The organism is Reichenbachiella agariperforans, assembly GCF_900142205.1.
GTDB classification, from domain to species: Bacteria; Bacteroidota; Bacteroidia; order Cytophagales; family Cyclobacteriaceae; genus Reichenbachiella; species Reichenbachiella agariperforans.
Genome location: NZ_FRAA01000004.1, coordinates 173015 through 230685, shown reverse-complemented (window position 1 = coordinate 230685; position 57671 = coordinate 173015). Strand labels below are relative to the sequence as shown.

At 42.2% G+C, this 57671-nt stretch carries 55 protein-coding genes (2 of these 55 running past the window's edge); 41 read left to right on the top strand and 14 right to left on the bottom strand.

Annotated elements, in window-relative coordinates:
• On the bottom strand, positions 1-981 hold the 5' portion of the coding sequence (gene ahcY / locus BUB99_RS12130) for an adenosylhomocysteinase (RefSeq protein ID WP_073122784.1). It extends 321 nt beyond the left edge of the window; the window shows 981 of its 1302 coding nt (coding positions 1-981); its start codon is at positions 979-981; the stop codon falls past the left edge of the window.
• Positions 982-1181: 200 nt separating this feature from the next.
• Positions 1182-1934 (bottom strand): biotin--[acetyl-CoA-carboxylase] ligase, encoded by a 753-nt coding sequence (locus BUB99_RS12125; protein WP_073122783.1) that lies wholly within the window; start codon positions 1932-1934, stop codon positions 1182-1184.
• Between the two features lie 39 nt (positions 1935-1973).
• Between BUB99_RS12125 and rsfS the strand changes: the two genes are divergently transcribed.
• The 6 genes from rsfS (at position 1974) to BUB99_RS12095 (ending at position 7242) form a co-directional block, all read left to right on the top strand.
• A complete protein-coding gene (rsfS, locus tag BUB99_RS12120) occupies positions 1974-2345 on the top strand; it encodes a ribosome silencing factor (protein ID WP_073122782.1) in 372 nt (123 codons plus the stop codon).
• Between the two features lie 51 nt (positions 2346-2396).
• Positions 2397-4460 (top strand): ATP-dependent zinc metalloprotease FtsH, encoded by a 2064-nt coding sequence (gene ftsH / locus BUB99_RS12115; protein ID WP_073122781.1) that lies wholly within the window; start codon positions 2397-2399, stop codon positions 4458-4460.
• A 76-nt stretch (positions 4461-4536) separates the two neighbouring features.
• Entirely contained in the window at positions 4537-5292 is a 756-nt protein-coding gene (locus BUB99_RS12110) for a UDP-2,3-diacylglucosamine diphosphatase (protein ID WP_073122780.1), read from the top strand.
• Positions 5289-6074, top strand: a complete 786-nt coding sequence (locus tag BUB99_RS12105) for a hypothetical protein (protein WP_073122779.1) — start codon at positions 5289-5291, stop codon at positions 6072-6074. The genes BUB99_RS12110 and BUB99_RS12105 overlap by 4 nt, the downstream gene beginning before the upstream one ends.
• 27 nt (positions 6075-6101) lie before the next feature.
• Positions 6102-6560, top strand: coding sequence for a DUF6452 family protein (locus BUB99_RS12100; protein WP_073122778.1), 459 nt, complete (start codon positions 6102-6104; stop codon positions 6558-6560).
• Entirely contained in the window at positions 6535-7242 is a 708-nt protein-coding gene (locus BUB99_RS12095; protein WP_073122777.1) for a DUF6048 family protein, read from the top strand. Before BUB99_RS12100 ends, BUB99_RS12095 begins: the two co-directional genes overlap by 26 nt.
• Before the next feature lie 54 nt (positions 7243-7296).
• On the opposite strand, the gene spt is transcribed toward BUB99_RS12095, so the two are convergent.
• The 3 genes from spt to lysA all read right to left on the bottom strand — a co-directional run bounded on the left by spt (position 7297) and on the right by lysA (position 11150).
• Positions 7297-8523, bottom strand: coding sequence for a serine palmitoyltransferase (gene spt / locus BUB99_RS12090; protein WP_073122776.1), 1227 nt, complete (start codon positions 8521-8523; stop codon positions 7297-7299).
• 74 nt (positions 8524-8597) lie between these two features.
• Entirely contained in the window at positions 8598-9719 is a 1122-nt protein-coding gene (locus BUB99_RS12085; RefSeq protein WP_073122775.1) for a hypothetical protein, read from the bottom strand.
• Positions 9720-9968: 249 nt separating this feature from the next.
• A complete protein-coding gene (lysA, locus tag BUB99_RS12080; protein WP_262501903.1) occupies positions 9969-11150 on the bottom strand; it encodes a diaminopimelate decarboxylase in 1182 nt (393 codons plus the stop codon).
• A 104-nt stretch (positions 11151-11254) separates the two neighbouring features.
• On the opposite strand from lysA, the gene BUB99_RS12075 reads away from it, so the two are divergent.
• Positions 11255-11926, top strand: coding sequence for a hypothetical protein (locus BUB99_RS12075; protein ID WP_073122773.1), 672 nt, complete (start codon positions 11255-11257; stop codon positions 11924-11926).
• 6 nt (positions 11927-11932) lie between these two features.
• Here the strand turns inward: BUB99_RS12075 and BUB99_RS12070 are convergent, their stop codons facing one another.
• Complete coding sequence (locus tag BUB99_RS12070; RefSeq protein ID WP_073122772.1) at positions 11933-12631, bottom strand: M23 family metallopeptidase; 699 nt, start codon at positions 12629-12631, stop codon at positions 11933-11935.
• Positions 12632-12637: 6 nt separating this feature from the next.
• On the bottom strand, positions 12638-12973 hold the full coding sequence (locus tag BUB99_RS12065) for a PadR family transcriptional regulator (protein ID WP_073122771.1): 336 nt from the start codon (positions 12971-12973) through the stop codon (positions 12638-12640).
• 399 nt (positions 12974-13372) lie between these two features.
• On the opposite strand from BUB99_RS12065, the gene BUB99_RS12060 reads away from it, so the two are divergent.
• From BUB99_RS12060 to BUB99_RS11970, 19 genes are all read left to right on the top strand, one after another.
• Positions 13373-14539 (top strand): cytochrome c3 family protein, encoded by a 1167-nt coding sequence (locus BUB99_RS12060; RefSeq protein WP_245816835.1) that lies wholly within the window; start codon positions 13373-13375, stop codon positions 14537-14539.
• Between the two features lie 36 nt (positions 14540-14575).
• Positions 14576-17659, top strand: coding sequence for a TAT-variant-translocated molybdopterin oxidoreductase (locus tag BUB99_RS12055; protein WP_073122769.1), 3084 nt, complete (start codon positions 14576-14578; stop codon positions 17657-17659).
• Positions 17660-17673: 14 nt separating this feature from the next.
• Entirely contained in the window at positions 17674-19038 is a 1365-nt protein-coding gene (gene nrfD, locus BUB99_RS12050) for an NrfD/PsrC family molybdoenzyme membrane anchor subunit (RefSeq protein WP_073122768.1), read from the top strand.
• A 1-nt stretch (position 19039) separates the two neighbouring features.
• On the top strand, positions 19040-19567 hold the full coding sequence (locus BUB99_RS12045; RefSeq protein ID WP_073122767.1) for a DUF3341 domain-containing protein: 528 nt from the start codon (positions 19040-19042) through the stop codon (positions 19565-19567).
• A gap of 24 nt (positions 19568-19591) precedes the next feature.
• A complete protein-coding gene (locus BUB99_RS12040; protein WP_317041715.1) occupies positions 19592-20215 on the top strand; it encodes a c-type cytochrome in 624 nt (207 codons plus the stop codon).
• 21 nt (positions 20216-20236) lie between these two features.
• Positions 20237-21562 (top strand): quinol:cytochrome C oxidoreductase, encoded by a 1326-nt coding sequence (locus BUB99_RS12035; protein WP_073122766.1) that lies wholly within the window; start codon positions 20237-20239, stop codon positions 21560-21562.
• 35 nt (positions 21563-21597) lie between these two features.
• Complete coding sequence (locus tag BUB99_RS12030; protein ID WP_073122765.1) at positions 21598-22653, top strand: cytochrome c oxidase subunit II; 1056 nt, start codon at positions 21598-21600, stop codon at positions 22651-22653.
• A gap of 10 nt (positions 22654-22663) precedes the next feature.
• A complete protein-coding gene (locus tag BUB99_RS12025; protein ID WP_073122764.1) occupies positions 22664-24505 on the top strand; it encodes a cytochrome c oxidase subunit I in 1842 nt (613 codons plus the stop codon).
• Positions 24506-24508: 3 nt separating this feature from the next.
• On the top strand, positions 24509-25570 hold the full coding sequence (locus BUB99_RS12020) for a COX15/CtaA family protein (protein ID WP_073122763.1): 1062 nt from the start codon (positions 24509-24511) through the stop codon (positions 25568-25570).
• A 1-nt stretch (position 25571) separates the two neighbouring features.
• A complete protein-coding gene (gene cyoE / locus BUB99_RS12015) occupies positions 25572-26465 on the top strand; it encodes a heme o synthase (protein ID WP_073122762.1) in 894 nt (297 codons plus the stop codon).
• 14 nt (positions 26466-26479) lie between these two features.
• Entirely contained in the window at positions 26480-27043 is a 564-nt protein-coding gene (locus tag BUB99_RS12010; protein ID WP_245816834.1) for a cytochrome c oxidase subunit 3, read from the top strand.
• 17 nt (positions 27044-27060) lie between these two features.
• On the top strand, positions 27061-27807 hold the full coding sequence (locus BUB99_RS12005; RefSeq protein WP_073122760.1) for a cytochrome c oxidase subunit 3: 747 nt from the start codon (positions 27061-27063) through the stop codon (positions 27805-27807).
• 17 nt (positions 27808-27824) lie between these two features.
• Positions 27825-28154 carry a cytochrome C oxidase subunit IV family protein gene (locus BUB99_RS12000; RefSeq protein WP_073122759.1) on the top strand — a complete coding sequence of 110 codons (330 nt, stop codon included), beginning with the start codon at positions 27825-27827 and terminating at the stop codon, positions 28152-28154.
• Between the two features lie 57 nt (positions 28155-28211).
• Positions 28212-28793, top strand: a complete 582-nt coding sequence (locus BUB99_RS11995) for a hypothetical protein (protein ID WP_139280993.1) — start codon at positions 28212-28214, stop codon at positions 28791-28793.
• A gap of 1 nt (position 28794) precedes the next feature.
• Positions 28795-29367, top strand: a complete 573-nt coding sequence (locus BUB99_RS11990; protein ID WP_170863795.1) for a DUF420 domain-containing protein — start codon at positions 28795-28797, stop codon at positions 29365-29367.
• 10 nt (positions 29368-29377) lie between these two features.
• Positions 29378-29632 (top strand): hypothetical protein, encoded by a 255-nt coding sequence (locus BUB99_RS11985; RefSeq protein ID WP_073122756.1) that lies wholly within the window; start codon positions 29378-29380, stop codon positions 29630-29632.
• Positions 29633-29663: 31 nt separating this feature from the next.
• Positions 29664-29984: a DUF983 domain-containing protein gene (locus tag BUB99_RS11980; RefSeq protein WP_245816833.1), complete on the top strand. Its 321-nt coding sequence runs from the start codon at positions 29664-29666 to the stop codon at positions 29982-29984.
• A 73-nt stretch (positions 29985-30057) separates the two neighbouring features.
• Positions 30058-33633: a sensor histidine kinase gene (locus tag BUB99_RS11975; RefSeq protein WP_073122754.1), complete on the top strand. Its 3576-nt coding sequence runs from the start codon at positions 30058-30060 to the stop codon at positions 33631-33633.
• Between the two features lie 60 nt (positions 33634-33693).
• The gene (locus BUB99_RS11970; RefSeq protein ID WP_139280992.1) at positions 33694-37179 is read left to right on the top strand and encodes a hypothetical protein; all 3486 of its coding nucleotides are present in this window, start codon (positions 33694-33696) and stop codon (positions 37177-37179) included.
• Between the two features lie 302 nt (positions 37180-37481).
• Here the strand turns inward: BUB99_RS11970 and BUB99_RS11965 are convergent, their stop codons facing one another.
• Positions 37482-38237: an ABC transporter ATP-binding protein gene (locus tag BUB99_RS11965; RefSeq protein ID WP_073122752.1), complete on the bottom strand. Its 756-nt coding sequence runs from the start codon at positions 38235-38237 to the stop codon at positions 37482-37484.
• Position 38238: 1 nt separating this feature from the next.
• Positions 38239-38967 (bottom strand): MlaE family ABC transporter permease, encoded by a 729-nt coding sequence (locus tag BUB99_RS11960; RefSeq protein WP_073122751.1) that lies wholly within the window; start codon positions 38965-38967, stop codon positions 38239-38241.
• 161 nt (positions 38968-39128) lie between these two features.
• Here BUB99_RS11960 and BUB99_RS11955 point away from each other — a divergent pair, with 161 nt between their 5' ends.
• The 6 genes from BUB99_RS11955 to BUB99_RS11930 all read left to right on the top strand — a co-directional run bounded on the left by BUB99_RS11955 (position 39129) and on the right by BUB99_RS11930 (position 44604).
• Positions 39129-39833, top strand: a complete 705-nt coding sequence (locus tag BUB99_RS11955; protein WP_073122750.1) for an SDR family oxidoreductase — start codon at positions 39129-39131, stop codon at positions 39831-39833.
• 110 nt (positions 39834-39943) lie between these two features.
• Positions 39944-41875, top strand: coding sequence for a (E)-4-hydroxy-3-methylbut-2-enyl-diphosphate synthase (gene ispG / locus BUB99_RS11950; protein WP_073122749.1), 1932 nt, complete (start codon positions 39944-39946; stop codon positions 41873-41875).
• Entirely contained in the window at positions 41872-42072 is a 201-nt protein-coding gene (locus tag BUB99_RS11945; protein WP_073122748.1) for a DUF6728 family protein, read from the top strand. The genes ispG and BUB99_RS11945 overlap by 4 nt, the downstream gene beginning before the upstream one ends.
• 1 nt (position 42073) lies before the next feature.
• Positions 42074-42427, top strand: coding sequence for an MmcQ/YjbR family DNA-binding protein (locus BUB99_RS11940; RefSeq protein WP_073122747.1), 354 nt, complete (start codon positions 42074-42076; stop codon positions 42425-42427).
• A gap of 267 nt (positions 42428-42694) precedes the next feature.
• Positions 42695-43303 carry a hypothetical protein gene (locus BUB99_RS11935; protein WP_170863793.1) on the top strand — a complete coding sequence of 203 codons (609 nt, stop codon included), beginning with the start codon at positions 42695-42697 and terminating at the stop codon, positions 43301-43303.
• A 44-nt stretch (positions 43304-43347) separates the two neighbouring features.
• Positions 43348-44604, top strand: coding sequence for a replication-associated recombination protein A (locus tag BUB99_RS11930; protein WP_073122745.1), 1257 nt, complete (start codon positions 43348-43350; stop codon positions 44602-44604).
• 259 nt (positions 44605-44863) lie between these two features.
• Here BUB99_RS11930 and BUB99_RS11925 read toward each other — a convergent pair whose 3' ends face one another.
• On the bottom strand, positions 44864-45382 hold the full coding sequence (locus BUB99_RS11925; protein WP_073122744.1) for a DUF2911 domain-containing protein: 519 nt from the start codon (positions 45380-45382) through the stop codon (positions 44864-44866).
• A gap of 151 nt (positions 45383-45533) precedes the next feature.
• Between BUB99_RS11925 and BUB99_RS11920 the strand changes: the two genes are divergently transcribed.
• From BUB99_RS11920 to BUB99_RS11895, 6 genes are all read left to right on the top strand, one after another.
• Positions 45534-45950, top strand: a complete 417-nt coding sequence (locus tag BUB99_RS11920; RefSeq protein WP_084190527.1) for a response regulator — start codon at positions 45534-45536, stop codon at positions 45948-45950.
• A gap of 51 nt (positions 45951-46001) precedes the next feature.
• Entirely contained in the window at positions 46002-46571 is a 570-nt protein-coding gene (locus tag BUB99_RS11915; RefSeq protein WP_073122743.1) for a DUF3109 family protein, read from the top strand.
• A gap of 7 nt (positions 46572-46578) precedes the next feature.
• Positions 46579-48825: an ATP-dependent helicase gene (locus tag BUB99_RS11910; RefSeq protein ID WP_073122742.1), complete on the top strand. Its 2247-nt coding sequence runs from the start codon at positions 46579-46581 to the stop codon at positions 48823-48825.
• Between the two features lie 86 nt (positions 48826-48911).
• The gene (locus tag BUB99_RS11905) at positions 48912-49499 is read left to right on the top strand and encodes a phospholipid scramblase-related protein (RefSeq protein ID WP_073122741.1); all 588 of its coding nucleotides are present in this window, start codon (positions 48912-48914) and stop codon (positions 49497-49499) included.
• A 489-nt stretch (positions 49500-49988) separates the two neighbouring features.
• Positions 49989-50504 carry a hypothetical protein gene (locus BUB99_RS11900; RefSeq protein ID WP_073122740.1) on the top strand — a complete coding sequence of 172 codons (516 nt, stop codon included), beginning with the start codon at positions 49989-49991 and terminating at the stop codon, positions 50502-50504.
• 120 nt (positions 50505-50624) lie between these two features.
• Positions 50625-51032 (top strand): OsmC family protein, encoded by a 408-nt coding sequence (locus BUB99_RS11895; RefSeq protein ID WP_073122982.1) that lies wholly within the window; start codon positions 50625-50627, stop codon positions 51030-51032.
• 6 nt (positions 51033-51038) lie between these two features.
• On the opposite strand, the gene BUB99_RS11890 is transcribed toward BUB99_RS11895, so the two are convergent.
• Positions 51039-52709, bottom strand: coding sequence for a phytoene desaturase family protein (locus tag BUB99_RS11890; protein ID WP_073122739.1), 1671 nt, complete (start codon positions 52707-52709; stop codon positions 51039-51041).
• Between the two features lie 202 nt (positions 52710-52911).
• Positions 52912-53034: a DUF5522 domain-containing protein gene (locus BUB99_RS20610; protein WP_262501902.1), complete on the bottom strand. Its 123-nt coding sequence runs from the start codon at positions 53032-53034 to the stop codon at positions 52912-52914.
• Between the two features lie 176 nt (positions 53035-53210).
• Here BUB99_RS20610 and BUB99_RS11885 point away from each other — a divergent pair, with 176 nt between their 5' ends.
• Positions 53211-53942, top strand: coding sequence for a hypothetical protein (locus tag BUB99_RS11885; RefSeq protein ID WP_073122738.1), 732 nt, complete (start codon positions 53211-53213; stop codon positions 53940-53942).
• 867 nt (positions 53943-54809) lie between these two features.
• Here the strand turns inward: BUB99_RS11885 and BUB99_RS20400 are convergent.
• Entirely contained in the window at positions 54810-54974 is a 165-nt protein-coding gene (locus BUB99_RS20400; RefSeq protein ID WP_170863792.1) for a DUF5522 domain-containing protein, read from the bottom strand.
• A gap of 94 nt (positions 54975-55068) precedes the next feature.
• Here BUB99_RS20400 and rocD point away from each other — a divergent pair, with 94 nt between their 5' ends.
• Positions 55069-56307 carry an ornithine--oxo-acid transaminase gene (gene rocD / locus BUB99_RS11880; protein WP_073122737.1) on the top strand — a complete coding sequence of 413 codons (1239 nt, stop codon included), beginning with the start codon at positions 55069-55071 and terminating at the stop codon, positions 56305-56307.
• Between the two features lie 66 nt (positions 56308-56373).
• Complete coding sequence (locus BUB99_RS11875) at positions 56374-56559, top strand: Lacal_2735 family protein (RefSeq protein WP_073122736.1); 186 nt, start codon at positions 56374-56376, stop codon at positions 56557-56559.
• Here the strand turns inward: BUB99_RS11875 and BUB99_RS11870 are convergent.
• Positions 56556-57671 carry the 3' portion of a sensor histidine kinase gene (locus BUB99_RS11870; protein ID WP_084190526.1) on the bottom strand. Its footprint extends 882 nt past the window's final position, so only the last 1116 of its 1998 coding nucleotides appear in the window; its start codon lies beyond the right edge, outside the window; its stop codon occupies positions 56556-56558. The two genes, BUB99_RS11875 and BUB99_RS11870, sit on opposite strands and share 4 nt — an antisense overlap.

Genomic DNA, 57671 nt, shown 5'->3' with positions numbered 1-57671 from the left:
TACTTGAGGTTTGATTTCGTCTTTAGTAGCGTTGGTATTCAACCATGCTACGTCGATTTCATTGTCGAAGTGACCAATGTTGCAGACGATAGCTTTGTCTTTCATCGCTTTGAAGTGACGATCTACGATGATGTCTTTGTTACCAGTAGTGGTTACGATGATGTCGCCTTCTTTGACTGCATCATCCATTTTCTTCACTGCAAAACCATCCATTGCAGCTTGTAACGCACATATTGGATCGATCTCCGTCACGATTACTCTCGCGCCAGCACCTCTTAGAGATGCAGCAGATCCTTTTCCAACGTCACCGTATCCAGCTACGACGGCTACTTTACCAGCCATCATGACGTCTGTTGCTCTTCTGATTGCATCGACGAGAGATTCTTTACAGCCGTATTTGTTGTCAAATTTTGACTTGGTTACCGAGTCATTGACATTGATAGCAGGCATAGGCAGCGTGCCTTTCGCTTCGCGCTCCTGCAGTCTGTGTACACCCGTAGTAGTTTCTTCAGATAGACCTTTGATGTCTTTGACGAGTTCAGGGAATCTGTCGAGTACCATGTTGGTCAAGTCTCCACCATCATCTAGGATCATGTTGAGTGGCTTTCCTCCCTCGAATGCAAAAAGCGTTTGCTCGATACACCAGTCAAACTCTTCTTCGTTCATGCCTTTCCATGCGAATACTGGGATGTTAGCAGCAGCGATGGCAGCAGCAGCGTGATCTTGTGTAGAGAAGATGTTGCACGATGACCATGTCACCTCAGCACCTAGCTCGATCAAAGTCTCGATCAATACGGCAGTCTGGATGGTCATGTGTAGACATCCTGCTATTCTAGCTCCAGCGAGTGGTTTGCTGTCGCCATACTCTTCTCTCAAGGACATGAGACCTGGCATCTCTGCTTCGGCGAGTTTGATTTCTTTTCTTCCCCAGCCTGCAAGACTGATATCCTTTACTTTGTTTTTTACTTGTGTATCTATCATTGCTTTATATTTCAATCCTCCTTTGCAAAGGAGATGGTTTTGATTTTCTGACGCTTAACGTCCGAGTGTTGGTTCAGGTTCTATTCTGTATACTAACAGGCACGCCTGAGATTAATGCCATTTGTTTTTGGATGGCAAAGTTAAACTAATTCATGGAAATAAACCGTCACCAATTTACACCAATAGATAGGCTAACCTCTTTATATAAAGGAGACTTCTTTGAAGTCAAAATGATGGACATTCCCTTTTTCTTCTATCATCAGTTTGCCATCAGGGGCGATTCCTGTGATTTGTCCGTGGAAAATTTTTCCTTCGGCTTGATAGCGGTGTGTTTCGTGGATTCTGTAAAGTATCTGCTCATATTTGGCAGCTAAGTTGGCGAGAGGTTCTGATAGTGGTTCGTACAGTTCTTCCATAGCGATCAAGATGTCTTCTGCTATTTGATCTATATCAAAGGTCGTTTGGCGAACCTTTGCTAGGCTAGTGGCTTTGTCAAGAGTAAAGTACTCTTGATTGACATTGATTCCAATACCAATAATGGCATAGTCTATTTGAGCTCCTCTAAGTGTGTTTTCGATGAGTATGCCGCCTATTTTTTTGTCGCCATAGTAGATGTCGTTGGGCCATTTGACTTTGAGTCCTGGAGGTAAAATAGGGGATAAAGCTTCGTGAACAGCTAATGAAATCATCTGATGGAGTCGGAACTGATGGGAGATGTGTAGCGATCTAGGCTGGAGAACGATAGAATAGGTCAGGTTCTTGCCAGCGTCGGACTGCCACGTGTTGCCACGCTGACCTTTGCCATGGGTTTGATCAGCGGTCATGACGATCAGTCCTTCAGAGGCGTGCCGATTGTTAACCAATGACATGGCGATTTCATTGGTAGAGTGACATTGTGGCAGAAAGATCACCTTTTTTCCTATAAATCGAGTTTTGGCAAAGAATTTATGCAAGATTAATTGATTAATTTTGTACGAAATTATAGACAATATATGACAGAAGTAAAGGAAGCCCAGAAATCTGATAGTTTAGAAGAGGTAGTGGTTCAAGGAATGCAGGAAAGAAAGGCTTCAGATATAGTTGTCATTGATTTGAAGAATATAACCAACTCAGTTGCTAATTATTTCGTAATTTGCTCTGGTACTTCGGATACTCAACTAGAGGCGATAGCCCAATCAGTGGAGGACGAAGTATACAAGACCTTGAAAATAGACCCATGGCATAAGGAGGGTAGAGAAAACAAAGAGTGGATTTTGCTCGATTATGCCGATGTAGTGGTTCACATCTTTAGAAAAGATCGAAGAGAATTTTACTCGCTCGAAAAACTGTGGGGCGATGCTATATTGACTCAGATCGAAGATTAATAACCTAGAATAGGAATAAGCGTTAACAAAGACTTTTAGAATAAAATTATAATGGCGGAAAAACCAAAAAATAAAAATACAGCCACACAACCCAATAAGCCCAATTATCAGATTTGGGTGATTATTGGCTTGATGACTTTCATCTTTGGCATCTCGTATTTTTCCAATAACAATTCAGCAAAGGAGATTTCTTTTAAGCGATTCGAAAGTATGGTGCTCAGTAATGACATCAAGAAAGTGACGCTGATAGGGAATCAAAATATCGTGGAAGTAACGCTGAACGAGGAGGCATTAGACAATAGCAAATACAAGCTAGAGCTAGAAGATCAGAATAGTCTGGGTATGTCTACAAACGGCCCTCAGTATTTCTTTAAAATAGAGAGCAAGGATATATTCGTCAAGAAAAAAGACGAATTGAATGCTAGGCTAAATAATGGCCCACAGTACGAGTACTTGGTTGATGAGCGTTCGGATTATACCAATATTTTCTTGAATTCTGGATTTTTCATCATCATCATCTTCGGGTTTTGGTTCTTGATGAGAAGAATGACCGGTGGAGGAGGCCCTGGTGGACAGATTTTTAATATCGGAAAATCTAAAGCGGCGCTTTTTGATGCGGAGAACAAAGTCAAGATTACCTTTGACAATGTAGCAGGTCTAGACGAAGCGAAGGAAGAAGTAAAGGAGATCGTAGAGTTCTTGAAAACGCCTACCAAATTCACCAAACTAGGGGGTAAGATTCCGAAGGGTGCATTGCTCGTAGGCCCTCCTGGTACAGGTAAGACTTTGCTGGCAAAGGCTGTCGCTGGAGAGGCTGGCGTGCCTTTCTTTACGCTGTCTGGTTCTGACTTTGTAGAGATGTTTGTGGGGGTAGGTGCAGCGAGAGTGAGAGATCTCTTCAAGCAAGCCAAAGAAAAGGCACCGTGTATTGTGTTTATCGATGAGATCGATGCAATCGGTCGATCTAGAGGAAAGGGGCAGATGCCTGGTTCTAATGATGAAAGAGAAAATACGCTTAATTCTCTGTTGGTAGAAATGGATGGATTTTCTACAGATACTGGGGTGATTATCCTAGCAGCAACTAATAGGCCAGATGTATTGGATTCTGCATTGTTGAGACCAGGACGTTTTGATAGACAGATTGGGATAGACAAGCCAGATATCATTGGTAGAGATGCTATATTCAAAGTGCACTTGGAGCCTTTGAAGGTTGCAAAAGATATAGATTCTAGAAAGCTAGCTGCTCAGACACCTGGTTTTGCGGGAGCAGAGATTGCTAACGTTTGTAACGAGGCTGCTTTGATCGCGGCTAGAAAGGATAAAAAGGCAGTAGATGCTATTGATTTTCAAGATGCTATCGATCGTGTGATTGGTGGTTTGGAGAAGAAGACGAAAATTATTTCTCCTGAAGAGAAAAAGATTGTAGCCTATCATGAGGCAGGTCACGCAGTGGCAGGATGGTACTTAGAGCATGCAGATCCATTGGTCAAGGTGAGTATCGTACCGAGAGGTTTGGCTGCCTTGGGGTATGCACAGTACTTGCCTAAGGAGCAGTACCTGTATCAAACGGAACAGCTTTTGGATGAAATGTGTATGGCACTAGGAGGTCGAGTTGCTGAGGAGATTATTTTTGGTAAGATATCTACCGGCGCGCTCAGCGATCTGGAGCGAATTACTAAAGTAGCCTATAGCATCGTGACGGTATATGGTATGAACGAGGCTATTGGTAACCTTTCTTTCCATGATTCTAAGCAGTCAGAGTATAATTTTAATAAGCCATATTCGGATGCTACTGCCGAGAAGATTGATAAGGAAGTGAAATCTATTATCGATCAGGCTTACGCGAGAACGAAAGCTCTGTTGATCGATAAGCGTGATGATCTTGAGAAAATTGCTCAGTCTTTGTTAGAGAAGGAAATTATTTTTCAAGCCGATTTAGAGCGTTTGATTGGAAAGAGGCCTTTCGAAAAGGAAACAAATTATGAGGCTTTTACTAACGGAAGCGGAAGTGATAAAGGACCTCAAGAAATGAAGAATGAGGAGGCACTAGAAGAGTTAAAAACTACTGTTAAGACTGAAGTAGAGGAAGAAGATTCTACGAACGAAAAAATGTAGAGAGGGATTGTGGTCGCTCTCTGCTGATTAATTATACTAAAAAACTAATTTGGGACTTTGTGTCCCATTTTTTTTGATGAATATCGACATCCCCATATTAGCTGAAGGTAAGAAGGTTTACTTCGCCAGTGATTTTCATCTGGGTGCGCCTGATTTTGAGACGTCTTTGGACCGGGAGCGACGGATCATAGCGTGGCTAGATTATGTTGCTGCTGATGCGCAAGTGCTATTTTTGGTGGGAGACTTATTTGATTTTTGGTTCGAGTACCGGCATGTTGTACCTAAGGGGTATGTGCGTTTTTTAGGAAAACTTGCGGAGCTGTCAGATCGTGGGATAGAGATTGTTGTCTTCGTAGGGAATCATGACCTATGGCTTGGCGATTATCTAAAAGAGCAGTTGGGTGCGACTATTTTGCATCAATCGCAGTCTTTGATCATAGGGGGACGGAAGTTTTTTATTGCACATGGGGACGGCTTGAATCCCTTGGATGGTAAATTTCGCGTAATCAAGAAAGTGTTTACTAATCCAGTTTGCCAATGGCTGTTTAGTTGGCTGCACCCTGATGTCGGGATTACATTGGCCAATTTATGGTCAGGAAAAAGCAGGCATAGTCAGAAGGGAACGAGTTGTGATAAGCATTTGATCGCACATAGTGAAAGGATGCAAGGATCTCAATACCATGATTTTTATATCTATGGCGATAGTCATGTAGATCGCTATCATGAGTTGTCAAATGGAGCTGTGTATTGCAATCTTGGAGATTGGATGGATAGAGATAGTTATGCTGAGTTTGATGGGGATGAACTGAAACTACTTTACTTCTCGCTATGAGATCGATACTTGTCATCGGATGTGTACTAGTTTGGTCGATGGATGTCTCAGCACAGTGGAGACTGTATAAGGAGGTTAGTTGGAAAGATGCTGATCAGTTGGAGTTGGATGGCAAGGGTGCGATGTATGTCACTAGGACTAATGGGGATTTGGCGAAGTTCACTGCTGATGGTAGCTTGATGTTGGAATACTCACCGCTCGTCAACAATAGAGTGCAGCAGATAGATTTTAATAGTCAGTTCAAAGTGTATTTGTTCTATCAAGATTTTCAAGAGATTGTTATTTTGAATCGATACCTATCGGCTCCTGTCAAATATAATTATGCGGACTTTGGTTTTGGGTTTGTCTCAGATATAGCACCAGATTCACAGCAGACTATCTGGCTTGTGGATATGAGTAGTTTTTCTTTGATTCGAATAGACCCTGGACGAAATGAAGTGCTCGAAAGGAGGAGTCTCGCTCAAGTCCTAAACCAAGGAAGCGCTACTGATGTTGTCATAAAGAATCATGACAACCGGAGTTATTTGATAGACTCTAAACAAGGTGTTTTTGTGTTTGATAATTTGGGAAATTTTCTTTTTGAACTAGAGGTGGTTGCGGATGAGATAGGTTTTTTTAGAGATGAATTATATTATGTGAATGAAGGTATGTTACAGTTTGTGAACCTATACAGTCAAAAGAAGAGAGCTTTGCCCTTGCCTAAAGTCGCCTCTAATAAGTTTAGATATTTTGACGGAGTGCTCTACCTTCTTGAAGCAAACGGATTCAAGATATATAAGTAACTTAGCAATCGAAATGTTAGTGATGAGATGAAGAATTTCGTGTTGTTTTCTGTAGTGATTTTGGGGTCACTGTTTTTTTTGATGGCTTGTCAGAATGAGCCTGAATGTGATTTGGAGCGTCCCTATGACGAGATAAATATGGGGTTCTACGATTTCGAGACGTTGGAAATTGATACGTTGAGATATGATTTAATAGGAACAGCAGGGACAGATTCATTGTTGTACACGAGCGCTGATACTTTGTCCGTTTTTACTTTTCCTCTCAACCCATCTGCTGATACATTGGCTTATTATTTCGTAACAGGTGTTTCTATTGACACGATTCAATTGAAGTATGATAGGAAATTGGAATGGCTGTCTGAACGATGTGGTCCATTTTTTAAGTATCAAAACCTAAAGATAGTGTATCATACATTTGACTCTGTTTCGGTCATACAATCAACAATTGATAGTTCTATTGATGAAAATATTCAAGTATATAATTAGTCTGGCAGCCTTGCTGTCGGTGGCACAGGCTGAGGCACAGGTTTATGAAAAAAGAGTTAGGGACTGGAAACCTTCTGAGTTTTTTATTGCTGCTGATGTAGTTGGATTAGGGCGATTAGCTTCAGGGGATGTTCAGACCGAGTTTCAGGCTAAAATCGATTTTGATTTTTATTACTTAGCCGTAGATGCGGGACGGACTGTGCTAAGTTCAAGCGGTGATGGTTTTGATTATTCGAGTACGGGTAATTTTTTTAGAGTAGGGCCACAAATCAATCTTATTCCTTATAATAAGAACCGGAATGTTATATGTTTTGGGTTGATGTATGCACAATCTGATTTTTCGGATAAGATAGATTACTCACTTACTGCGGAGGATTTTTGGTCTGAAAAACAGCTGGCTTTTAGCAATGATGATTTACAAGCGAGATGGTTGGAGGCTACTATGGGCTTGAATGTACGAATAGCAGGTCCACTTTATATGGGATATACTATTCGTTTTAAATTGGCGAAAGACCTTGATGGTGTAGATACATTAGAGCCCTTTGAGATACCTGGCTATGGAGAGGCGTCTAAGACAAGTGTTTTTGGATTTAACTACTACGTGATTTACCGTTTTGGATTCAGGAAAAAGCCAGTACCAGCCAAACCACGTATGATATCGCCAAAGCAATCTGAAAACTAAAAAGCTAAAAGAGTATTAAGGGAAATGAAAAGCAGGATTCCTCCTGCTTTTTTGTTATTTGGCTATGACAGATTTTTCTGCTAGGATTTCTACTTCTTGACCAAAACCAATCTTTTTTCTAGCCTGAACTAACTTGTCCAAAGCAAAATCAATCTGCTCATGTGAGTGAGAGGCCATTAGAGAGAAACGAATCAACGAGTCTCCGCTTTTTACAGCAGGAGAGATGACCGGGTTCACAAAGACCCCATTTTCTACTAGGTACTGTGTCAGTTGAAATGTCTTTTCATTGTCACGCACGTATATCGGAATGATAGGAGACTCTGTAGGCCCAATTTCGAAACCTAATGTTCGAAGACTTGAAATGGTGTAATTGGTGTTCTCCCATAGTTTGTCCATCAATTCAGGATGTGTCTGCATCAGTTCTAGCGCAGCTAGTGCACTGGCTGCTGAGGATGGAGGAATACTCGCTGAGAATATTAAGGCTCTGGCATGATGCTTCATGTAGTCTATTGCTACTTGATCCGCAGCAACAAAACCACCGAGCGAAGCTAAAGATTTACTGAAGGTGCCTACTATAAAGTCTACATCATCAGTGAGACCAAAGTGAGAAGCCGTACCAGATCCATTTTCTCCGATGACACCCACTGCATGTGCATCATCGACGATTATTTCAGCACTATATTTTTTAGCAAGCTCTACGATCTGAGGGAGTTTGACGATATCTCCTTCCATGCTAAAAATCCCATCTACAACGATCATTTTAACAGCTTCTGGCGGGAGCTTGGATAACTGTGCCTCTAGAGAACTCATATCGTTGTGGCGGTACTTGATGACTTTGGAGAACGAGAGCCTAGTGCCGTCGATGATAGAGGCATGGTCAAACTCATCTAAGATGATGTAGTCATTGCGTCCCGTCATACAAGAAATAACACCTAGATTGGTTTGAAATCCAGTGCTAAATATGAGTGCAGCGTCTTTCTTGAAGAACTTTGCAAGTTTGTTCTCTAATTCGATATGAAGATCTAAAGTTCCGTTTAGGAATCGAGATCCAGCACATCCAGTACCATATTTTTCTATTGCCTTTTGTGCAGCTTCTTTGACTTTTGGATGGTTGGTGAGTCCTAGATAGCTATTGGAACCAAACATGAGTACCTTCTTGCCATTAATGATAACTTCAGTATCTTGATTAGAACCTATTTCTCTAAAATATGGATACAAGCCCGCTGCTTTCACTTCGTCAGCATATGTATATTTCGCAAGACGATCTTTTAAAATACTCATTAAGTAAGTTTATTTATAGGGCGATGCAGTTCCTAGTATTCTGATCGCCAGTTAATTCTATAATGTTTTTTCTGTTAGATTGCTTTTTTGTACAATCTGTGTTTTTTGTAAACATTTGCATTGATGTTTATCAACGCTTTGTTCATCATTTCGTTGCTCTCCAATATCCAAGAAGCCTCACCATAAAGTAGATTTTTGTTTTTGCTTTCTTCGAACGCTTTGGCATAGAAATATGCATCGATACCCAACTTCCTATATTCTTCGACAACTCCAAGGGTGATTACCCTCACTCGATCTATCTTTCTTTTGTAATAAAGTAACTTAAATATTCCGAACGGTAGGAGACGACCTCTTTTGATGTGTTTTTGAGCCACATTTAGATCTGGTAAGCTCAGTGAAAATGCAATGGGTTCTCCCTTTGCCTCAGCTATTAAAAGAAAGTCTGGATCTACTATGAGCTTCATGTCTTTGGCAGAGTGTTTGAACTCCTCCTCAGTCATGGGCACAAATCCCCAGTTTTTCTCCCAAGCCTTATTATATACTCGATAGAGTTTGTCTACTTCGTTTTTAAAATCTTTGAGGTTGGCTTTTCTTATGGTGATTCCTTTCGATTCTAACCGGTCTTTGAGTAGTCCAGACATCCTACTTAGTTTTTCGGGCATGTCCTTCGTGTAGACAATGTATGAAAGTAGCGTCATGTCAGTCTCAAATCCGTATGCTATCAAGAGGTCATTGAGGTACGGTTCATTAAAGGTCATCATGATTGTCGGAGGTAGGTCGTACCCCTCGATGAGCGTTCCGCAACTTTCGTTCGTGGATAGGTTGTACGGGCCTGCCATCTGTGATAGTCCACGTTCTGCTATCCAACTTTTCGCCTTGTCTAGTAGCGCATTGGCTACTTCTGAATCATTGATCACATCAAAAAAACCAAAATGACCAATCTCATTGGAGGTATATTCGATGTAATTGTTGTTTTTGATAGCGGCTATTCTTCCTACTATCTTTCCATCTCTCTCTGCTAAGAAGTAGTCTGCTTCAGAATGCAAGAAAAATGGAGCAGATTTTTTATCCAAAATCTCATACTGACTCATGTACAGTTCAGGGACATAGTTAGGGTTGGATGCGTATAAGTCGTGAGGGAAATCAATGAACTGTTTAAGTTCTTTTTTAGTAGAGACAAGCTTAATCGAAACCATTGGATAATTTAAAGTGGGTTAGCAGGCAACTGCGCATCGCACAAAGATATACTATTCAGCTATTATTTGGGGTAACTCTAGTTGAGATTGTGCGAGGGAGTGATTAAGATAAATCCTCTTTATGATTTTTGAATCTCAAAGAGGAGTAGTTGCTTGGGGTGCAACTGGTTTAGCTTAGTGGTATTTATGCAAAAAAAGAGCAGAATTTCTTCTGCCCTTCTCTAGTCGTTAAACTACTTATTCAGTCTCTTAGGTAAGTGAGGTTTCTTTTTTTTCACTTCCAACCCACGATGTTAATTCATTTTTATCAGAATAGTATGCTTTTGCACTATCTCTTAAATTATAATTTGAACTTAGTACTTGTCCGTAGGCTCCAGCAGATTTGATTTTGATTAAGTCTCCACGCTTTGTGATAGGCATTTCTAATTCACCAAAAACATCTGAACTCTCGCATATTGGACCTACTACAGAGTAGTTGTCTGTTCCTAGTAATGAGTCAGCAGTGATGTTTTCCATCTCGTGATAAGAGTCATAAAGTGCTGGTCTGATGAGTTCTGTCATGCCGGCATCTACGATTGCAAAGTTTTTTGTAGCTCCTTTTTTGACATAGAGTACTTTGGTTATCAAGGAACCACACTGGGCAACTACCGATCTGCCAAGTTCGAAATGAACCGTCTGACCATCTCGTACATTTAAATGTTCATGGAATACAGCAAAATATTTCTCAAAATCTGGAATTGGGTTTTGGTCAGGATTCAAATAGTCGATTCCTAGCCCACCACCTACATTGATGTGGTCGAGTTGAATTCCTTCTCCTTCGATCTCGTCTAACAGCGTGTTTACTTGGTTGCATAGTTTGATAAACGGATCCATCGATAGAATCTGAGAGCCAATATGGAAATGAATACCAGAGAGAGATAGAAATTCCATCTTTCGGATTTCGGCAATGGCTCGGCTCACTTCACTGATTGGAATGCCGAACTTGTTTTCGCTGAGACCAGTCGTGATTTTGTGGTGTGTTTTGGCATCCACATTTGGGTTGATTCGGAACGATATGTTCGCCACACGGTTGTTCTGCTCAGCGATTTCATTGATCACTTCTAGCTCCTCTATTGATTCGCAGTTGATACTATGGATGCCATTGGAGATGGCAGTATGCAGTTCTGCATCACTTTTGCCTACACCAGCGAGTACGATCTCTGATGGGTTGAATCCACAGGCGATGGACTTGGTGATTTCATTGCCACTCACGCAGTCTGCCCCTAGTCCATATCGCTGTATCGTCTGTAGTATTCGATCTTCTGCGTTGGCCTTGACAGCATAGTGTACCTTGAATTTTGAACTAGGTATAGCATCATTCAGCGCTTGAAGCGTGTTTTCTAATAGAGCTAGGTCGTAGTAATAAAAAGGGGTCTGTACTGCCATTGTTATCGATTTTACATTTTCGGTTCTTCAAAAGTATTTTTTAGTAGTCGGTGTGTGAAATAAATGTGAAATATTTTCATATACTTTGCGCTGTGTTAATAATTTAACAAATGAAGAAGATATCTGACATAGTTGAGGAGGGGATTCGTAAGATGCCTTTTGTGGAAGAAGCGATGAATGCTGGCTTGATCAATTATTCCTCATTGGCGAGGTTGTTACAGCCGTTTGTCTCTAAGGAGCTGATGAAGGAAGCTACCGAAGCGTCTATTTTGATGGCACTAAAGCGACGCTCTACGATGGGGACTAATTCACTTAATTTGAACCCTAAGAACTTTAGAGCACATATTGGTGATATTTTCGTTCGTTCGGGGTTGTCAACTTTTACTTATATCAATTCTTCGACGTTGACCGAAAACCAGACACGTCTACTCCATGAGATTCAGAGTATACCCGACACGTATTGTTCCTTTACTCAAGGGATGTATGAGCGCACGTTAATTATCAGTGATAATATATCGGATCGTGTGGAGCATATCTTCAAAAATGAGCAGTACCTGACTGGTAATAAAGAACTTAGTTCCGCAACAGTCATGCTAAAGGCATCTAATGTGCGTGCTTATGGGCTCTATTATTATATATTCAAAATGATTGCGTGGTATGGGATCAACATCATAGAGGTGATCTCAACATCCAATGAATTTTCGATCGTCGTGGAGTCAAAAAATATTAATGATGCATTTTCGGTCTTGATGAAGATCAAGACCGATGATAGTGCTATTTGAGTTTTATCATTCTAATAGATATGCTGCTGGATCGACATGTTTTCCATTTTGAGTGATTTCAAAATGTAGATGTGGGGCAGTAGTCCTCCCTGTATTACCAACCGTACCGATGATTTCTCCTTTTTTGATAGTTTGACCTGTCTCTACCATGATTTTGCCTAGATGAGCGTATATGGATTGGTATTCCTTGTCATGTTGAATGATGACCTTGTTGCCGTAAAACCCGTCAGGTTCTGCAAAGAGGATCACCCCATCTCCAGAAGCTTTAATGGGTGTGCCGCTAGGGCTTTTGAAATCTATTCCATGATGAGGCTTCTTGGTTTTCGAGATGGGGTCTACTCGCAAGCCAAAACTTGAAGTGATGACAGTCTCTGGCGCGATAGGGTGCATAGATGGTCTGTCTGTGATAGACACGTTAAACACGTAACAAAATATTGAAGCGGCGAGACTTGAGGTTAATAGTTGTTGTATCATGGTTTTTCGTTTTTGCTGAATAATAGGACTTGTTTGTTTTAATTCTGTAAACCCTTGGTCTCCAAAATCTAGTAGTGCTAGCGCATAGGCTTCTCGAAATTGCAAACCAGTGATCAAGTGTCTCTCTACCATACAGCAGATGTGATCTAGTGCCTCAGGTCTGAAGCCTGCGGATAGTTCTTTAGATTTTAGATCGTTGGATATATAGAGAATTTGATTGTTGGTGAGCATAAGGGCTTATTTGGTCAATTGAGGCTTGATGATGGCAAACATGGTCTTGGTGAAAGAAATGAATTCCTCAGCCCGAGCTGTTGCATTGGCTTGACCTGTTTCTGTTATGGAGTAGTACTTTCTTTTTCTTCCATTAAATATCTCTTGTTCTGAAGTAATAAGACTTTCCGCTTGTAGTTTGTGAAGAGTCGGATATAACGCTCCCTCGGTTAGGTTGATTTTGTCGTCGGTGAGAGACTTTACCCTTTGTGTGATTTCGTAACCGTACATTCTTCCACTATCCTGAAGCAGTTTTAGAATGATGGTTTTAAGTGTGCCTTTGATGAGTTCGTTTGAATACATAAGACAATTATACATAGTATTATTATGTATTCAAATTTTCCGTACAAATACCTATTGCATTCTCTTCTATTTTGAGGTATATAATACGTCTCAATTATTTATTTGTAATAGTTCTAAATAGCCTTATTTTACTACTTAGAAAATAAACGTAATCACCTGTTAATCAGTATATAAAGCAATGGATGAGAGGTGTAGGTGAAGAAGTGGGCTTTTTAGCGAGAAATCACCCTTTGAAATTGAAAAACCCGTGGCTACATTTGCAACCACTTTTTTGTAGTAAAAGGAAAGCAAAAACTGATGTTAAAAAAATATAGTTACAATTCAAATAAGGGTAGCTCGCTTAAAGGCTTGTTATTTCTTTCACTAATTTTTTCAGTTTTATTGACTCAAAATGTAGCGATGGCACAAGATGCTGGAACTACTATCCCCAGTGATGAGGCAGTAATATCTAGCGGAGAAAAATTATTCAAGGCCAATTGTACAGTCTGTCATGCGGTCAATGAAAAGGTAGTGGGACCTGCACTTAAAGACGTGCACAAAAGAAGAGATGTTGCGTGGATCACGGCATTTGTCAAGAACTCTCAAAAAGTAATCAGCAGTGGTGATCCTTATGCTGTTAAACTGTACGAAGAGTTTAATAAGACTCAAATGACTTCTTTTGATTTTGCTGACGAAGAGATACTGTCCATCGTCGCTTATTTAAAAGCGGAATCAGAAAAAGAACCAGTAGCTGCAGCGCCAGTTGCAGGAGATACTACAGGAGGAGCAGTCGCTACTGAGCAAGAGCCATCAGGGATGGTTAATATCTTGATGATCGTCATTTTGATCATTCTAGTGTTGATTCTTGTGGTTTTGGCAATGATTATTTCTGTACTTAAGAAATACCTTTCACAAAAGGACGAGCTAGCAGAAGAGGATAAGGAGATCGTTAATCAAACCTTTGATGTAGTCGCGCTAGTTAAGAGTAATGCGTTTTTAGGGTTGGTTGCTTTTATCTTTACGGCGATCGTTTTAAAATCCGTTATTGATGGATTGTTTACCATCGGTGTGCAACAAGGGTATGAGCCAACGCAGCCTATTGCTTTCTCTCACAAAATACATGCAGGAGATAATCAAATCGATTGTAACTACTGTCATACAGGGGTTAGAAAGAGTAAGAATGCCAATATCCCTTCTCCTAATATTTGTATGAACTGTCACTCGGCGATCAAAACCGAATCGCCAGAAATCCAAAAAATATATGCGGCTGTTGAAAACAACCAGCCAATCGAATGGGTGAGAATACACAACCTGCCTGATTTGGCCTACTTCAATCACTCACAGCACGTCGCTGTTGGGGAGATAGAATGTCAGACTTGTCATGGTCCTATCGAGGAAATGGATGTTGTATATCAATACGCCCCACTTACGATGGGATGGTGTATCAACTGTCACAGAGAAACTGATGTCAATGCCAAAGGCAACGAGTACTATGATAATCTGGTGGAACTACACGCAGAGCATAGCAAGGAGCCAATGAAAGTTGAAGACATTGGAGGACTCGAATGTGCTAAATGTCACTATTAATTAATTGAAAAGAATCTTTGGGATAGATATCATAAAATGAAAGAAACCAAAAAGCAATACTGGAAAGGATTAGAGGAATTGACCAAAAATCCAGAATTCGAGAAAAATGCTGAAAAAGAATTCCCTGAGTATTTGCCAATTAATGGTGAATCAGAAGGAACTGGAGCGAGTAGAAGGGACTTTTTGAAGTTGATGGGCTTTGGAGTTGCTGCGGCATCTTTGGCAGCTTGTGAGACTCCAGTGAGAAAGGCCATCCCTTATTTGAATAAGCCTGCGGATGTAGATCCAGGTATCCCTAACTATTATGCGACGACTTATGTCAATGGTAATGATTACTGTAGTGTAGTAGTAAAAACTAGAGAAGGTCGACCAATCAAGGTGGCTGGTAATAAATTGTCTTCTGTTAGTGGAGGAGGTACTTCTTCTCAAGTAGAAGCTTCTGTACTATCTCTATATGATAAAGAAAGATTGAAAGGTCCAGAGTTGGACGGCAAGTCTGTTTCTTGGGCTGATCTGGACAAAGAGGTGGCAAAGCAATTGGCTTCTGCTGGCAAGATTGCCCTCATTAGCAACTCTGTATTTTCTCCTTCTACATTAGCGGCGATTGATCAATTGAAATCAAAGTATGCAGGAATAGAGCATATCCAATATGATCAAGTTTCATTCAGCGGTATTCTTTCGGCCAATGAAAAGTCTTTTGGTTCAAGAGTTGTCCCTTCGTATGATTTTAGCAAAGCAGACACGATCGTGTCTTTCGATGCTGATTTCTTAGGTAACTGGCTGAACCATACGCTTCACAGCAAGCAATTTGCTCAGACTAGAAGATTAAGTGATAAAAAGAAGACCATGTCGAGGTTGTACTCATTTGAGTCAAACCTTTCTTTGACAGGGTCTAATGCTGATTATAGATCAGGGATCAAGCCATCGGAGCAAGCAACTTACGTGGCTAACCTCTATAACTTGATAGCGGCCAAAGCGGGTGCGAGCAAAGTGTCTGCTCCTAAGTTGGCTGATACGGCTGTACTGACGAAGGCAGCCAATGATCTATGGGCGAGCAAAGAGAAATCTTTGGTTGTATCAGGATCGAATGACGAAAACGTTCAAGTGATTATCAATGCTATCAACAACCTACTAGGTTGTTATAGCTCGACGATAGATTTAGCCGCTTCTGTTAACACCAGAAAAGGTAATGATACACAAATGGTAAACTTCATCAAGAGCCTCAATGCAGGTAACTACGGTGGAGTTTTGTTTTTTAACTGTAACCCGGTTTATGATCACGCATTGGGATCTAAACTAGCAGAAGGCTTGAAGAAGGCTAAATTCACTCTTTCTACTTCAGATAGAAAAGATGAAACGACTTCTTTGGTAAAGGCTTTAGCTCCTGATAGCCACTATTTAGAGTCTTGGAATGATTTTGAAGCAGTAGCAGGTAAGTTCAGTTTCTCTCAGCCTACGATTTCTCCATTGTTTGACACACGTCAGGCAGGTGAGTCATTCTTGGCTTGGGCAGGTAACAGCACTTCTTATTATGACTTCTTGAAGAACAAATGGTCAGCAGGTCAGTCTGGTGATGCACAAGGCTTCTGGGACAAGACATTGCAAGATGGTGTGATCGAAAACACGATAGAAGCATCAGCAGCGACTTTCAGCGCGGACTTAAATGCAGCAGCCAAAGGGTTGTCGACTACAGGTTCGGATATTGAATTGGTCGTTTATGAAAACTACAGCGTAGGTAACGGTACTCAGGCTAATAATCCTTGGCTACAGGAGATGCCTGATCCGATCACTAAGGCAGTTTGGGATAATTATTTGACAATTTCACCAGCGATGGCTAACGAGCTTGGGCTAGAGCTAGGAGATATGAAAACGCAGTTGGTAACCTTGACTGTAGGTAACCAAACCGTGAAATTGCCAGCACTGGTACAGCCAGGGCAAGCAAAAGGAACGGTAGGAGTAGCCATAGGGTTCGGTAGAACCAAAGCAGGTAAAGTCGCGAACGGTGTTGGTGTCAATGCATACCCTTTGATCAGTTACAAGTCAGGGGCTCAGAATCTCAACGTAACTTCAGGTGTCAAAGTAGAAATGAGTGGTGAAGAATACAGAATCGCTCAGACACAGACACACCAGACGTATATGGGTAGAGAGAATGTGATCCAAGAATCTATTCTTTCGAAATACCAAAAAGATGCAAGTGCAGGTAGAAGTCAACCAATGATCTCTACATACAGTGGTAAAGAGAAGCCAGGAGCGATCTCGCTATGGTCTGGTCATGAGTACCCAAACCACCACTGGGGTATGACCATCGACTTGAACTCTTGTACTGGATGTGGTGCTTGTACCGTTTCGTGTCAGGCAGAGAACAACGTGCCAGTCGTAGGTAAAGAAGAAGTCCTCAACCGAAGAGAAATGACTTGGTTGAGAATAGATAGATATTACAGCTTCGACGAAGAGATCGTGGATAGCAAAGGTGGAGCTCTGGCGAAAAACGCAGCTATGGAAGTAGCAGCAGCTGAGAATCCAGAGGTGACCTTCCAGCCGATGATGTGTCAGCAGTGTAACAACGCTCCTTGTGAGACAGTTTGTCCAGTAGCTGCTACCAACCACTCGACAGAGGGACTCAACCAAATGGCTTACAACAGATGTATCGGCACAAGATATTGTGCGAACAACTGTCCATATAAAGTAAGAAGATTTAACTGGTTCAAGTACCACGATAACGATCAGTTTGCAGAAAACACTTCAATGAACAATGATTTGGGTAAAATGGTATTGAACCCAGATGTTACTGTTCGATCTAGAGGTGTCATGGAAAAATGTTCTTTCTGTGTTCAGAGAATCCAAGCAGGAAAATTAGGAGCTAAGATGGAAGGTAGACGACCAGTTGATGGTGAGATTACTTCAGCATGTGCTGCTTCTTGTCCTTCTGAAGCGATTGTTTTTGGTGACATGAAAGACCCTAACTCTAGAATTTCACAAATGTTGAAACTAGAAGAAGGAGAGAATGGACCAGAAGTGAAGGAGCCAAGAGCCTACCATGTATTGGAAGAGCTTTCTGTGAAACCGAATGTGTGGTACTTCACGAAGATTAGAAATAAGGAAAACGAAAAGCAAGGTTAATAAATTAGATTAATATGCACGCAGAAGCAGTAGTTCGTAAACCGCTCGTCACGGGTGGTAAAACAGTTCACGACGTAACTGACGACATATGCAAAAGAGTAGAGGAGAAACCAGCCAAGTCTTGGTTGTTGGCCATGGCGATATCGCTGGGCTTGTTGACCTTCGGCGCTTATGCTGTATTCCGTTTGGTATGGGATGGAATTGGTAGCTGGGGATTGAATAAAACTGTAGGCTGGGCCTGGGATATTACCAACTTCGTGTGGTGGGTAGGTATCGGTCACGCAGGGACTTTGATTTCAGCGATTTTGTTGCTTTTCAGACAGCGATGGAGAATGTCGATCAATAGAGCGGCAGAGGCGATGACGATTTTTGCCGTTATATGTGCCTTGCAGTTTCCATTACTTCACATGGGTAGACCATGGATTGGTGCGCTTTGGGCTCTTCCACTACCTAATACATACGGTTCTCTTTGGGTGAACTTTAACTCACCGCTTTTATGGGACGTATTTGCGATTTCTACATATTTCTCTGTTTCACTTGTTTTCTGGTATATCGGGTTGATTCCTGATTTTGCTACGATTAGAGATAGAGCAACGGGACTTAGACAAAAAATCTACGGAACCTTGAGTTTCGGATGGGATGGTGCAGCGAAGACTTGGTCTAGATATGAAACTGTCGCTTTGGTGTTGGCAGGTTTGGCTACACCACTTGTACTATCGGTACACACGATTGTATCTTTTGACTTTGCTACGTCAGTAATACCAGGTTGGCATACGACGATTTTTCCTCCCTACTTTGTGGCAGGAGCGATCTTTTCAGGTTTTGCGATGGTATTGACGCTTCTCTTGGTGACAAGAAAGGTTTATAAATTGGAAGATTATATTACCATGGAACACATGGAGCTGATGAACATCATTATCATGGTGACAGGTTCTATTGTTGGGGTAGCATATATCACGGAGCTTTTCATTGCATGGTATTCAGGTGTCGAAGGAGAGCAGTATGCTTTCTTGAACAGGGTGAGTGGCCCCTATGCTTGGGCATACTGGTCGATGATGACCTGTAATGTGATCTCTCCACAGTTATTTTGGTTCAAGAAAATCAGAACCAACATCGCGGCAACTTTCGTAATCTCGATCATCGTAAACATCGGAATGTGGTTTGAGCGATTTGTCATTATTGTGACATCACTACACAGAGATTTCTTGCCTTCATCTTGGGCAATGTTCTATCCGACTTGGGTAGATATGGGGGTTTATATTTTCACTTTCGGATTGTTCTTTACTCTTTTCTTCCTATTTGCTAAGTTCTTCCCAGTGATCAACATGGCAGAGGTGAAAAGTATTGTAAAAGCTACTGGAGAAAAAACTGACAAATAAAATGAGCGGAAATAAGAATTTTGTACTTGGTGTATATGATGACGAGGACTTGTTGCTAAAGGCAATCAAGGATGTACGTCAAAGCGGAGTGAAGATTTACGAAGTATTCTCTCCATTTCCAGTTCATGGAATAGATGATGTTTTGGGATACAAAGGATCGAGATTGTCAGTAGCAGCATTTATTTTCGGGTTATTGGGTACTACTCTGGCTTTGACGATGCAGATTGGTATGATGACTTTTGATTGGCCGATGATTATCGGGGGTAAGGATTTCTTTCCATTCCCTACCTTCATACCTGTGACATTTGAGTTGACAGTGCTCTTGGGTGCTTTTGGTATGTGTGGTACTTTCTTCGTAGTGAGCAACCTGAAACCATGGGCTAAGCCAAGAATATTTGATTTGAGAATCACGGATGATAAACACATCGTCGCTGTGGATCTTGATAAGAATAGCATGAGCGAAGAAGAAATCAAGAAGGCTCTTGCCGCATCAGGTGCGCAAGAAGTCAATAACAAAAGTTTTGAATAATTCAACTGGAGTCGAAATTACGAAATGATGAAATTGAATACATATATAAAAGGAATTGCCATCGTAGCAGGAGCGTATATCATGACGTCTTGTGCGGCTGGTGTCGATAATACTGGGGTGGAGTATGCTCCCCAGATGTATCACTCAGTTCCTTACGAGGGGTTGGTTCAGGTCACAGATACAGAGGCTGGTAGATGGTTGACTTCACATGAAGGTGGAGAGGCTGAGTTTTACACATCCAACCCTAACAATCCACATACAATGAACATGCGTGAGCCAGTAGCTAATACGGTCAGAAGAGGAAGCTCTCTACCGTATAGAATCCCTAAGGATTCTATCGAATTGGCGGGTGAGGTTATGAAGAACCCATTGCCAGAGACGGATGAGATTTTGGCAGAAGGGAAAGTATTGTTCACAAGGTTTTGTTGGCACTGTCATGGTGATGCTGGTTTGGGTGATGGTCCTGTAGGACAAAAATTCAAAGGGGTAACTCCATATACTTCACGTGCTGTGAAAGATAAGCCAGAGGGGCACATCTTCCACGTGATTACACACGGTAAAGGCAGAATGGGCTCACATGCTTCGCAGCTCAGTATAGAGGAACGATGGAAAATCGTTCGTTATGTTCAAACGCTACAAAATCAATAATTCTTAAAATAGTAAAGTAAGATGAGCGACGAAAAATATATATTTTCAGCAGGAGCTAAAAAGAACATTTTTATTGTCCTAGCAGTGGGGATAGTCTTAGCTGTTTTGGGAGTTATCTTAATGAACTCAGGTGGACATCATGACGCACACGGTACAGATCACGTTGTAGAAGCTGCCGCATCACATGGTGATCACGCCGTAGCTGCACATGACGAACACGGTGCTGAGGCTGCTGGAGAGCATCATGGTGGATACCACTGGACACATAGATTGAAGGCTAACCTTTGGATCAACAATCTGTTCTTTACAGGTCTGGCGATCATAGGCGTATTCTTTATTTGTATTCAATATGTCGCACAGGCAGGTTGGTCTGTAGGTGTGAAAAGAATTCCAATGGCTATGGCAAGCTGGTTGCCGATAGCAGGTGTTTTGATGGCAGTTGTTTGGTTGTTGTCTAACCACGAATTGTTTCACTGGACACATGCTTCATTGTACGATGTGAATAGCCCAGATTTTGATGCAATTATTAATGATAAAAAAGGATACCTAAACTTCGGGTTCTACATGGGTAGAATGGTGTTGTTCTTTGGTGTGTGGTATGTACTGTTTCTACAAATAAGAAAGCACATGTTGGCCGAGGATATTGAAGGAGGCGTCAACAGATGGAAGAAGCTTGTTGGTTTGTCAGCAGTGTTTATTGTATTCTTCGGTTACTCTTCATCAATCGCTGCATGGGATTGGGTGATGTCTATTGACCCACACTGGTTCTCTACTATGTTTGGCTGGTATGTATTTGCGAGTTGGTGGGTATCAGGATTGGCTTTCATTGCATTCGTAGCTATTCTACTAAAGGACAAAGGATACCTTTCTGTAGTGAATGCAAATCACTTGCACGATTTAGGGAAGTTCGTCTGGGGTTTTAGTATTTTCTGGACGTATATCTGGTTCTCACAGTTCCTTTTGATTTATTATGCGAACATTCCAGAGGAGACTATTTACTTTGTAGAGCGTTTGAAAAGTGATTTTTACTCTAAGATTTTCTTTATGAACTTGGTTGTTAATTTTGTGCTGCCATTCTTGTTGTTGATGACAAGACAGTCAAAAAGACACGCTAGAATTTTGAAAGTTGTTTGCCCAATCGTTTTGGTTGGACACTGGTTCGATTTCTACTTGATGATTACACCAGGTGTATTGAAAGAGAACGGGGATTTTGGATTCTTAGAAGTGGGAATGATGATGATTTATGCATCTGCATTCGTGTATGTTGTACTACATTCTTTGGCTAAATATCCTTTGGTTGCAAAGAATCACCCGATGTACAATGAGACTTTGCATCACCACATTTAGTAGATAAATAAGACATTAATATATAAATAATAGGCATGTTGAATTTTGTAATCTTAGTATCGGTTATTCTAATAGGGGCCATATTGGTCACCATATTTAGAGCCCATACGCTGGTACAAGTAGTAAGAGGAAACAAAGACGGAGAGTCTTTAGGGAAGAGTAATAAGGTGAATGCCGCACTGTTTCTTGTATTCTTGATCGGCGGTATCGTTTTGTTCTTTGGATATTCTTACACGCAGTTTGATAGATATACTGTACCTGTTGCTTCTGAGCACGGAGAGGTTACTTTTAAACTTTTCTGGATCACTACTGCAGTGACTACTGCAGCGTTTATCCTCACACATATCGTATTGTTTTGGTTTGCATACCGCTACCAACACAAAGCGGGTAATACTGCGAAGTTTTATCCGCACAATGACAAGTTGGAGTTGATATGGACAGTAGTACCAGCGATCGTTTTGGCACTGTTGATTTTTGATGGTTTTAGAGCTTGGGTAAAGATCACGGATCAAGCACCTGATAATGCAGAAGTCATTGAGATCATGGGATACCAATATGCATGGGCATCTCGATATCCTGGAGCGGATGGAAAACTCGGCCCTTATGATTACAAATTGATCGATTTTGAGAACCAAATGGGAGTCGATTTTACCAACCAGTTTTCAAAGGATGATTTTATTCCTAGAGAGATTCATATTCCTAAAGGGAAGCCTGTATTGTTTAAGATACGTGCAAGAGATGTGATTCATAGTGTATATGTACCTCACTTTAGATTGCAGATGAATGCTGTGCCAGGAATGCCGACACAGTTTTGGTTCGTACCCACTAAGTCAACTGCTGATATGGCAGAGGAGACGGGTAATCCAGATTTTACCTATGAGCTTGTTTGTAACAAGATTTGTGGAAAAGGACATTTTGCGATGAGAGCAACTATAGTGGTAGATGAGCCAGCTGAGTATGAAAAGTGGAAAGCTTCACAGAAATCTTGGTTGTCTAAGAATCCTGAATATTTATCAAGTTTACAACCTGCTAGTCCTGTAGTGACTGAGGCAGCAAAAGAAGAGATTGAGGAAGCGCAAGCTTCACTATAATAGAAGAGATATGGCAGTTACTGAAGTACAATTAGATGAGCATGTAGAACATGCAGCGCATGATGATCATGAGCATCATGGCAATTTTGTGACGAATTATATTTTCTCACAAGATCATAAAGTCATTGGTAAGCAGTTTTTGATTGCAGGTATTTTTTGGGCGATTATAGGTGGTGGTTTATCTATCATCTTCAGATTGCAATTGGGTTTCCCTGACATGAACTTAGAGTGGTTGAGACCACTATTAGGTGGATGGATCACCGAATCAGGTAAAATCGATACAGAGTTTTATCTAGCTTTGGTCACTATGCATGGTACCATTATGGTATTCTTTGTGTTGACGGCTGGGTTGAGTGGTACGTTTAGTAATTTCTTGATTCCGCTACAGATAGGGGCAAGAGATATGGCTTCAGGGTTTATGAACATGCTGTCGTTTTGGTTCTTTATGTTGTCTAGTGTGATCATGTTTATCTCACTTTTCATTTCTACAGGACCTGCTGCAGGGGGGTGGACAATTTATCCACCGTTGAGTGCGTTGCCTCAGGCTATATCTGGATCTGGTCTAGGTATGACGCTGTGGTTGGTGTCTATGGTGTTCTTTATTGCTTCGCAGCTACTAGGTGGTATCAATTATATCAGTACGATTATCAACTTGAGAACCAAAGGGATGTCCTTTACGAAAATGCCTTTGACGATCTGGGCGTTTTTCTTAACTGCTATTCTAGGTTTGTTGTCGTTTCCTGTATTGGTGGCTGCTGCATTACTATTGGTATTTGATAGATCATTTGGTACTAGTTTTTATTTGTCAGACATATTCATCGGAGGAGAGGCATTGCCTAATTCGGGTGGTAGCCCGATCTTGTTCCAGCACTTGTTCTGGTTTCTAGGTCACCCAGAGGTTTACATTATTATTATGCCTGCATTGGGTATTACTTCTGAGATTATATCTACTAACTCAAGAAAGCCGATCTTTGGTTATAGAGCAATGATTGGTTCTTTGATGGGTATTGGCATTCTGTCTTTTGTCGTATGGGCTCACCATATGTTTGTGACAGGTATGAGCCCGTTCTTGGGGTCTATCTTTATGATTTTGACCTTGATTATTGCTGTTCCTTCAGCAATTAAATCTTTTAACTATATAACTACGCTGTGGCAAGGTAATATTCGATTTACATCAGCAATGCTGTTCTCTATCGGATTGGTTTCTTTGTTTATCTCTGGGGGTGTCACAGGTATCTTCTTAGGGAACTCTGCTCTGGATATATTCTTACATGACACCTATTTTGTAGTAGCTCACTTTCACCTTGTGATGGGTAGTTCGGCATTCTTTGGTATGGTGGCAGGTATTTATCACTGGTATCCTAAGATGTTTGGTCGTATGATGGATGAGAAATTGGGGTATATCCATTTCTGGTTGACATTTATAGGAGTGTACCTTGTGTTCTTCCCATTGCATTACATTGGTATAGCTGGATTTCCTAGACGATATTATTCATTCACCAACTTTGATGCGTTCTCAGATTTTGCAGATCTCAACATGTTCGTGAGTGTAGCAGCAATTTGTACATTTGGTGCACAGTTTATCTTCTTGTTCAACTTCTTCTATAGCATGTATAGAGGTAAGAAGGCGTCTTTGAACCCTTGGGATTCGAATACACTAGAATGGACTACACCACGTGAGCCTGGTCACGGTAACTGGCCTGGTGAAATACCGACGGTATACAGATGGCCTTATGATTATAGTAAGCCTGGTTCTGAGTCTGATTTTATCCCGCAGACCGTTCCTTATACTAATACTCCTGAATCTAACCTGCCTCATGAAGCTGAAGAAGCAAAGAATGAAAAGGTCTAGTGAATGAATACAGAACCTAAGAAAAGGTTTTTTAGAAGACTTAATTTAGTTACGATCATTGCCGTTTACTTTTTGATATTAGTAGGCGGCATTGTTCGTAGTACAGGGTCTGGTATGGGGTGTCCTGATTGGCCAAAATGCTTCGGGGCTTACACGCCTCCGACTCATGTGAGTGAACTTCCTGAAAATTATAGGGAAATATATGCCGAGAAACGCATAGAAAAAAATCAACGTCTTGCCAGGGTACTGGAGGGATTGGGGTTGGATGAGCTGGCACGGGAAGTCGTGGCAGGTGAGAAGGTTCAAAAAGAGCAAGAGTTTAATTTTACTAAAACTTGGATTGAATACCTGAACCGGTTGACGGGTGTTTTGATTGGCATATTTATCATTTGTTGTGTGGTCAGTACTTTGACGTTTTTTAAGTCAGATCCTCGGGTTTTTTATCTCTCGTTTGGCGCATTGGTGTTGGTCGTTTTTCAGGGCTGGACGGGATCCTTAGTCGTTAGTACGAATTTGTTGCCTGGCTTGATTACGTTCCACATGGTTTTGGCCATTGCGCTCATTGCTTTGTTGATTTATACTCGCTTTTACATAGGAAAGTCGAAGATTGTGGGACTGGTAAGCTACAAGCCTGCCAAAGTGAGAAGACTGTTGTTGTTTTGCATGATTTTGTTTTTTGCACAAGTACTGTTAGGGACTCAAGTTCGAGAAGCTGTAGATCTAATTGCGGACACATTGGGAGAGGCGAATCGTTGGGACTGGATCGAAAATCTAGGGATTGTGTTTTATATCCACAGATCTTACTCTATTATATTACTGCTTTTGCATGCTTTCTTGATCTATCGTTTGACTAAGAGCATTGAGAATTTTTCGACTTCCAAGTACTTGGTGTGGAGTTTGTTATTTTTGGTAGTATTGGAGATTTTGACAGGAGTCGTTTTGTCGTATTTTGCACTACCTTATTTTATCCAACCTGTCCATCTGCTGCTCGCTATTGTTATCTTTGGCGTTCAGTACTTTTTGTACTTAATAATAAGTGAAAAGTCTGTAGACTTGACTGAGTAAAATGCATAAGATAGATACAGATATAGTGACGTTGAGTGGGATGCAAAAAATATCATTGTACATAGCATTGTTGAAACCTAGGTTGTCATTTTTGGTGGCATTTTCTTCTGGTTTTGGATATATACTAGCGGCACATTCCGATATTAACTGGAGTGTACTGCTGTTGTTGTCTTTAGGAGGCTTTCTAGTGTCGGGTGCATCGGTTACAATCAATCAGGTGTTAGAAGTAGAGTATGACGCTATGATGGAGCGAACCAAAAATCGTCCCTTACCTACTGGTAGTATTACAAAGAAGGAAGCCATAGTATTTGCCTTTTTTGTAGCCATAGTGGGGTTGGCGATTTTGTATATGACCACTAACCCACTGACGGTGGTGTTGTCATTCATATCATTGGTGCTATATAGTTTTGTTTATACTCCGCTAAAAAGAGTGGGGCCTATAGCTGTCTTTGTTGGGGCTATCCCTGGGGCATTACCGCCTTTGTTGGGTTGGGTTGCCTCTACGGGATATATTGGCCATGAGGCATTGATTATTTACGGTATTCAGTTCATCTGGCAGTTCCCACATTTTTGGGCGATAGCTTGGGTGGGAGATAAAGATTATAAAAAGGCAGGCTTCAAACTACTACCTAATAAGGGCGAAAAGGATTTGAATACAGCAATCAATATCATGGTGTATACCTTGTTTTTGTTGCCATTGGGATTGTTGCCAGCTTATTTTGGGATTACAGGAATCAACTCAGCGATAATCGCTACAGTATGTGGAGCGGGTTTTTTAGCGCAGAGTTTTAATCTTATGAGAGATAATTCAGACAAGGCAGCGCTCAAAATCATGTTCGGTTCTTTTTTATATTTGCCTATCGTGCAAATTGCCTATTTACTTGATAAAATATAGATATGGAAATGGCCATGAATAAAACCAAAGAGAGTTCTTTTAGAATGCATCCGCAGAAATTTGCGATGTGGCTCTTTATTGTCACAGTGGTAATGTTATTCGCCGCATTGACTAGTGCCTATGTGGTGAAACAATCCAGTGGTGTATGGTTGGATTTCGATCTGCCGTTTATGTTTGATATCACTACAGGGATAGTGATCGTCAGTAGTGTGTTTATGCACATGGCATATCTGTCAGCCAAGCGAAACGAAGTTAGTAAGATTAGAATTTACCTTCTATTGACTGTATTGACTGGTATTTCTTTTTTGGTAGGTCAGTTGATCGCATGGCAGGAGTTAGTACAAGAAGGGGTTTTCTTTGTGGGAAACCCTGCTGGATCTTTTGTCTATGTGCTCTCAGGTGTACATGGTTTCCACTTGTTGAGTGGAGTAGTGTTTCTTTTGATCGTCGCTGTAGCGGCATTTAAATATAAAGTACATTCGACGAGTTTAGTTCGAATAGAAATGTGTGCAACTTATTGGCATTTTTTAGGTGGACTTTGGTTGTATTTATACTTATTTTTGACTCTTAATCATTAATTAAACTAGATAATATCATGGCTGGAACGGCAGTAGTAGTAGATAGCAATGAGAACCTTTGGAATGGGGGGACAGAGCCATTGAAAGCGAGTTATGGAAAACTGATGATGTGGTTTTTCTTGCTTTCTGATGCGTTTACATTTACATCATTGCTCGCTACTTATGGATTCATTCGATTTGCACATCCTGCATTCGAAGGTGAAATCGAAAATTTTGTTTTTTCTCAAGAATATTGGCCTATCCCAGAGATGGTATTCAATGCAGTACCATTCTTACATGGTATCCACTTGCCGTTGGTATTCGTGGGGATCATGACTTTTATCTTGATTTTGAGTAGTGTAACTATGGTTTTGGCTGTAGATGCTGGACATAGGAATGATAAAGTCGCAGTAGAAAAATGGATGTTGTGGACTATCCTTGGTGGGTTGACTTTCTTAGGTTGTCAGGCTTGGGAGTGGATGCACTTTATCCACGGTACTGAGGCTGGTGGACAATTGTTAGACGGGTCTTTCTTTCATGGAGCGAACCTCTCGCTAAATCAATATGGCCCTCCTAACTTTGCAGCACTATTCTTTTTCATTACTGGATTTCACGGTTTTCACGTTTTCAGTGGTGTCGTGATTAATTTCATCATCTTCTATCAAGCCACGACTGGTGTGCTAGAGCGAAGAGGTACGTATGAAATGGTGGAGAAAGTAGGCTTGTACTGGCACTTTGTAGATTTGGTATGGGTATTTGTATTCACCTTCTTTTACTTGGTATAAAAAACTGATAGATAGACATGGAACAAGAAATTAAAGGACTGGACGTGACTCCAGTAGATAAAGACAAGATCAAAAAAATATGGAAGGTGACTGCCATCCTATTTTTGGCGACAGTGGTTGAGTTTATTATTGCATTCACAGTGGGAGCTGGTGCATTGAAAACTACTGTTTTCATCCTCTTGACTATATTCAAAGCATTTTACATTATCGGAGAGTTTATGCATTTGTCGCACGAGAAGAAAGGCTTGGTGTGGATGATTGTAGCCCCTACCGTTTTCTTGATGTGGTTGATTGCTGCGTTTTGGATTCAAGGAGAGGCGATATTCCAAGCGATATTTGGAAGCTAATTCTGATAGATTATAATACTAACTATGCCGTCACTAGACGGCATTTTTTTTGACCCAATGAAAATATTCAAGTCTATTGCTTTGCTGCTTCTGCTGTTTCTACCAGGAGCTATTTACTTGTTTCTCCAAGGGTTTGGGAAGAACAAATTTGATATTCCGATCTACTATTCGACAGGAGTCGATACGCTGACAGCATGTGGTCAGCTGATGGTAGCTGGTCAATACCATGTCGATCCGATACCCGCTATTTCGGGTCAGTTGATGGATAAGGTGACGTTGTATGATTTTGGCGTATTGTCTGATTCGAACTTTGTATCTCAGCGAAATAACTTATTGACTTTCTTGACTAAGTTTAAAAGCGAAGAGCGTCTTCAGGTAGCGTCACTTTATACGACAGATTCCCTTTATACGACATTAGAGGGGTACTCAATCTTGAAATATGTGCGTGTAGATTCATCGATTTTTAAGACTTTTGTGTCGTGTCAGTTATTCGTGTTTGACGGAGATAAGGCATCTTCAGAAGCGCTACCTATGGTGTTGGTGGATAAAGAAAGGAAAATCAGAGGGTATTTCAATCCTAATGATTTGGAAGAGATAGATCGGCTAAATATCGAGGTTAATATTTTGTTAAATGAGTAAGATGAATAATAAGAAAATGGCCATGACTGTAGTGGCTGCCCTGTCGATAATAGTACCTGCGTTAGTAGCAGTATTGATTTATTCACCGTATAAAATTTCTGCAGATTATGATTGGTTGAGGAGTATTCCTGCCTTCAATGCGACGATCAATTCTATGACTGCTATTCTATTGATTGCAGGCGCTGTAATGGTTAAGAAGGGGAATATTCAAGGACATAAAATTGCCATGTCGAGTGCGTTAGGGTTAGGGGTGTGTTTTCTGTTGGCATATGTCTTGTATCATGCGACGGTGGAGTCTGTGATATTTGGGGATGTGAATATGGACGGTGTATTGGATGATCAAGAAGCTCTCAGTGTGGGGACTATGCGTAGTGTGTATTTGACGATACTGCTGTCCCATATTTTGTTGTCTGCGGCGGTGGTGCCTTTTGTATTACTTGCATTTTATTTTGCGATTGCCCAAGAGTTTGATAGACATAAGAAGATTGTGAAGTTCACTTGGCCGATCTGGTTGTATGTATCTGTGACCGGTGTAATTGTCTATCTTTTGGCTAGCCCTTATTATTCAGTATAAAATTCGAGTCATGAGAAATCGAATCTTTTTAACATTCATTTTGGTAGTAGCACAGGTGACTGGTGCAATGGCACAGTGTGCTATGTGTAAAACCACTATCGTCAACAATGTGAGTAACGGTGAGTTGGCATTGGCCGATGGGTTGAATTTTGGTATTATGTATTTGTTCGTAACGCCGTACTTGGCGATTGCATTGATTGGTGGAATTTGGTTCTATAAGTATAAAAGACATGGGAAAAAGAAGTTCAACACAAGCGCTGCTTGAGTGTAAATGTCCTAGGTGTAGAGAAGGTGATATGTTTAAGACTTCCCTTTTTCGCAAGTGGTACGACCGAGAAATGTTGCCTAGCTGCTCGGTATGTCAACAGTCTTTTGAACCAGAACCAGGGTTCTATTTTGGAGCCATGTTCGTGAGCTATGGTTTTTCAGTTGCTATCACTTTTGTAGTGGGCTTTGTTCTCTTTAATTTTTTTGGAGATCCCGAATCATGGGTGTATATCACAGTACTTGGCATAGTGATCGCCTTGGTTTGGCCTATCATGTATCGCTATTCTAGAGCTATATTTCTACATGTTTTTGGAGGGATAAGGTTTGATTCAAAATACATAAATGAGTAATTCTTTGTGTATTTTGTGATCTAAACTAGATCGTACTATTTTCAACGCTACTATTATAAAACTCTTTGCCTTCTTGGCTGCTATTTCCGTGCTGATTTTGGCAGGGCTGTTTGGCTATTCTCACAAGAATGAGGCACAGATAGCTACTGAAATAGAAGCAGCCGTAGCATCTGCTATAGATCAGATTCGTGAATTTGAATCGATGTTAGAGAAGGGAGAGATTCCGGCAGATACCGATCCGATTGACTATGTGGTGTATGATGTTCGAGGAGACGTGCTTCGCTGGTCGGACAATTCTTACATCCCTCCTTTTGAATATTTTCCTTTTCGTACGAGTGACCTGATTATAGCCAATGATCAAGGGGAATTTTTATATCAAAAAAAGCGATTCGAATGGCATGGCGATGATGCTTATATGGTAGTGATGATCCCCCTTAGGAGGAAATTTAATCAGTCTAGTACCTACCTCGACGATGTGTATAACCGGGACATCATCTCGCACAATGTCAAAATTACAGATGATCCTAATTTCATTCCTATTCAGTATCAGGAGGAAACGCTATTTACCATAGCATCTAATGGGCAAACCTACTACAATGACCTGATCAATAATTTTATAACGGGGCTACTCTTTCTGCTGCTGATATGCATATTCGTGCTACTGTTTCAGGTCGCATGTCGAGTCAATAGAGGCTATGGTTTTGTGTTTGGAGTTGGTGTTATTTTCTTGGAGTTAGTCGTGCTACGAGGGACTATGATTCTAGTAGAGTTGCCGAGCTCTTTCGTCAAGATGAGCATTTTCCAACAGAGTGTATTTACCTACGACTGGTTCTACTATTCGCTCGGTGATAGTGTGATTAATTATGGTATGATAGCAGTACTGTTAGCGTTCATAATTTTGTACGGGAGAGATTATATCCGAACACTATCTGGAAGACAACTGACGGTATTGGGTAGTCTACTGTTGATTGCGAGCTACTGGGCACTATTTGCATTGCTCAATACGATCAGTCTCATACTGTCCAATTCACAAATTTCTCTGGATATAGCAGCGACGATGGATATGCCGTTCGAGCGAATGACTTGTTATTTCCTAATCGGGTTGTTGTCAATCATTTTCTTCGGGGTGCATTACCTGGCATATATTACGATAGCTCATCTTAGGAATACTGCTAGTGAAATGCGCCTGCTACATATTGTCTCTGGAGTGGTCTCGTGTCTATTCTTCTTTTGGAAGGCTAGTTTCGTTTTGGCGTTTGGTCTCAATGTGATTTATATCCTTGGATTGTATGCATTTGATATGCCGCAGAGTCTGAAGACGTTAAAATTCGAAAGTATTAATTATTTGCTATTTACTGTAGTGCTCATTTCTATAGGGGGATCTTTTGAGATTTATAAATCCTATGAACGCAACGAGATTTATAGCATGCAGAAGTTTGCTACTTATCTACAAGTAGACCGTGATGTAGAAGGAGAATATCTCTTGTCTACGATATTAGAGCAAATCAAACAAGATATAGTTGTCAATAGCAAAATGCTAAACCCCCAGAGCCAACTCAAGGGGATAGAACGAAAGATTCAGCGAACCTACCTAAATACCTATTTTAGTGACTATGAGGTGGACATTCACTTGTTTGACAAAAACGGAATGGGGCTGTCACGGAAATACCGCCGTGTCTCGATAGAGGATGTCAAAGAAAAGTATAGTGCGCCAGAGTTTCAGACCTCTTATGACAATGTGTACTATGATCGTAGGATGGATATCAACAAGCGAAAACGCTACATCTGTTACACCGAGGTGGAGCGATATGGAGATATCAATGGTTATGTAGAGATAGAATTGAGATTGAAAAAATTCTCATCCCGACGTGTATTGCCACAACTACTGCTCGATCGACGTATCAAATCTAGCAGTAGCTATAGTCATGCGCTCCTATCGGAGAACAATCTGATATATGTGTCAGGAAGTTATCCCTACGAATCGGACTTTGACACGACCTGGTTAGACAAACAAAACATATATGATCAAGGGCTGGAGCGTGAAGGCTTCCTTCACCTAGCCGCTGTGGTTGGGGATAAGGTTACGATCGTCTCCTCACCGCTTTATCTGACTCGTGACATAGTGTCCAATTTTTCTTTTTTGTTTGTACTGCTATTGATAGTCACCTGTTTGATAGGAGTAATTCGCTATTTGATCATTGGTCGGAATACTAATCTTAATTTCTCTACAAAGATTCTCATATTCACTGGGGGATCCTTTGTTATACCCCTGCTGCTGGTGGCCGTGGCAGTTTTGACCTCTACAGAAAACTCCTATCGAAAGGAAATAGATAAGACTAACCTCAAGCGAACCCTGCTATTAGCAGAGAATGTGAATGATATATTCATGGAGTTTGAAGTGCAGAGTAGCAATCGTGAGGATCTTGAAAATAGTGTTGCAGAGCTGGCCAACAATGCCTCGATGGATATCAATGTCTATGATACGAAAGGTAAATTGATCGCATCCAGTACGCCAGAGATATTCGAATCTGGCATCATTTCAGAATATATGAACTCTTCCGCTTTTCATGCCTTGTCTAATGACAAAAAGGAACAGATGGTGGCAGATGAGCAGATTGGATCTTTCCTCTACAAAACCATCTATGTAAGTATCAATTCTCCAGAGGACGGAAGTGTATTTGGCTACTTGGCAGCTCCTTATTTTGGATCGAAACTCCATCTAGAGCATCAGCAGCTTATCGTGTTTAGCAACATCATTATCATTTTTACTTTTGTATTTATGCTGTCTATAGGGATCGCATATTATGTAATCTCTCGTTTGACTCGACCCATCACGATTATTGCCGACAGACTGCACGATACGGGGTTTGTCCAGACGAATCAACCCATAGACTGGGAGTCGGATGACGAAATCGGAGAGCTAGTACATGAGTATAACAATATGCTCGGAAAACTGGAGGCGACGAAAGAAGAATTAGCGCGAAATGAAAAAGAAGCTGCCTGGCGAGAAATGGCCAAGCAGGTAGCGCATGAAATCAAAAACCCATTAACCCCGATGAAGCTGACCATACAGCACATGCAGCGGATAATGGGGGACGATAGAAAGGACAAAAAATCACTGGACATACTGCTAAGTCAGATCGATATGCTCGATGAAATCGTGACCTCATTTAGTCATTTTGCGAAGATGCCTACCCCGCTCAAAGAACCATTTGATATAGGACAGGTACTTGAGAAGTCGGTGGACTTGCATGTGGATAAAAAGATAGAGCTGAGTCTAGAACCAGGCGAACATATTGTCCAAGGGGATATCAAGCTGTTTGGACGAATATTTAACAATTTGATCTTAAATGCATTTCAGGCGATGAAGAGGGAAGAGTTGCCTTCTTTACAGGTGACATTAGCACGAAAGGGGAGTCTCATTCTGATTACCTTTTCGGATCATGGTGATGGCATACCAGAGGATATCAAGGAGAAGGTCTTTGTGCCCAATTTTAGTACCAAGGAGTCTGGATCGGGGATTGGTCTGGCAGTTGCCAAACGTGGAATCGAGCACGCTGGGGGGGCGATTTGGTTCGAGTCTGCTGTAGGGCAAGGCACTACATTTTTTATCCAAATGGAAGACGCACAGGCGCATACCTTAGAATAATACAGTGGTTCTCGATTTTTATTCTTCTTTTTGCTGTTAGTTTGGAGATAACCGAGGCACTTGATACACCGATCACGATCATATTTGTTGCAGTTTTTTAGATGGCAGGCTATGCTGTTGGCTGTAGGATGCTTGACGCTGTGTGTTTTTATTATAGGTAGTCACAGTGCAGTGGCTCAAGAGACTAATCAGCATTGTCAGATGATCGACGTTCGAACTTTTTCTTTACCAGATAGTTTGATTGTCGATCCGAGCAGTATTGTCCTGACACCTGACCAGCCATACCAACTGGATTTGGCTCAGTCCCAACTCACCTTTGAGTTTGCCTATGTGGGAGAGGTTTGTTTTAGATTTTTCCCCATCCAAAAGGGTAAAGTCCATCAGCACAAGTCGACAGACTTGTATGACTCGACAGTTAGTTTTTCCGCTCGTCAGCTACAGGGGAATGCAGGATACCAAAAAGAGGAACTATTCGCTACACCTAATATATACAAGACGGGCAGTCTCACGCGTGGAGTGTCGTTTGGAAACTCTCAAAGCGTCAACGTCCTTTCCAACTTCAATTTTCAGATGGATGGTCAGCTGACAGATGATTTGAATATCAGAGCAGATGTCACGGACCAGAATGTGCCTTTTCAGCCCGAAGGAAATACCCAACAAGTGCGCGAGTTTGATAACGTAACTTTTGAGGTGTACAATGATTCATTATCGCTACTGGCAGGTGATGTGGTTTTGAAAAATGGTGATTCGTATTTTCTGCGCCATTACAAGAATGCCTTGGGAGGGCAGGCAGATATTCGCTATGGCTTGGGGAACAATGGACAGGGTAGGAGTGTGCTGGCGATAGCTGCTGCTAAGGGGCAGTTTGCTGATGTGACAGTGCAGGCGGTAGAGGGACTGCAGGGGCCTTATCAACTGAGTGGACCAAGTGGTCAGCAGTACGTCGTGGTTTTGGCAAACTCAGAGCAGGTGTATCTCGATGGTCAATTGCTCAAGAGAGGGTTTAACTACGACTATATTATAGATTATAACCTTGGCGAAATCACTTTCAATCCGAGTGTATTGATTACCCAATTTTCTCGCATCCGAGTGACTTATGAATACTCTGATCAGAACTACAGTCGATCGATCATCGCAGCGCATCAGGAGTTGCAGATAGGGCGTACTACAGTGCATGCGGGCTACTATCGAGAGAAGGACAATCGCAACAAACCACTGGCTTTCAACTTGACCAATGACGATAAAATTCAGATGAGTCAAGCTGGTGATCATGCGATTCCTGTGCCGATATCAGGCGCTACCGAGACGGACTATAGTGGAGAACGTGTACAGTATATGCGTCTAGATACGGTGGATTTGGATGGAATGCCCCAGACTATTTATCGCTATTCGCGAGATTCTACGATACAGTTGTACAGTGTGTCTTTTACGAATGTGGGCATAGGATCTGGAGACTATGCCTTGGTTGACAATGATGTGAATGGTAGAGTCTATGAGTGGGTGTCTCCATCTGGTGGTGTGTCGCAGGGTGAATATGCACCAGTACGGTTCGTGCCCGCTCCAAATCAGCGTGAGATGTTTGTGCTCGGCACGGACTTAAAGTTGTCTCCTTATCTGACCTGGTCAACAGAGCTAGCACTCTCAAATGAAGACAAAAACCTATATGCAGAGGTGGATGATGATGACAACAGTGATGTCGCCATCAGGTCTGGGCTAGAAGTGAAAGACAAGCCGCTGGGACGTTCGGATTACAAATGGTCGGGGGAATTGAATTACGAATATGACGGAGGGGATTTTCAGCCGATCGATCGTTTTCGGTCGATCGAGTATGACCGCAACTGGAGCTACACGCCTGCCACAGATAGCTCCCGTACCGCAAACCATATTTTCAATCTGGGAGTGAAAATGGAGAAAGACCGTTTCAACTTGATTCGAGCTAATTATAGCAATCGACAAAAGGATCAGTTCATAGATGGATATCAGATTGATAGCGAACTGCGACAAAGCCTAGGAGGAATGAAAGTATTAGGTGGTTTTTATGATATGAAAAACAAAAGCCTTGTGGAAGAGTCGACGTGGAGAAGGATGTTCGGAGAGGGGTATTTTGACTCGTTTTTTGTGGTGCCAGGCTATAGATATGAAGTGGATGATAATCAGGTGTCGGCGGTAGGATCGGATTCCTTGGTTCGTACGGCGATGAATTATGAATCACATCAGTTTTATTTGAGGAGTCACGACACCCTGCGAACGAAATTTCGATTGGACTATACGCTCAGAGAGGACAAATCTATTTGGCAGGGGATCTTGAAACCATTCACGCTAGCCAAAACTGCCAGAGCGCAACTCTCAACAGCCTTTAGTCAGGGACAGGAAGTGGGGATGAATTTTACCTATCGGGAGCTGGCGTATCAGGAAGAGTTTTCGGACTTGGAGGATGAGGCTTTAATACTGGGCAATCTGACCTATAGGGGCGTATTCTTTGATAAACATGTGCGGACGAATTTGTCTTACACGACTGCCAGTAGTAGAGAGATATTGCGAGAGTTCGTCTATGTAGAGGTAGCAACGGGAGAAGGAACACACACATGGCGGGATCTTAATGGAGATGGCGTACAAGATCTAACGGAGTTCTTCGAAGCAGTCAACTTTGACGAAAGACGGTACATTAAAGTGTTCGTGCCTACCTCAGAATACGTAGAGGCTTTCAATACTATTTTTACCTTTACGATGAATGCCAGTATGCCGCGAGGTTGGAAGTCTGCGGGGGGATTCAAAGGGGTACTGAGTCAGTTTTCTAACAATACGAGCATCAATATCAACAAGAAGTCTACTGAGGATTCCTTTGCTTCTCGGTTCAATCCTTTTACGCTGGATGTTAAGGATCAGAATTTGGTATTTGTTCGAGATGGAATCAGGAGTACGCTGTTTTTTAACCGAAGTGGGCAGGGCTTAGGATTGGACGTAACTTATGCTTCGGTCAATTCGAAGCAACTGATCTCTCGGGGTGTAGAGTCTCGCTATGCGGTTGACTGGTTATATAATATGCGCTATCATTTGAGCAGAGAGTGGATCATGACGCTGGGCTTGGTGGATCAGCTCAAAGAAAATGCTTCGCAGTTTCAGGCTGAAAGAAACTATCTCATTCAGTCCTACAAGTTAGAGCCTGGTTTGGTCTGGCAGCCCAAAAACAATTACCGCATGTCAGTGACCTATAGCTATACCCAAAAGACTAATTTGGAAGGAGATAAAGATGAAAAGTCGCTCATCAATATCGTTAGCAGTGAGATGCGCTGGTCCAACGGTGCGAAAAATGCACTGACGGCAAATATCAGTTATTCTTTGATAGACTATGATGGTGATGAGAACACAGCGGCAGCCTATGAACTTCTCAATGCCTTACGGCCAGGTCACAACTATACCTGGCGGATTAACTACAGTCAGAAGTTGATTTCTGGACTGCAAATGAGCTTGGGGTACGAGGGGAGGCAATCCGCAGATAGTCCCATGATACACATGGGACGCATGCAAGTAACGGCACTATTTTAGAGGTAAGTCAAAACCATTCATTGAAAAAATTTGGGTGTCGATCGAATAAAATTAGCGGTTGGTATAATTAATTATGAACTCAAATTTAGAATGTGGTACTTCGAATATCACTAATCTAAAACAGTATGATAGTAATTAATTATTTACTCAAAAACGCAGAAAGCTTCCATTGGAGGTCGCTCAAGTTAGTGGCAATGATAATTTCGTATTGCTCACTGTTACTGGCCTTTTGGCTCAATATCTAGTGGAGGAAACCGGAGTTATAGGTAATTGTGTTCACGAATAGAGGTTTTCTGGCTTGGTTAACCTCTATTCTTTTTTACAGCCCTCATGAGCTTGTTTGCAAAAATAAAATCCTGTAACTCTTCACAGTCACTATCGAATATGGAGTCGTTATTGCCCTCCCAAAGTTTCTTTCCTTTATACAAAAAGACAATGCTGTCGCCTATCTCCATCACGGAGTTCATGTCATGAGTTACGACGATGGTTGTGATGTTGAGCTCTTCGGTGATGTCGTGGATGAGGTTGTCGATTCGGATAGAAGTCTGAGGGTCTAATCCAGAGTTAGGTTCATCGCAGAACAGGTACTTAGAGTCATTGACAATCGCACGAGCGATTCCTACCCGTTTTTTCATCCCACCACTGATTTCTGATGGCATTTTGGTGTTGATGCCAGCCATTCCGACGCGTTCTAGACAGTGGTTGACACGATCTAGTTTTTCACCTTTAGGCATATCGGTTAGTACATCTAATGGAAACATAATATTTTGTTCCACATTTTTGGAATCAAATAGCGCTCCGCCCTGAAACAGCATTCCTATCTCACGACGAATATCAGCTTTTACATTTTCATCCGCTCGGGTGAATTTTCGACCATCGAAGAGCACCTCTCCCTCATCAGGTTCTATCAGCCCCACGATGTTTTTTAAGAAAACACTTTTTCCTGTTCCACTAGACCCAATGATCAAATTCGTTTTGCCTTGATAAAACTGTGCACTGATGTCATTCAAAATGTTTTTGTCATCAAATGACTTGCTCAATCTGTTAACCTCTATCATCTCAGAGCATTAGTTTGGTTAGGAGAAAATCTGCGCATAGGATTGCGATACAGCTATTGGTTACCGCTGATGTACTGGCTACCCCGACTTCTAAGGCGCCACCTTTGGTATAGAAGCCCTTGTAGGCAGAGATCGCAGCGACTAGAAAGGCAAAGACGTAGGCTTTGGTCAAGGCAAAGGTGATATTGAAAGGGATAAACTCATAGCGGATACCATACACGAACTCTGTAGGTGTAATCACCCCCGCCAAAGAACCCGCTAAATAACCCCCGACCAATGATAAAAAAGCGGACACTACTACGAGCATCGGGTAGGTGATCAGTGAAGCGATGATTTTTGGCAGTACCAAATAAGAAGCCGCATTGATGCCCATTACTTCCAATGCATCGATTTGCTCGGTGATGCGCATGGTGCCTAGCTCTCCCGCGATGTTGGATCCGACCTTACCCGCATAGACGATAGCCATGACTGTAGGAGCTAGCTCTAGCAAGGTCATGTCACGTACTACCAGTGAGATGACATAGGATGGGATGAACGGACTGACGAGGTTGTAGGCCGTCTGGAGGGTAGTCACCGCACCTATGAAGGTGGAGACAATTCCTACGAGTAGTATGGAGTTGAAGCCAATTTTGATAGACTCTTCTATCACGAGTCGGACATAGGTCATAAATGACTCTCGTCTGACAAACATGGAAGATAGGAATAAAGTGAAGCGTCCGAAGCTGCGCATGTACTGAGTTTGGTTTATGCCTCCAAATTAATAATTTTAAAACAACTAAAAGCTATAACTAGATCAAGTCTCAGCTTTTTGTCTTCGGGAGGTGAAATTAAATATAAGTGAAACCCGGTGGTCTTGTCTAGTTGTGGGATTATGTTCTACTTTGCGACGATATGATTAAGACAATAGTAGTAACAGGAGGTACAAAAGGAATAGGAAGAGCAATCATCGAACGGTTCGCAGGAGAGGGATTTCATGTGTTGGCATGCGCCAGAAATACGACAGATTTGACGGAAATGGAGTCTCTAATTAATGCATCTGGCGAAGGGCAAGTCAAAACATTTCAGGCGGATATGTCTCAGCGTGATCAGGTAGCAGCCTTTGCTACTTGGGTGTTAGAGTCGACTACTGTCATCGATGTTTTGATTAATAATGCTGGCGTTTTTCTGCCAGGGAGTATCGAAGATGAAGCTGAGGGGAATTTGGAGTTGATGATAGACACTAATTTGTATAGTGCTTATCACTTGACACGAACCTTGTTGCCGAGTATGGTTGCTCATGGTTCGGGAGATATATTTAACATCTGCTCAGTCGCCAGTCTCAAAGCCTATACCAATGGTGGGTCTTATAGCATATCAAAGTTTGCACTCTATGGTTTCTCTCAAAACCTCCGGTATGAACTCAAAGAAAAAGGGCTTAGAGTGATCTCTGTGATGCCTGGAGCTACGCTTACCGCCAGTTGGGATGGAGTCGATCTACCAGAAGAGCGGTTTATCAAAGCGACTGATGTGGCTGATTCGATTTGGTCCACACACCAGCTTTCCAAAAATACCGTCGTTGAGGATATCGTCATTCGGCCGCAGCTGGGGGACCTCTAATTAGTAGCTGCTCAGTGTCTTCGTGATGAATAATCCTGACAATATGTGAGTATCTATCTTGTTATTGTCTTGATCACCTTATTTTTACTTCCTCAAACAATAGATAGGTTTTGGATCAAAATAAATACTGTAATTCACTCACCGAATATTCTCGTAGAGAATCCGTGAAGGTGAATATTGGACAAGTCCCGCTGGGTGCTGACTGCCCGATACGTGTCCAGTCGATGACTACCATAGATACGATGGATACGCAGGGTTCTGTAGACCAAACCATCCGAATGGTGGATTCTGGTTGTGAGTATGTGCGTATCACTGCTCCAAGTATCAAGGAAGCACAAAACCTTCAGGAGATTAAAAATGAATTACGAGCGAAGGGGATCGACGTGCCTCTAGTAGCGGATATTCATTTCACGCCGAATGCTGCGGAACTAGCGGCCAAGATTGTAGAGAAGGTCCGGGTCAACCCGGGCAACTACGCCGACAAAAAGAAGTTCGAGGAGATAGACTACACAGACGAGTCTTACGAGGCAGAGCTGCTTCGCATCAAAGAGAAATTTACACCGCTAGTAGAGATATGTAAGGCCAACGGTACAGCTATGCGTATCGGTACCAATCATGGTTCGCTTTCGGATCGTATCATGAGCCGTTTCGGCGATACGCCTTTAGGGATGGTGGAGTCTGCCTTGGAGTTTTTACGTATCTGTGACGAGATGGATTATCACGAGATCGTGCTATCCATGAAAGCCAGTAACACAAGAATCATGGTACAGGCCTATCGACTATTAGTTCACAAGCTAGAAGAGGAGGGATTGAAACCCTATCCGCTGCATCTCGGTGTGACCGAGGCGGGCGATGGAGAGGATGGTCGCATCAAGTCTGCCGTAGGTATAGGTGCGCTATTGGAGGATGGACTAGGTGATACGGTTCGGGTATCGCTGACCGAAGAACCAGAGCACGAAGCACCTGTAGCACAGTCGCTGATCGATCGCTATGCTAATCGATCGGGACATCAAATGATTGCTCCATTGGACCATAGCCCCGTTGATCCGTTTGTCTATGAGAGACGAAAATCTATTGAAGTACTCAATTTCGGAGATCAAAATGTGCCACGGGTTATCGCTGATTTTAGTGGAGAGAAAGTAGTAGACAAAAAGGCACTTAAACCCATAGGACATCATTACTTGCCAGAACTGGACAAGTGGAAAATGGGTGATACAGGTGCAGATTACGTGTATTCGGGTACTAATCCTATTCCTTACATGTTACCCAATGGCCTGAGAGAAGTACTCGATTATGAGACCTGGAAGGCTTTGGATGACCAAGAAAATAAATATCCTCTTCTCACTTTAGAGGATTTGTCCGTGTTCGATGGAGTGGTGGCCTTTGTGCAGGTCGATGCAGCTAATCTAGCTGCGGTGACTGACTTGAAAAACAGAACAGGGCTGGTGGTTATGCTCCACACACAGAATATTCATGCTATGGCAGAGCTGCGAAGATTCATCTTTGAGATGATGCTACAAGGCGTGGAGTTACCAGTGGTATTGATGCACAAGGTAATGGAGCAGGATCAAACTGAGTTTCAACTCGCGACAGCTACGGATGTTGGAGGGTTGTTGATAGATGGATTAGGTGACGGAGTGATGCTGAGCGGTCAGGGCAATAAGAAGGTAGAGAATGATACGGCTTTTGGAATCCTGCAGGCTGCACGTACGCGTATGACTAAGACGGAGTATATCTCCTGTCCGTCATGTGGGCGTACGCTTTTCGATCTACAAGAAACCACAGCGATGATTCGAAAACGTACCGATCACCTCAAAGGGGTAAAGATTGGGATCATGGGGTGTATAGTCAACGGTCCAGGAGAGATGGCCGATGCAGACTACGGTTATGTAGGGTCTGGCAAGGGGAAGATCACGCTCTATCGTGGACAGACGGTGGTAAAACGTGCCGTGCCTTCTGAAAGAGCAGTGGATGAGCTGATAGAGATAATCCGAGAGGATGACAACTGGGTAGAACCTGAAACCGAAGCAATAGCACCATGACTGACGAAAAACACAGCAAAGGAGGGTTGAGGGATTTCTTCTCTATAGGAGAAGTGTTCGGGTACTTTTTCAAAAAGAAAGATTCGAATAAGAAGGCAGACTTCAATCTGAGAGCGATGCACTTTATCAACAAGTTTGCCATCATCGCTTTCTTACTAGGTATCATATATTTTCTATCAAAGAAATTCTTGTTTTAAGATGAATATCGAGGAATTCAGAGATTATTGTTTGGCTAAAAAAGGCGTTACTGAAGGGTTCCCTTTCGATAGTTCTACTTTGGTGTTCAAGGTGATGGACAAAATGTTTGCCCTCACGAATGTTGATAATTTCGTTTCTATTAATCTCAAATGTGATCCTGAATTGGCCGTGGAGCTGCGTGATCAATACGAAAGTGTGCAGCCAGGTTATCACATGAGTAAGAAACACTGGAATACGGTCACTGTGGATCAAGATGCTTCTGATCAGCTCATCTTAGCATGGACGGATGCTTCCTATCAACTGATCGTGGACAAACTCCCAAAAAAACGCAAAGAAGAGTTATCTAAACTTTGAGATGAGTATCTCTTGGTACTATTTAGGGACTAAATGTTATTATTCTTTATTTAGGCCTATTATGGTCAATATTAAACTCACTATTAATTACTTAAATAAGGAAATATTCTACAATTTTGGTGGTTAGTGTTATTGTGTCCATCCGCCTAGACTATTTGAATAAAATTTGTGAGGAGAGCTTCTTTTCCCATATTGTTAGTGTTATGTATCGTTGTTTGCGCCTGCAAAGACAACGTGGTATGCCCTGCATTTCAGAGTACGTACATCTTGGATGACTCGCTGCGAATGATGCGCTACTCGATGTTTCTCAACGATACGACACCTAAGATGACTGTGGCTTCACGTCGTACCAAATATGGTGTCAATAAAAAATCAAGTTTGTTTCGTAAGAACTACGACCTGATGACTGCTCCTAAAGTCAATGAAATCAGACGCCTGGAAGTGGATTCTTTGTACACGGAGGACGAAGGAGATTTTATGGTGGCAGACTTTGTTGATCAGGATTCGGTCGGAGTAGATTCGGTATCTGCCGCACCGATTTTGGCAGCGGTAGACAAAAAGGAAGAGGTACGGTATAAGTACAAATATGACCTGGAGAATGATTACAATCAGGATCAAGAATACTATAACAAGTACTATGGAGAGCTGTTCATCGATACACGGCCTTTGCCATCTGAGCGGGTAGAACCTGTTGAGCCTGATATCGCTGCGGATTCTTTGGGTACTGAAGAAAAGAAAGGGTTGTTTAGAAGAAAGAAGCAAGAAGAAGTGCCTGAGTCTGATGAACCAGAGGTAGATCAAGAGACCTTGGACAATGTCACCGAGACGTCAGAAGAAGCTCCTGTAGAAGAAGAGGTGCCAACGACCGAAGATTAGTCACTAATCTTACCTAATTTTCCATTCCAAAAATTCAAGTAAATATGTTGAATCAGTCACCGCTGGCAGAGCGCATGCGTCCTGTGACGCTCGAACAATTGGTAGGGCAAGAGCATCTCAAGGGGATATTGACCCGAGCCGTGCGCTCTGGAATCGTGCCGTCTATGATCCTATGGGGGCCTCCAGGAGTGGGTAAAACCACGATTGCTAATATCATAGCCAATACGGCTAAGATGCCTTTTTATGCGCTCTCTGCAATCAATGCTGGTGTGAAGGATATCCGAGAGGTGATTGCGAAAGCTAAGTTTGGTACCAAGTCTATCCTGTTTATCGATGAGATTCACCGGTTCAATAAGTCACAACAGGACGCGCTACTCGCCGCTGTGGAAAAGGGACAAATCACGTTGATCGGTGCGACCACCGAAAACCCAAGTTTTGAAGTCAATGCGGCACTCTTATCTAGATGCCAAACCTATACACTGAACGCACTGGGGAAGAAAGAACTCTTAGAACTCATAGACAAGGCATTAAAAACAGACGAGCTACTTTCCAAAATCAAAGTAGAACTCAAAGAGGATCAAGCCTTGCTGAGATTGTCAGGAGGGGATGGACGAAAACTACTCAACCTGTTGGAGCTGGTCTTGGACTCTATCGATACGAAAAAGAAGGTGATCACCAATGATCTGGTGATAGAGATCTCGCAGAAAAAAGCCGCCATGTATGACAAGAGTGGGGAGATGCACTACGATATTATTTCTGCCTTTATCAAATCGATACGTGGGAGCGACCCAAATGCAGCAGTCTATTATCTCGCTCGGATGATCGAAGGAGGGGAGGATGTTAAGTTCATCGCACGTCGTCTGTTGATACTCGCGTCCGAGGATATAGGCAATGCCAACCCTACAGCGTTGGTGATTGCTAATAACGCTTTTCAGGCCGTCAATGTGATAGGGTATCCTGAGGCGAGAATTATTTTGTCTCAGTGTGTGACCTATCTGGCCTGCTCAGCGAAGAGCAATGCTGCATACATGGCGATCAATCATGCCCAGCAGTTGGTGCAGCAGACAGGAGATTTACCGATCCCCCTAGATATCAGAAATGCACCGACCAAGCTGATGAAGGACTTAGGCTATGGAAAAGGCTATCAGTATGCTCATGATCATCAAGGTAATTTTGTAGAACACGAATTTTTGCCAGATGATATCAGAGGGACTAAGCTTTTCGATCCAGGGCATAACCCACGTGAAGAAGAAATGAGGAAAAAGCTTCGCTCTCAGTGGAAGAGCAAGTATGGGTATTGATAGATTAGTCGGTATTTCTGGGAGTGAAAATCAATATTCGACATTGAGCATACGATAATCATTATTCCAATCATTTAAATATTGCCTCAAAGACGCATAATAGATGGTTATTTAATAAAGAAACAACAACGAACCTGACTGTCGAATCAGGCAGTGATCCGTATTGATGACGTGTGGAGGTTAATAAAAAAGGAAAAGTCCTATCAGCTTAGTTTGGCTGATAGGGCTTTCCCTTTTTGTGGTAATTTGATTTCGAGGGTTACTCTACCGTGAATTCAACTTTGAGTTTGTCCCACGCGATGGTGACGACTCCTCGGTCTGAAATGTCAATGGTAAACAACTCGGAAAATGCTGCTGATGTAGGCATGACATCAAACCGGAGAACATCTTTGCCTTCTTTGTAGCTATAGGCTCCCCACTGGTTGGCATTGCTGTTGATGATGACAGTCCATTTGCCTTCTCTCGGGATAGTGAATAGGGAGTATTTCCCTTTTTTGAGTGCTTTGCCATTGATTTTAACATCCTCGGAGACCTCTATCGTAGTAGCTTCATTGGCACCAGTTCTCCAGACTTTGTCGTATTTGACCAGATCGCCCCAGATGACTCTGTCTTTTTTGGATGGGCTACTGTAGTTAATGGTGATTGTTTTGCCATTAACTTCTGCACTTGTCGTTTGGGGAGGACTGGCTCTCGGTTTGTCTTGTGCGACGAGAGAAGTTTGAGATAATAGGAGGATGATAGCAACTATTGACGAAAAATTGATTAATTTTTTTAACATGATAATGACTTTGGTGTAGATAGTAAGACGAATTAAAATAGTTTGGGTTGGATTTGCTCGATAAGTTAAAGAGAAAAACCCCAATAATGTATATTTGGGTTTTGGAACAAGACCAGCTCAGAACATAGATAAATAAAGCGCGAGATTGTAAATGAACAAGCCTGTAAAAATACTGATTATAGACGATGATGAAATCAACAATCTGATTTGTACCAAAGTAATCAAAGATTATAATCCAGCGATCATTGTAGAGTCACTCACGAGTTCAACCCGTGGATTGACCTATCTAGAAGAACGTGTCAAAGACAATCCGGAGGACCTACCTGATGTGATCTTATTGGATATCAACATGCCGACTATTAGTGGTTGGGATTTTATCCGCGAGTATCGCAAGATGATGACGGCTGTGGAAGCGGAGAAAATTAAGTTGTTCGTTTTGACTTCTTCACAGTACTACCAAGATGCAGAACTAGCAGATCAGTACCGCGAGGTACAAAAGCTGTTTACCAAACCCCTGACCTCAGAGATATTAGAAGAAGTAGATACCTACCTCGTTAAAAACGCCTAGTGAGGTGCTGCTCAATTATATAAGTTCGATTCTTTTTCAACCATTGGCATTATGATAATATTGGACAATGCGGTTCTTTCAGATGATTTGAAGGAAAGGCATTTTGTGTGTGACCTCAACAAATGTAAAGGCGCATGCTGTGTAGAAGGTGATCTAGGGGCTCCCTTGGACGAAGAAGAGCTTCCGCTGATAGAGGAAGTGATCGATGCAGTGAAGCCTTACTTGTCCAAAGAAGGACTGGAGGTGATCGAGAAAGAAGGAGCATATATCCTAGACGAAGAAGGAGATTATTCTACTACGACGATCGATGGGCGAGAGTGTGCTTTTGCGATCTACGATGAAAAGAATATCCTTAAATGCGCCATTGATCAAGCCTATCGTGATGGTAAGGTTACTTGGCAAAAACCCATTTCTTGTCATTTGTATCCCATACGCATCACCAAATATGACCACTACGATGCACTCAACTATGACCAGTGGGATATATGCGCCCCAGCATGCAATCTGGGCGAACAGCTCAAAGTGCCAGTGTACAAATTCCTCAAAGAACCATTGGTAAGGAAGTACGGGACAGAATGGTATGGAAAATTAGAGCAAGAGATAGAAGAAGGTAAGGCGTAAACAATCCATGGAAGAGAATTATCTAGAAATACTAAACCCACCTCAGCGAGAAGCAGTACTGAAGACCGAAGGCCCTACGATGATCATTGCAGGAGCTGGATCGGGTAAGACCCGAGTACTGACCTATCGAATTGCTCATTTGCTGAAAGAAAAGAACGTCGACCCGTTTTCTATCCTTTCGCTGACCTTTACCAACAAAGCTGCTAAGGAGATGCGTCATCGTATCGAAGAGCTGGTAGGGACTGATGCACGTAACCTTTGGATGGGGACTTTTCACTCCGTGTTTTCAAGAATCTTGCGCTCTGAAGCGGATAAGCTCGGCTATCCTAGTCACTTTACCATTTACGACTCGGATGATTCTAAATCCCTGATCAAGAATATCGTCAAGTACTATGGGTTGGATGATAAACTCTACAAACCCAATGTGGTACTCAACCGCATCTCTAGTGCCAAAAACCGTCTGGTCTCGTGGCAAGAATACACCAACAACCCTATCTATCTGGCAGACGATACCGAAAACGGTAAGCCTGAGATGGGTAAGATATACAAGGAGTACGTCAAGCGATGCTTCAAGGCGGATGCCATGGACTTTGATGACTTGCTCTTCAATACCAACGTGCTCTTCAGGGATCACGTCGATGTGCTCAACAAGTACCAGCAGCGTTTCAAGTACGTAATGGTCGATGAGTTTCAGGATACCAATATCTCGCAGTACCTGATTACTAAAAAGCTCGCAGCAGTTCGCCGAAACATCTGTGTCGTGGGAGATGATGCACAGAGTATCTACGCCTTTCGTGGAGCGGATATCCAAAACATCCTCAACTTTGAGAAGGACTATCCAGAGCTGAATATCATCAAGCTGGAGCAAAACTACCGATCGTCCAAGACCATCGTAGGAGCAGCCAACTCTATCATAGGCAAGAACAAGAACCAGCTGCGAAAGAGTGTCTGGACTGACAATGATGAAGGCTCGCTGATCGACCTGATCAAAGCCACGACCGACAATGAGGAAGGCAAACTCGTCGCTTCGGCCATCTTTGAGTCCAAAAACCAAGACCACTATCACAACTCGGATTTTGCGATCCTATACCGGACCAATAGCCAATCCAGAGCACTGGAGGAGGCGCTGCGCCGCAACAACATCAAGTACAAGATAGTGGGCGGGTTGTCTTTCTATCAGCGAAAGGAAATCAAAGATATCTTGGGCTATGTGCGATTCTCTGTCAACCAAAACGACGAACAAGCACTGCGCCGTATCATCAATACGCCCAAACGTGGGATTGGAGCTGCCTCAGTGGAGAAATTGATCGTAGCAGCGGCCGAAAACAATGCAGATCTGTGGACGGCTCTAGAGAACGCTACGCAGATACTGGGAGGTCGGGCTGCCTCTGCAGTCAATGATTTCGTGACGATGATCAAGAGCTTTAAGTTGACCGTGGCGAAGAAAGACGCTTTCGAGGCAGCTTCGCACATCGCCAAAAACTCAGGTTTGCTCAAGGAACTCTACGATGACAAAACCATAGAAGGACGCAACCGCTACGAAAACGTACAGGAACTCTTGAATGGGATCAAGGAGTTCGTCGACAACCCGGAGTCTGAGGATAAATCCATGGCATCTTTCCTGCAAGAGATTGCACTGCTGACGGACGCAGACAATGACAAGGATGAAGACAAAGACTATGTGACCCTGATGACGATACATTCGTCCAAGGGACTGGAGTTCAAGAACGTCTTTGTCGTCGGGATGGAAGAGGATTTGTTTCCGTCACAGATGATGATCAGTTCTAGGCAGGATCTAGAGGAGGAGCGACGCTTGTTTTATGTGGCCATCACCCGTGCGGAGAAGAAACTCTACATGAGTTATGCGCTGACACGCTATCGTTTTGGTAGACTCAAAACCTGCGAACCGAGCCGCTTTCTAGAGGAGATAGACAAAGATTTTCTCAAGATGAATCTCAAATTTAGTGCGCCTAGCTCACCTGCAGGTGACTATGCGAAGAACTTCATCGGGAATACAACGCAACCGGTTCGCAAGCCTGTCAATCAGGCTGTCGTGCACAAGCCGTCTGCCGATTTCAAACCAAGCAACACGTCTAAACTGGCAGAGGGAGACAAGGTCGAACACCCGAAGTTTGGCTTTGGAAAGGTGACCAAGATAGAGATTCAAGGCGCCAATAAGAAAGCCCATATCACGTTCGAAAAGGCTGGAGAGAAGACCCTGTTGCTGAGCTTTGCCAAGCTGAGGATACTGTAGTGTTGAGGTTATCTCGCTGAGTAGATGCGATGCCTGCATGACTAAAGGCGGCTGAAAAACCAATAAATAAACAAAAACCTATCAATATGAATTCAATATTAAATCGTAACCTGTTCTTTGTGAAGGAGCATGTGGGGATGTTCAAAGCGTCGAACAACTACGATATTTACAATCCTGACAATCAGGAAATGATCATGACTTGTCGTGAAGAGAAGTTGGGCTTTTTGACCAAAATGTTACGCTTTACGGATTACAAGCGAATGACTCCTTTCAATGTAGAGATCAAAACGACCTCAGGAGAAAAAGTCCTTACGGTCAAAAGAGGCATCTCGATCTTTTTGTCTGATGTCGAAGTACTGGATGAAAATGATAATTTGGTCGGGAAGTTCAAACAAAAATTCTTCTCCATAGGTGGGAAGTTTGATGTGCTGGATGCCAATGATAACGTACTCTGTACACTCAAAGGAAAGTGGACGAGTTGGGATTTTAAATTCATCAAGGACCAAGTAGAGTTCGCTTCAGTCAGTAAAAAATGGGATGGATTGGGCAAAGAATTGTTCACCACAGCGGACAATTATATCCTACATATAGATGAGAAAGTCACAGAAAACCACCCCATGCGTCTATTGATCTTGGGTGCAGTGATGTGTATCGATATGGTGCTGAAGGAGTAGGTTTCTACTTTATGATAATATGATCTAGCCCCCATCCTTGATAGCCGAGGATGGGGGTTATTGTTTGGACTAGGTTGTACAGACGTCACCTCAGTTCTGGCCTTGCGCAAGGCCAGCCTTACCCTTGCGCAAGGGGAAGGCTGCGCTTGGGCAAGCTCAACTGTCTGCTTGCCCAAGGTGAACCTTCTGCTTGCGCAAGCAGAAACCCGAACTTTTGTTGCTCTCCTCAAAGCTTTCCGAAAGATGAAAAAGAAGAGCCTTTGATCTACTACCTAGATTTGGGGATTTTTCATGCGTCGTGTGATTTTCGGGTAAGATGTTGGTATTGGATTGTGGATAATGGCTTATCCTTGAAGAAATCAATAATTAACAACCTATTGGCAATAGAGTATTTAAGTGAGTTTTTACATGTATAAACTGCGGAGTGGGCTATATTAGGTTGTTGAGTACAAGACTTCAGTTTGTTGATGATTATTGAAATTTAAGAACATGATTAATAAAGTTTCAAGCATTAGAGAAGATGAACTAACATACATACTCACCTATGCGGGCTATATCCTACTGTCATTTGAATTGACTAAGACTATGATAGTGGGGCCAATTAAATCCTTTTATGCTAATACTGAATTTCAGGGAGGGCCATTTAAAACTTATAAAGAAGATGTTTTAGCACGTCATAAGAATGAATTTGAAGCTTGTCTTCTTTACTTAAAGGATTTTATGAAAGCCATTGACTCCAATGATTTATTAACTATCCAAGCATTGAGGAAACACAGAAATGATTTAGCGCACAATTTACCGGATAAACTCAGTTTGGAGGAAATCAGAAATGGTTCAACACCCTTGGAAAATGTTAAAAATGTAATTTTTAAACTCTCGAATTACAGGACTTACATGGAGGTTGGACAGGAACCTGAACTTAGAGGTGTAGACTGGGGTTTAGTAAAAGGAGAAGAATACCTTCTATTTGAGATGGTGATTAATAAAGTTAGGACACTGAAATGAGTTTTTCGAGGATTGAAAGAGTAACCCTGACAGGTTTTTCACTACGACCCAATGCGATGATTCATCCTTTTGGTGTGCGTCTCGTTGTATGATTATGGCATAACCATAAACAACAGCAAAATGAATTATTCTATCAAAGCGGAGGCTTTAGCAGATCATGATGCAGTGAGCCTCATCAAGGATTCTGAAATCAAGTTTGGGACGACAGCAGCGACAGCTGACAACCTAGCCAATCCTGCGGAACTGTTTCTTTGTTCCTTGGCGGCCTGCGTTCTCAAGAATGTGGAGCGGTTCTCTTCGATACTTAAGTTTGAATATGAGAAGGCAGAGATCAGCGTAGAGGCTACACGGCTGGACAAACCTCCCAGAATGGATACGATCACCTATGAATTGAAAATCTATAGTCAAGACGATCATATCAACCTTGATTTGCTCAAAAAGAATATTGAGAGTTTCGGGACGATTTATAATACGCTGAAAGCTACCTGTCGGATCTTAGGTCAGATTCATAAAATCACGCAGTTTTAAGACAAACTAAGACTGTACCGTTTTGAGACCTGATCCAGCTCTCGCTCGTTTGACTTTCATCTTTTGTAGCATCCAGTCTGGGTACTCAGTGTCATCTTCTGCATCGTAGATACGCACGTTTTGTGCGTGACTCGGTTGGATGAGGTCTTCCTGTCTACAGTTGAGGATTTTGGCGGCTGTTTGTACGCCAGAGTAGGCCGCACCTGCCACACCATGCGAAATGATACTGGCACCACAGAGGTACAAGTTTTCGATTTCGCTCTCCGCTTTGTAGGCAAAGGGGCCTGTTTGCTTGAAGCTCTTTTCTGTGCCATAGACGCTACCGTTCGTAGCGTTGATGTAATACTCATTGGTCATCGGTGTGCCTAGTTCTTGCTGCACGATCTTGTTGGTGACGCCAGGCAATACTTTTTCGAGGCTGGTGATGATCTTTTTGGCTAAGCGCTCTTTGAATTGCTGGTACGCTTCTGATCGTTCGTTCTCTTCTTCATTTAGGTGATTAAATGACTCCCGGTTGATATAGGTGACCACTTCGAGCGTATGATACCTGCCATCAAAACTTGGAGGATCTTTGAGTGTGGTACAACTGATAAACATCCCTGGGAATTCGTCTCCCTCCGCAATATCGACTTTCATCATCTCAGCAAATAGTTCGTCCGTATCCTTGTCAGCCATCATCCAGATGTTGCCAGAGTCGAGACCTGCCTTGCGTACATCCATGTCCACGGTGAGAAACAGCATGAGTGAGGTGCACGAGTACTTTGTCTTGTCTAGTCTCTCCAATAATTTAGGGCTGAGATTGTCTTTGCCGACCATGTCAAGGTAGGTCACACTAGGGTCAGCATTAGAGATGATTCGCTTGGCGTATATTTTCTCTCCGTTTTCTAGTTCGACACCTACGGCACGCTTTTTCGTATCTCCTTCGATCAAGATGCTTTTCACACTTTGACTGGTTCGTATTTCACCGCCATTTTGTTTGATGACTTTCGTCATGGCTTTGACAATCGCTCCACCACCACCCATGGGATAAAATCCCCCACTGAAGTAATGATCCATGACCGCACAATGCAAAGGGAAACTGGCCTTGGTAGGAGGCAGGCCATGATCACCACATTGGACATTGAGCACCTTTTTGAGCAGGGGGTCTTTGATATGCCAGTCCAGTACTTTTTTGAGGCTAAAGAGTCCGTATTTACCGAGGTGTCTTGTGCGCCAAGCGATGGTGACGTTGTCCCAAAAGCCACTCATCTTGGGGATGAGTTGTAGTTGTCGGCTGACATTACGAACCGTAGTGAGGTATTTGAGAATGCGCTTTTTTTCGTGAGGGAAACGCTTCGATAGGGCTTGATTCAATTCGTCAAAGCCAGCAGGTATGTCGACACGCTCATCGCCAATCCAGCAATGCTCATAGGCAGCAGGGTTCATTCTAAAAAACACCAAGTCATTGGCAATCCCCAAACCCTCGTACAACTCGCTGGTTGATTCGCCTTTGCCGAGTAGGCCTATGTAATGAACACCCGGCGTGAACCGGTAGCCATTCAAGTAAAAGCTATGACACCAGCCTCCAGGTACGTCGTGTTGTTCCAGTACCATGACCCGCTGATCTGCACGCGAAAGACAAATAGCAGAGGCAAGTCCACCTGCTCCAGACCCAATAATGATAGTATCTAATTCCATCCTGAATACTAGTGTTTTGATTATCTACCAAGCACTCCTTCAAGAGGTTTGAGAGGTAGGAGCTGGTTATAAGCCTAGTATGTCAAGGATAAGGTATCTAGCTGACAGTGCCAAGAGAGTGGTTAATGTATTTTACTGATTTTGAATGAGTTATTTTCTAAGGGCTTAAATTTTAGCGTCTTGTTTCTTGGGCTTAAGAGCCTTACTTTTTAAACCCATATGGACAGTGCTTGCAGCCATTTTTGCAGCAGTAGCCACGTTTGAGGTGGTGTTCTTTGGTGAATACTATTAGTCCTGACTCGTTGCTTCTTTGGAGTTTGACTATTGTATAGTACGGTTTTGGGATGAGGATAAGTGTGGAAATAATTGAGAAAAGGAGTATGTAATTATGAATGATTTTCTGTTTTCGATAATTTTAGTTCGAATAATTATTGTATAATAGTAACTAGAATTAATTATCAAAGTTCAGTAAAATTATCACATTTCAACCAGTTAAGAGTTATGAAAAAATTATCAACTAGTTTGCTGTTGGTTTTGTTCGTTTCCGTGTCTGCTTTTTGCCAGACCGAAGAGAAAATTAAGAGAGAGGGAGTAGTGTCAGGGGTTATTTTCGATGGCAACAAAGCAATAGAAGGGTATTTTAAAAAGAGAGGAACAGTATATTCAGAAGGGAAAGCATTTGACGCACCATGGCAGTTTCAAGGTAAGATGAAGTTTATCGAAAAAGATGTTTTTGAGAAAGCAGAAAAAGTCAAAAACAAACTTTATGATTCATATGAAGCAAAAGATTGTAGTGGATTTAAATATGATACATTGACGTATGAATCAGTCAAATATGCCGATATGTCTGCTGTAGGTATGGACATGCTTCCTAAGAAAATGTTTATGAGAGTGGTGTCTGAGGATAAGATTTCTCTGTTTCACTATTTTGCTTCTCCCCCTTCGGTAGTCTCAGGTTCAGAGGGATTTGAACCATATTATATCGACTGTGCAAAACCAAATTGGGTATATAGAGTCGGTGAAGCGGGAAAGTTGAAGCTTGTCAACGACATGAACATAACCAAGGAGTTGGTAGATTGTCCTATGGTAGTAGAGAAACAAGAAAAAGGAGAGTATCAGGTAGTGGAATCTAATGAAGAAGCTTCTGGAGGGAATAAGTTTCTGAACAATATGATGTTTAAAGAGCAGGTTCGAATGATGGCTATAGAAGACTATAATGCCAATTGTGAATAAAAGTTCTTTTTAAAAAAGATGGATGAATTATGGCCTGGGGTGAAAACTTCAGGCTTTTTTGTCTGACCAATGTGTGTATGGCTTAGCTTTCTGAAAGCTCTGGTATGAAGTGATTTATCCTAGCCAATTGTGCTGATTTTCTAATGAAAGTCTCAAAATAGTGATAGAATCAAGGTGCCTTGATGTAATAAAGGGGTGTGCGGTATGTTCGATGAACTAAAAAAACAGCAGTGTCAAAGACCCTGCTGTTAAGCTAAATTAAATATAAACTATGTACAATCATGAATCTTTAGAAGCGTCGACTTCTCCTAGTGCGGTAATAATTTTTAGTATCTCTGTATTTTTGCTGGCGCTTGCTTCTGTTGTTGCCTGCGCCAATAGTTGTTGATATTTTAGCTTCTAGTACGGGTAGTTCGCTGACAAATCTAGCGGATGCACCTACTGATAGGTTTTGATTTACATGAAAGGTTACAATTACTTGTTTTGCGTTTACCATCCCTGCTCTCATGTTGATTCCTCCAGTTAGGTTTTTGTTACCAAATAGATAGTTTGAGTTCTTGACCGAAACCGAAGTGAGCAATAGATACGAAGATGGTGATGATGATAAATGATTTTAACTTGTTCATAGCTTTATTGTTTAGCGTTTTTGAATTTGATTATGATTCAAAAGTCGCCTAAGCCGGAGTGAATTGTAACACGTGATTTCCGTATTCTATTCTTTACTAGAATCTCGTAAAGAGTTGGAAACAGTCCTGAGTTGCCCTGTGGAGCGTTATTGGTATCAATAATCATAAATTGACCTATAAGCTAGTCAAGTGCTTATGCTATTTCCTGATTAGGTGGCTCACTTTATTAGTTCAATAACTATTATCCCTTAACAAACCCATACGGACAGTGTTTGCATCCGTTTTTGCAGCAGTAGCCACGCTTGAGGTGGTATTCTTTGGTGAATACCATGAGTCCCGATGCGTTGAAGTAGTAGTCCTCAGGAGATAGAGGGCTAGGAGGGTTGCCTGTTTCTTTGTCTGACAAAGGGGATGTGATTTAGATTTCCTTTTCGTAATTTTGGACGAATCTAATGGAGTTCTGTATAGGAACTCTTTTTTATTATTTAAATACACGAACGATGGTAAATGAAATGACAAGTGAGCAGGCTATCGCCTTGGAAGATAAGTATGGAGCGCATAATTATCACCCACTGCCAGTGGTGTTGTCCAAGGGAGAAGGCGTCTATGTTTGGGATGTGGAGGGAAAGAAATACTATGATTTTCTATCCGCATACTCTGCAGTCAACCAAGGTCACTGTCACCCCAAAATCGTCGGGGCACTTACTGAACAAGCGAAAAAATTAACGTTAACCTCTAGGGCGTTTTACAACGATACTTTAGGGGAATATGAGAAGTATATCACCGATTACTTTGGCTTTGATAAGGTGCTGCCTATGAATACGGGTGCCGAGGCTGTAGAGACAGCCATCAAGTTGACGCGTAAGTGGGCTTATGAAGTGAAAGGTATTCCAGAGAATGAGGCCAAAATCATCGTGTGCGAAAACAACTTTCACGGACGTACGACGACTATCATTTCGTTTTCTAATGATCCTGATGCACAGAAGAACTTTGGGCCATACACGGCGGGCTTTATCAAGATACCATACAACGACATAGATGCACTCAAAGAGGCGCTCAAAGACCCTAATGTAGCAGGGCTACTCATGGAGCCGATTCAGGGCGAAGCGGGTGTTTTTGTCCCAGACGAAGGATTCTTGCAGGCGGCAAGCGAAGCGTGTAAGGAAGCGAATGTGCTGTTTGTAGCAGACGAAGTGCAGACAGGTATCGCGCGTACAGGTCGTCTGTTGGCATGTGACCATGAGGAGGTCAAGCCAGACGTATTGATTCTCGGTAAGGCGATCTCTGGCGGGGTGTATCCTGTGTCTGTCGTTTTGGCCAATGATGATATCATGGGCGTAATCAAGCCAGGACAGCATGGCTCTACTTTTGGCGGCAACCCGGTCGCTTCGATGGTGGCAATGGCTGCCTTGGATGTGGTACAGGAAGAAAAACTAGCCGCCAATGCAGAGAAGCTCGGGATCAAATTTAGAAAGCGATTGAATACCTACATAGAGGAGAGTAAGTTAGTGTCTCTCGTGAGAGGAAAAGGGCTGCTCAACGCCATTGTGATCAATGATTCGGAAGAAAGCTCTACGGCATGGGATATCTGTGTCGCGCTGAAGGATAATGGTCTGCTCGCTAAACCGACGCATGGCAACATCATTCGGTTTGCACCTCCATTGGTGATGACCGAAGAGCAGTTGGATGAGTGCTGTGACATCATCATCAAAACAGTAAAAGAGTTCGAGAATAAGTAAAGAAATGTAAAAAGGCTGCCATGTGCAGCCTTTTTTGTGTTCCATAAGTTAGAAACCAGAAACGATATGTTTGGATTATTTAAGAAAAAAACGGAGATGGAGCAGCTTAGTGCACAGTACAACGAACTGATGAAACAAGCACATGCGCTTTCCACGCAAGACCGGACAAAGAGCGATGCAAAGCATGCCGAGGCAGAAGCTTTAATCCCTCGTATAGAGGAGCTAAAGGTGAAAGAAGAAAAGTCTAGTTAACCTTGATAAATTGGTAGTGTGAAAGTGAAATTGCTCCCTTGATTGAGGGTACTGTTGACGTAGATGTGTCCACCGTTTTTTTCTACGAACGCTTTGCATAGTACCAGTCCGAGTCCTGTGCCTGACTCGTTTTCAGTCCCTTTGGTGCTAACCTTCTTGTTGACCTGAAATAGGTCTGGAATCGTTTTTTCGTCAATCCCTACGCCTGTGTCGCTGATTGAGACATGAATGAAATCATCCTGCAGTTTGCACTGTACTAATGTTTTCCCTCCCCTAGGAGTGAATTTCAAAGCATTGGAAATCAAGTTCCTTAAAATAGTATCCACCATCTGCTGGTCAGCCAATACGGGGGGTAGTTCTGTTGGGTGATAGTTGACCTCTATAGACTTGTTGTTTGCAGTGACGGCAAGTAGTTTGATGCTGTCCAAGATGCTATGGTTGAGGTCTATGCTTTCTTGTTCAAAGGTGATGTCTCCAGTTTGTGAGCGTGCCCAAGTCAAAAGATTTTCTAGGAGTTTAGTAGCCTGAGATGTGCTTTCTCGACACATGGTTAGACACTGGAGTTTGTCTGCGTCACTAAGCGTAGCACTATTGGTGATCAAAAAATCCAAAGTACCAGTCAGGGAGTTGAACGGACTCTTGAGATCATGACCGATGATGGAGAAAAAGTCGTCTTTTGTTGCATTGAGTTTGGCTAGCTTTAGTTCGTTTCGAGCCAATTCCAATTCTGTTTTTTTTCGGTCATCGATGTTTCTCGTGATACCTGTAATCGTGATTTCATTTTGGTTGTTGAAACTGAAATTACAAGAAATCTCTATCCAGATCACTTTTCCTAGTTTTGTTTTTTGTTGTAGTTCAAGTAGTAGAGGTTGATTGTTCTTGGTTTGAGTAAATCGTGCGACGCTTTCATTTAGCCTTTTTTCAATGATTTGTTTGGACTCAGGAGTCAGAGTCTGTCCTAATGTCAGGTTTAGCGTCTCTTGAGTGTTGTAACCAGCATGGGTTTGTATGGATGGGCTCACATAGGTGAATCTTCTCTGAGCAACATTGTAAACCCATATTACATCGGATATGTTTTTGGCAAGTAGTTCATGTTTTTGGACATGAATATG

What these genes read in the sequence shown, in the direction of transcription:
- BUB99_RS11980 (WP_245816833.1), top strand. Translation starts at nt 29,664, where the DNA reads ATGTTTAAGACTTCCCTTTTTCGCAAGTGGTACGACCGAGAAATGTTG.
- ftsH (WP_073122781.1), top strand. Translation starts at nt 2,397, where the DNA reads ATGGCGGAAAAACCAAAAAATAAAAATACAGCCACACAACCCAATAAG.
- BUB99_RS11995 (WP_139280993.1), top strand. Translation starts at nt 28,212, where the DNA reads ATGAAAATATTCAAGTCTATTGCTTTGCTGCTTCTGCTGTTTCTACCA.
- BUB99_RS11915 (WP_073122743.1), top strand. Translation starts at nt 46,002, where the DNA reads ATGATAATATTGGACAATGCGGTTCTTTCAGATGATTTGAAGGAAAGG.
- rocD (WP_073122737.1), top strand. Translation starts at nt 55,069, where the DNA reads ATGGTAAATGAAATGACAAGTGAGCAGGCTATCGCCTTGGAAGATAAG.
- BUB99_RS12000 (WP_073122759.1), top strand. Translation starts at nt 27,825, where the DNA reads ATGGAACAAGAAATTAAAGGACTGGACGTGACTCCAGTAGATAAAGAC.
- BUB99_RS11895 (WP_073122982.1), top strand. Translation starts at nt 50,625, where the DNA reads ATGAATTATTCTATCAAAGCGGAGGCTTTAGCAGATCATGATGCAGTG.
- BUB99_RS12035 (WP_073122766.1), top strand. Translation starts at nt 20,237, where the DNA reads ATGAGCGACGAAAAATATATATTTTCAGCAGGAGCTAAAAAGAACATT.
- BUB99_RS12010 (WP_245816834.1), top strand. Translation starts at nt 26,480, where the DNA reads ATGAATAAAACCAAAGAGAGTTCTTTTAGAATGCATCCGCAGAAATTT.
- BUB99_RS12040 (WP_317041715.1), top strand. Translation starts at nt 19,592, where the DNA reads ATGATGAAATTGAATACATATATAAAAGGAATTGCCATCGTAGCAGGA.
- BUB99_RS11900 (WP_073122740.1), top strand. Translation starts at nt 49,989, where the DNA reads ATGATTAATAAAGTTTCAAGCATTAGAGAAGATGAACTAACATACATA.
- BUB99_RS11985 (WP_073122756.1), top strand. Translation starts at nt 29,378, where the DNA reads ATGAGAAATCGAATCTTTTTAACATTCATTTTGGTAGTAGCACAGGTG.
- BUB99_RS12020 (WP_073122763.1), top strand. Translation starts at nt 24,509, where the DNA reads ATGAATACAGAACCTAAGAAAAGGTTTTTTAGAAGACTTAATTTAGTT.
- BUB99_RS12060 (WP_245816835.1), top strand. Translation starts at nt 13,373, where the DNA reads ATGGCACAAGATGCTGGAACTACTATCCCCAGTGATGAGGCAGTAATA.
- BUB99_RS12045 (WP_073122767.1), top strand. Translation starts at nt 19,040, where the DNA reads ATGAGCGGAAATAAGAATTTTGTACTTGGTGTATATGATGACGAGGAC.
- BUB99_RS11990 (WP_170863795.1), top strand. Translation starts at nt 28,795, where the DNA reads ATGAATAATAAGAAAATGGCCATGACTGTAGTGGCTGCCCTGTCGATA.
- BUB99_RS11930 (WP_073122745.1), top strand. Translation starts at nt 43,348, where the DNA reads ATGTTGAATCAGTCACCGCTGGCAGAGCGCATGCGTCCTGTGACGCTC.
- BUB99_RS12075 (WP_073122773.1), top strand. Translation starts at nt 11,255, where the DNA reads ATGAAGAAGATATCTGACATAGTTGAGGAGGGGATTCGTAAGATGCCT.
- cyoE (WP_073122762.1), top strand. Translation starts at nt 25,572, where the DNA reads ATGCATAAGATAGATACAGATATAGTGACGTTGAGTGGGATGCAAAAA.
- BUB99_RS12065 (WP_073122771.1), bottom strand. Translation starts at nt 12,973, where the DNA reads ATGTATTCAAACGAACTCATCAAAGGCACACTTAAAACCATCATTCTA.
- BUB99_RS11925 (WP_073122744.1), bottom strand. Translation starts at nt 45,382, where the DNA reads ATGTTAAAAAAATTAATCAATTTTTCGTCAATAGTTGCTATCATCCTC.
- BUB99_RS12030 (WP_073122765.1), top strand. Translation starts at nt 21,598, where the DNA reads ATGTTGAATTTTGTAATCTTAGTATCGGTTATTCTAATAGGGGCCATA.
- nrfD (WP_073122768.1), top strand. Translation starts at nt 17,674, where the DNA reads ATGCACGCAGAAGCAGTAGTTCGTAAACCGCTCGTCACGGGTGGTAAA.
- BUB99_RS12095 (WP_073122777.1), top strand. Translation starts at nt 6,535, where the DNA reads ATGAAAATATTCAAGTATATAATTAGTCTGGCAGCCTTGCTGTCGGTG.
- BUB99_RS12105 (WP_073122779.1), top strand. Translation starts at nt 5,289, where the DNA reads ATGAGATCGATACTTGTCATCGGATGTGTACTAGTTTGGTCGATGGAT.
- BUB99_RS12070 (WP_073122772.1), bottom strand. Translation starts at nt 12,631, where the DNA reads ATGCTCACCAACAATCAAATTCTCTATATATCCAACGATCTAAAATCT.
- spt (WP_073122776.1), bottom strand. Translation starts at nt 8,523, where the DNA reads ATGAGTATTTTAAAAGATCGTCTTGCGAAATATACATATGCTGACGAA.
- BUB99_RS12025 (WP_073122764.1), top strand. Translation starts at nt 22,664, where the DNA reads ATGGCAGTTACTGAAGTACAATTAGATGAGCATGTAGAACATGCAGCG.
- BUB99_RS11960 (WP_073122751.1), bottom strand. Translation starts at nt 38,967, where the DNA reads ATGCGCAGCTTCGGACGCTTCACTTTATTCCTATCTTCCATGTTTGTC.
- BUB99_RS11905 (WP_073122741.1), top strand. Translation starts at nt 48,912, where the DNA reads ATGAATTCAATATTAAATCGTAACCTGTTCTTTGTGAAGGAGCATGTG.
- BUB99_RS11940 (WP_073122747.1), top strand. Translation starts at nt 42,074, where the DNA reads ATGAATATCGAGGAATTCAGAGATTATTGTTTGGCTAAAAAAGGCGTT.
- BUB99_RS11910 (WP_073122742.1), top strand. Translation starts at nt 46,579, where the DNA reads ATGGAAGAGAATTATCTAGAAATACTAAACCCACCTCAGCGAGAAGCA.
- BUB99_RS12005 (WP_073122760.1), top strand. Translation starts at nt 27,061, where the DNA reads ATGGCTGGAACGGCAGTAGTAGTAGATAGCAATGAGAACCTTTGGAAT.
- rsfS (WP_073122782.1), top strand. Translation starts at nt 1,974, where the DNA reads ATGACAGAAGTAAAGGAAGCCCAGAAATCTGATAGTTTAGAAGAGGTA.
- BUB99_RS12085 (WP_073122775.1), bottom strand. Translation starts at nt 9,719, where the DNA reads ATGGTTTCGATTAAGCTTGTCTCTACTAAAAAAGAACTTAAACAGTTC.
- BUB99_RS12100 (WP_073122778.1), top strand. Translation starts at nt 6,102, where the DNA reads ATGAAGAATTTCGTGTTGTTTTCTGTAGTGATTTTGGGGTCACTGTTT.
- BUB99_RS11890 (WP_073122739.1), bottom strand. Translation starts at nt 52,709, where the DNA reads ATGGAATTAGATACTATCATTATTGGGTCTGGAGCAGGTGGACTTGCC.
- BUB99_RS11920 (WP_084190527.1), top strand. Translation starts at nt 45,534, where the DNA reads ATGAACAAGCCTGTAAAAATACTGATTATAGACGATGATGAAATCAAC.
- BUB99_RS12110 (WP_073122780.1), top strand. Translation starts at nt 4,537, where the DNA reads ATGAATATCGACATCCCCATATTAGCTGAAGGTAAGAAGGTTTACTTC.
- BUB99_RS12055 (WP_073122769.1), top strand. Translation starts at nt 14,576, where the DNA reads ATGAAAGAAACCAAAAAGCAATACTGGAAAGGATTAGAGGAATTGACC.
- BUB99_RS11955 (WP_073122750.1), top strand. Translation starts at nt 39,129, where the DNA reads ATGATTAAGACAATAGTAGTAACAGGAGGTACAAAAGGAATAGGAAGA.
- BUB99_RS11965 (WP_073122752.1), bottom strand. Translation starts at nt 38,237, where the DNA reads ATGATAGAGGTTAACAGATTGAGCAAGTCATTTGATGACAAAAACATT.
- BUB99_RS11945 (WP_073122748.1), top strand. Translation starts at nt 41,872, where the DNA reads ATGACTGACGAAAAACACAGCAAAGGAGGGTTGAGGGATTTCTTCTCT.
- BUB99_RS11885 (WP_073122738.1), top strand. Translation starts at nt 53,211, where the DNA reads ATGAAAAAATTATCAACTAGTTTGCTGTTGGTTTTGTTCGTTTCCGTG.
- BUB99_RS11875 (WP_073122736.1), top strand. Translation starts at nt 56,374, where the DNA reads ATGTTTGGATTATTTAAGAAAAAAACGGAGATGGAGCAGCTTAGTGCA.